52 protein-coding genes (2 of these 52 only partly in view) are annotated in these 57,671 nt (G+C 56.5%); 22 read left to right on the top strand and 30 right to left on the bottom strand.

Features of this window, described 5'->3' with window-relative positions; all coding sequences use genetic code 11:
* The 3 genes from CPH65_RS20765 to CPH65_RS20755 form a co-directional block, all read left to right on the top strand.
* Positions 1-734, top strand: partial view of a LysM peptidoglycan-binding domain-containing protein gene (locus tag CPH65_RS20765; RefSeq protein ID WP_096175606.1) — the final stretch only. It extends 958 nt beyond the left edge of the window; 734 of the gene's 1,692 nt are visible here — the last part of the coding sequence; its start codon lies beyond the left edge, outside the window; it ends in the stop codon at positions 732-734.
* Positions 735-924: 190 nt separating this feature from the next.
* Complete coding sequence (locus tag CPH65_RS20760; RefSeq protein WP_096175605.1) at positions 925-1,368, top strand: helix-turn-helix transcriptional regulator; 444 nt, start codon at positions 925-927, stop codon at positions 1,366-1,368.
* Positions 1,369-1,436: 68 nt separating this feature from the next.
* Positions 1,437-3,365, top strand: coding sequence for an ABC transporter ATP-binding protein/permease (locus tag CPH65_RS20755; RefSeq protein ID WP_096175604.1), 1,929 nt, complete (start codon positions 1,437-1,439; stop codon positions 3,363-3,365).
* Between the two features lie 143 nt (positions 3,366-3,508).
* Here the strand turns inward: CPH65_RS20755 and CPH65_RS20750 are convergent, their stop codons facing one another.
* The 11 genes from CPH65_RS20750 to rpsF all read right to left on the bottom strand — a co-directional run bounded on the left by CPH65_RS20750 (position 3,509) and on the right by rpsF (position 14,430).
* On the bottom strand, positions 3,509-4,261 hold the full coding sequence (locus CPH65_RS20750) for an SDR family NAD(P)-dependent oxidoreductase (protein WP_096175603.1): 753 nt from the start codon (positions 4,259-4,261) through the stop codon (positions 3,509-3,511).
* A gap of 53 nt (positions 4,262-4,314) precedes the next feature.
* The gene (purF, locus tag CPH65_RS20745; protein WP_096176550.1) at positions 4,315-5,838 is read right to left on the bottom strand and encodes an amidophosphoribosyltransferase; all 1,524 of its coding nucleotides are present in this window, start codon (positions 5,836-5,838) and stop codon (positions 4,315-4,317) included.
* Between the two features lie 282 nt (positions 5,839-6,120).
* Positions 6,121-6,726, bottom strand: a complete 606-nt coding sequence (locus CPH65_RS20740; RefSeq protein WP_096175602.1) for a CvpA family protein — start codon at positions 6,724-6,726, stop codon at positions 6,121-6,123.
* Positions 6,727-6,857: 131 nt separating this feature from the next.
* Entirely contained in the window at positions 6,858-8,264 is a 1,407-nt protein-coding gene (gene radA, locus CPH65_RS20735) for a DNA repair protein RadA (protein WP_096175601.1), read from the bottom strand.
* A 74-nt stretch (positions 8,265-8,338) separates the two neighbouring features.
* A complete protein-coding gene (gene alr, locus CPH65_RS20730) occupies positions 8,339-9,517 on the bottom strand; it encodes an alanine racemase (protein WP_096175600.1) in 1,179 nt (392 codons plus the stop codon).
* 130 nt (positions 9,518-9,647) lie between these two features.
* On the bottom strand, positions 9,648-9,929 hold the full coding sequence (locus CPH65_RS20725; RefSeq protein ID WP_096175599.1) for a YrhK family protein: 282 nt from the start codon (positions 9,927-9,929) through the stop codon (positions 9,648-9,650).
* A gap of 156 nt (positions 9,930-10,085) precedes the next feature.
* Entirely contained in the window at positions 10,086-11,573 is a 1,488-nt protein-coding gene (locus CPH65_RS20720; RefSeq protein ID WP_096176549.1) for a replicative DNA helicase, read from the bottom strand.
* Between the two features lie 286 nt (positions 11,574-11,859).
* Positions 11,860-12,489 (bottom strand): 50S ribosomal protein L9, encoded by a 630-nt coding sequence (gene rplI / locus CPH65_RS20715; protein ID WP_096176548.1) that lies wholly within the window; start codon positions 12,487-12,489, stop codon positions 11,860-11,862.
* A 63-nt stretch (positions 12,490-12,552) separates the two neighbouring features.
* Positions 12,553-13,548, bottom strand: a complete 996-nt coding sequence (locus tag CPH65_RS20710; RefSeq protein WP_096175598.1) for a DUF2232 domain-containing protein — start codon at positions 13,546-13,548, stop codon at positions 12,553-12,555.
* A gap of 166 nt (positions 13,549-13,714) precedes the next feature.
* A complete protein-coding gene (rpsR, locus tag CPH65_RS20705; protein ID WP_096175597.1) occupies positions 13,715-13,948 on the bottom strand; it encodes a 30S ribosomal protein S18 in 234 nt (77 codons plus the stop codon).
* 14 nt (positions 13,949-13,962) lie between these two features.
* On the bottom strand, positions 13,963-14,430 hold the full coding sequence (rpsF, locus tag CPH65_RS20700; protein WP_096175596.1) for a 30S ribosomal protein S6: 468 nt from the start codon (positions 14,428-14,430) through the stop codon (positions 13,963-13,965).
* A gap of 616 nt (positions 14,431-15,046) precedes the next feature.
* Here rpsF and fabD point away from each other — a divergent pair.
* The 7 genes from fabD to gmk all read left to right on the top strand — a co-directional run bounded on the left by fabD (position 15,047) and on the right by gmk (position 22,472).
* Complete coding sequence (gene fabD, locus CPH65_RS20695) at positions 15,047-15,988, top strand: ACP S-malonyltransferase (RefSeq protein WP_096175595.1); 942 nt, start codon at positions 15,047-15,049, stop codon at positions 15,986-15,988.
* A gap of 162 nt (positions 15,989-16,150) precedes the next feature.
* Positions 16,151-16,891 carry a 3-oxoacyl-[acyl-carrier-protein] reductase gene (gene fabG / locus CPH65_RS20690; RefSeq protein WP_096175594.1) on the top strand — a complete coding sequence of 247 codons (741 nt, stop codon included), beginning with the start codon at positions 16,151-16,153 and terminating at the stop codon, positions 16,889-16,891.
* A gap of 303 nt (positions 16,892-17,194) precedes the next feature.
* Positions 17,195-17,431, top strand: coding sequence for an acyl carrier protein (locus tag CPH65_RS20685; RefSeq protein ID WP_096175593.1), 237 nt, complete (start codon positions 17,195-17,197; stop codon positions 17,429-17,431).
* 262 nt (positions 17,432-17,693) lie between these two features.
* Complete coding sequence (gene fabF, locus CPH65_RS20680; protein ID WP_096175592.1) at positions 17,694-18,956, top strand: beta-ketoacyl-ACP synthase II; 1,263 nt, start codon at positions 17,694-17,696, stop codon at positions 18,954-18,956.
* A gap of 615 nt (positions 18,957-19,571) precedes the next feature.
* Complete coding sequence (gene mltG, locus CPH65_RS20675) at positions 19,572-20,684, top strand: endolytic transglycosylase MltG (RefSeq protein ID WP_096176547.1); 1,113 nt, start codon at positions 19,572-19,574, stop codon at positions 20,682-20,684.
* Between the two features lie 261 nt (positions 20,685-20,945).
* A complete protein-coding gene (locus tag CPH65_RS20665) occupies positions 20,946-21,833 on the top strand; it encodes a YicC/YloC family endoribonuclease (RefSeq protein WP_096175590.1) in 888 nt (295 codons plus the stop codon).
* A 6-nt stretch (positions 21,834-21,839) separates the two neighbouring features.
* A complete protein-coding gene (gmk, locus tag CPH65_RS20660) occupies positions 21,840-22,472 on the top strand; it encodes a guanylate kinase (RefSeq protein ID WP_096175589.1) in 633 nt (210 codons plus the stop codon).
* A gap of 66 nt (positions 22,473-22,538) precedes the next feature.
* Here gmk and rsmA read toward each other — a convergent pair whose 3' ends face one another.
* The 6 genes from rsmA to CPH65_RS20630 form a co-directional block, all read right to left on the bottom strand.
* Positions 22,539-23,390 (bottom strand): 16S rRNA (adenine(1518)-N(6)/adenine(1519)-N(6))-dimethyltransferase RsmA, encoded by an 852-nt coding sequence (gene rsmA / locus CPH65_RS20655; RefSeq protein ID WP_096175588.1) that lies wholly within the window; start codon positions 23,388-23,390, stop codon positions 22,539-22,541.
* A 70-nt stretch (positions 23,391-23,460) separates the two neighbouring features.
* Positions 23,461-24,465 carry a 4-hydroxythreonine-4-phosphate dehydrogenase PdxA gene (gene pdxA / locus CPH65_RS20650; protein ID WP_096176546.1) on the bottom strand — a complete coding sequence of 335 codons (1,005 nt, stop codon included), beginning with the start codon at positions 24,463-24,465 and terminating at the stop codon, positions 23,461-23,463.
* A gap of 122 nt (positions 24,466-24,587) precedes the next feature.
* Positions 24,588-25,547: a SurA N-terminal domain-containing protein gene (locus CPH65_RS20645; RefSeq protein WP_172891560.1), complete on the bottom strand. Its 960-nt coding sequence runs from the start codon at positions 25,545-25,547 to the stop codon at positions 24,588-24,590.
* 134 nt (positions 25,548-25,681) lie between these two features.
* Complete coding sequence (locus CPH65_RS20640) at positions 25,682-27,964, bottom strand: LPS-assembly protein LptD (RefSeq protein ID WP_172891559.1); 2,283 nt, start codon at positions 27,962-27,964, stop codon at positions 25,682-25,684.
* 60 nt (positions 27,965-28,024) lie between these two features.
* Positions 28,025-29,116, bottom strand: coding sequence for an LPS export ABC transporter permease LptG (gene lptG, locus CPH65_RS20635; protein WP_096175585.1), 1,092 nt, complete (start codon positions 29,114-29,116; stop codon positions 28,025-28,027).
* Between the two features lie 119 nt (positions 29,117-29,235).
* Positions 29,236-30,483 carry an LptF/LptG family permease gene (locus CPH65_RS20630; protein WP_096175584.1) on the bottom strand — a complete coding sequence of 416 codons (1,248 nt, stop codon included), beginning with the start codon at positions 30,481-30,483 and terminating at the stop codon, positions 29,236-29,238.
* A 269-nt stretch (positions 30,484-30,752) separates the two neighbouring features.
* Here CPH65_RS20630 and CPH65_RS20625 point away from each other — a divergent pair, with 269 nt between their 5' ends.
* Positions 30,753-32,243 (top strand): leucyl aminopeptidase, encoded by a 1,491-nt coding sequence (locus CPH65_RS20625; protein WP_096176545.1) that lies wholly within the window; start codon positions 30,753-30,755, stop codon positions 32,241-32,243.
* 155 nt (positions 32,244-32,398) lie between these two features.
* Positions 32,399-32,866, top strand: coding sequence for a DNA polymerase III subunit chi (locus tag CPH65_RS20620; protein ID WP_096175583.1), 468 nt, complete (start codon positions 32,399-32,401; stop codon positions 32,864-32,866).
* Positions 32,867-32,897: 31 nt separating this feature from the next.
* Here the strand turns inward: CPH65_RS20620 and CPH65_RS20615 are convergent, their stop codons facing one another.
* Entirely contained in the window at positions 32,898-33,731 is an 834-nt protein-coding gene (locus tag CPH65_RS20615) for an aldo/keto reductase (RefSeq protein WP_096175582.1), read from the bottom strand.
* Between the two features lie 162 nt (positions 33,732-33,893).
* On the opposite strand from CPH65_RS20615, the gene CPH65_RS20610 reads away from it, so the two are divergent.
* Complete coding sequence (locus CPH65_RS20610; RefSeq protein ID WP_096175581.1) at positions 33,894-34,880, top strand: glycerophosphodiester phosphodiesterase family protein; 987 nt, start codon at positions 33,894-33,896, stop codon at positions 34,878-34,880.
* On the opposite strand, the gene CPH65_RS20605 is transcribed toward CPH65_RS20610, so the two are convergent.
* On the bottom strand, positions 34,877-35,299 hold the full coding sequence (locus tag CPH65_RS20605; protein WP_096175580.1) for a VOC family protein: 423 nt from the start codon (positions 35,297-35,299) through the stop codon (positions 34,877-34,879). The genes CPH65_RS20610 and CPH65_RS20605 overlap by 4 nt on opposite strands.
* Before the next feature lie 44 nt (positions 35,300-35,343).
* A complete protein-coding gene (gene abc-f, locus CPH65_RS20600) occupies positions 35,344-37,224 on the bottom strand; it encodes a ribosomal protection-like ABC-F family protein (RefSeq protein WP_096175579.1) in 1,881 nt (626 codons plus the stop codon).
* Between the two features lie 262 nt (positions 37,225-37,486).
* Between abc-f and CPH65_RS20595 the strand changes: the two genes are divergently transcribed.
* Together CPH65_RS20595 and ndk are read left to right on the top strand one after the other, a co-directional pair.
* A complete protein-coding gene (locus tag CPH65_RS20595) occupies positions 37,487-38,173 on the top strand; it encodes a glutathione S-transferase family protein (protein ID WP_096175578.1) in 687 nt (228 codons plus the stop codon).
* 206 nt (positions 38,174-38,379) lie between these two features.
* Complete coding sequence (gene ndk / locus CPH65_RS20590; RefSeq protein WP_096175577.1) at positions 38,380-38,802, top strand: nucleoside-diphosphate kinase; 423 nt, start codon at positions 38,380-38,382, stop codon at positions 38,800-38,802.
* A 116-nt stretch (positions 38,803-38,918) separates the two neighbouring features.
* On the opposite strand, the gene CPH65_RS20585 is transcribed toward ndk, so the two are convergent.
* The 9 genes from CPH65_RS20585 to CPH65_RS24035 all read right to left on the bottom strand — a co-directional run bounded on the left by CPH65_RS20585 (position 38,919) and on the right by CPH65_RS24035 (position 46,915).
* Positions 38,919-39,539 (bottom strand): LysE family translocator, encoded by a 621-nt coding sequence (locus CPH65_RS20585; protein WP_096175576.1) that lies wholly within the window; start codon positions 39,537-39,539, stop codon positions 38,919-38,921.
* A 294-nt stretch (positions 39,540-39,833) separates the two neighbouring features.
* Positions 39,834-41,000 (bottom strand): IS256 family transposase, encoded by a 1,167-nt coding sequence (locus CPH65_RS20580; protein ID WP_244574668.1) that lies wholly within the window; start codon positions 40,998-41,000, stop codon positions 39,834-39,836.
* Complete coding sequence (locus CPH65_RS24745) at positions 40,888-41,748, bottom strand: class I SAM-dependent methyltransferase (RefSeq protein WP_096175574.1); 861 nt, start codon at positions 41,746-41,748, stop codon at positions 40,888-40,890. The genes CPH65_RS20580 and CPH65_RS24745 overlap by 113 nt, the downstream gene beginning before the upstream one ends.
* A gap of 130 nt (positions 41,749-41,878) precedes the next feature.
* Positions 41,879-42,835 carry a UDP-glucuronic acid decarboxylase family protein gene (locus tag CPH65_RS20570; protein ID WP_096175573.1) on the bottom strand — a complete coding sequence of 319 codons (957 nt, stop codon included), beginning with the start codon at positions 42,833-42,835 and terminating at the stop codon, positions 41,879-41,881.
* Between the two features lie 61 nt (positions 42,836-42,896).
* The gene (locus tag CPH65_RS20565) at positions 42,897-43,907 is read right to left on the bottom strand and encodes a hypothetical protein (protein WP_096175572.1); all 1,011 of its coding nucleotides are present in this window, start codon (positions 43,905-43,907) and stop codon (positions 42,897-42,899) included.
* Positions 43,908-43,945: 38 nt separating this feature from the next.
* Positions 43,946-44,800: a hypothetical protein gene (locus CPH65_RS20560; RefSeq protein ID WP_096175571.1), complete on the bottom strand. Its 855-nt coding sequence runs from the start codon at positions 44,798-44,800 to the stop codon at positions 43,946-43,948.
* A 45-nt stretch (positions 44,801-44,845) separates the two neighbouring features.
* A complete protein-coding gene (purN, locus tag CPH65_RS20555) occupies positions 44,846-45,502 on the bottom strand; it encodes a phosphoribosylglycinamide formyltransferase (RefSeq protein WP_096175570.1) in 657 nt (218 codons plus the stop codon).
* Positions 45,503-45,506: 4 nt separating this feature from the next.
* Positions 45,507-46,598: a phosphoribosylformylglycinamidine cyclo-ligase gene (gene purM, locus CPH65_RS20550; protein ID WP_096175569.1), complete on the bottom strand. Its 1,092-nt coding sequence runs from the start codon at positions 46,596-46,598 to the stop codon at positions 45,507-45,509.
* 26 nt (positions 46,599-46,624) lie between these two features.
* Positions 46,625-46,915, bottom strand: coding sequence for a hypothetical protein (locus CPH65_RS24035; RefSeq protein WP_157747835.1), 291 nt, complete (start codon positions 46,913-46,915; stop codon positions 46,625-46,627).
* Between CPH65_RS24035 and CPH65_RS20540 the strand changes: the two genes are divergently transcribed.
* From CPH65_RS20540 to CPH65_RS20515, 6 genes are all read left to right on the top strand, one after another.
* Positions 46,899-47,492 (top strand): CDP-alcohol phosphatidyltransferase family protein, encoded by a 594-nt coding sequence (locus CPH65_RS20540; protein WP_096175567.1) that lies wholly within the window; start codon positions 46,899-46,901, stop codon positions 47,490-47,492. The two genes, CPH65_RS24035 and CPH65_RS20540, sit on opposite strands and share 17 nt — an antisense overlap.
* Positions 47,493-47,571: 79 nt before the next feature.
* Positions 47,572-48,681, top strand: coding sequence for an AI-2E family transporter (locus CPH65_RS20535; protein WP_172891558.1), 1,110 nt, complete (start codon positions 47,572-47,574; stop codon positions 48,679-48,681).
* A gap of 48 nt (positions 48,682-48,729) precedes the next feature.
* Entirely contained in the window at positions 48,730-49,395 is a 666-nt protein-coding gene (locus tag CPH65_RS20530) for a hypothetical protein (RefSeq protein ID WP_096175566.1), read from the top strand.
* Positions 49,396-49,960: 565 nt separating this feature from the next.
* Positions 49,961-52,141 carry an RNA degradosome polyphosphate kinase gene (locus tag CPH65_RS20525; protein WP_096176544.1) on the top strand — a complete coding sequence of 727 codons (2,181 nt, stop codon included), beginning with the start codon at positions 49,961-49,963 and terminating at the stop codon, positions 52,139-52,141.
* Positions 52,101-53,666: a Ppx/GppA family phosphatase gene (locus CPH65_RS20520; protein ID WP_096175565.1), complete on the top strand. Its 1,566-nt coding sequence runs from the start codon at positions 52,101-52,103 to the stop codon at positions 53,664-53,666. Before CPH65_RS20525 ends, CPH65_RS20520 begins: the two co-directional genes overlap by 41 nt.
* 95 nt (positions 53,667-53,761) lie before the next feature.
* On the top strand, positions 53,762-54,454 hold the full coding sequence (locus CPH65_RS20515) for a hypothetical protein (protein ID WP_096175564.1): 693 nt from the start codon (positions 53,762-53,764) through the stop codon (positions 54,452-54,454).
* An 8-nt stretch (positions 54,455-54,462) separates the two neighbouring features.
* Here the strand turns inward: CPH65_RS20515 and rnd are convergent, their stop codons facing one another.
* Positions 54,463-55,695, bottom strand: a complete 1,233-nt coding sequence (gene rnd / locus CPH65_RS20510) for a ribonuclease D (RefSeq protein ID WP_096175563.1) — start codon at positions 55,693-55,695, stop codon at positions 54,463-54,465.
* Positions 55,696-56,120: 425 nt separating this feature from the next.
* On the opposite strand from rnd, the gene aspS reads away from it, so the two are divergent.
* Positions 56,121-57,671 carry the 5' portion of an aspartate--tRNA ligase gene (aspS, locus tag CPH65_RS20505; RefSeq protein WP_096175562.1) on the top strand. It continues 231 nt past the right edge of the window, so 1,551 of the gene's 1,782 nt are visible here — the first part of the coding sequence; the start codon lies at positions 56,121-56,123; its stop codon lies beyond the right edge, outside the window.

Below are 57,671 nucleotides of genomic sequence, written 5' to 3'. Positions count from 1 at the left end.
CAGCGGAGGCAAAGCCTAAGGCTGAGCCGACCGAAGTTGCCAAGGTTGAAGAGCCCAAGGCTCAGTCAGAAGAGACCCCAGCGCCGGCTTTACCATCTATGGTTTCCATCGAAGCGGTTGAAATCGAAGGTGACACCCTGTTTGTTGCCGGTGCGGCGGAACCTGCCGGATCTGTGGTTCGCCTCTATGTCGACAACCAGTCCATTTCGGACAGTCGTAGCGGCGTGACGGGTCGGTTCCTGTTTGATGGCGAGCTTGATCTGGAGGTTGGTGATCATCAGGCGCGTGTCGATCTCATTGATCCTGTCACCGGTGCTGTTACCAAGCGTGCGGAAGTGTCCTTCTCCAAGGCGGCGCCTGAGGCGATCGTGTCGGCGTCTGCCGAAAGCAATGCCGATGTTGAGAAGGATCAGGCACAGAGCAGTGTTAGCGACGATACAGCCAAGTCGATGAGTGCTGATGCCGAGTTGGCCGACGTCAAGACGCGCAAGGTCATCATCAGACGCGGTGACAATCTTTGGCAGATTGCGCGCCGGGTTTATGGTGCGGGCATTCGGTATTCGACGATTTTTGACAACAATGTCGATCAGATCCGCGATCCCAACTGGATCTATCCCGGACAGGTTTTCAAGTTGCCGCAGGGCGAGGACGGTTGGGATAACAATTTTGATGCGGTCGAGTCGCCCGATGAGAGCGATAAGTCCGCGATGCTCGATCAGGATGCCGCCGAGTAAAGGCGCGCCTGAGTGACGAGCGGACCGTCGTCCACTCGTTTCGTTCAACAGTCAAGAATTCAAACGGCCCGGAGAGTGATTTTCGGGCCGTTCGGGTTTTTGTTTCATCGTATTTTTTCGATGAAACCTTGCAAAGTGATCCCGGATCCCTTATTCATCGTACAAACACGATAGATGAGATGAGGGAGAGATGGGCGAAAGAAACGGCTGCTGCGATCAGAATCCGGTGGATCAAGTCACCATCGATCTGGCGGATGTGAGCGTCAGTGCAGCTGAAGACACAGCGCATCATGGCCCAGGACCGAAAGGGCATCAGAAGTGCTGTGATCATTTCGATCCTTTGGCCCGCGGGTTCAAGGCCCTTGGCCATCCCGCCCGCCTGATGATCCTCCAGAAGCTCAGCTCTCAGAACAGCCATTGCTGTGGCGATATCTGCTCTACCCTGCCGTTGGCGCAGTCGACCGTTTCCCAGCATCTCAAGGTGCTCAGGGAATGCGGTTTCATTCATTTGGAAACCGCCGGGCAGCAGAGTCGTTACAAAGTCGATTTTGATCGACTGGACCAGTTTTTCGGCGCCAACAGCGCTTTCTTCAAGGGGCTCCACGATCGGAGCCTCAAAAACCATGCAGATTAATCCCAATGGCTGATCGATGCCTATGACCATGCGTCGATTGCCGGGGAAGACCTCAGGACCAAGTCATAATGAGAAGTTCTAGATATGCCAGTGAGCCTTACGTGCGCACTGGAGCGTCGGTTGACGCGGAAGCCTCGTCGCTTCAAACCCTGCGCAATCTTTGGCCCTACATCTGGCCCTCAGATCGGGCAGACCTCAAAAAACGCGTTGCTTTTGCTCTAAGCGCCCTGTTTCTGGGCAAGTTGATCAATGTTCTGACGCCCTATGCCTTCAAATGGGCGACGGATGCCCTGTCAGATCCCGCTGCGCCTGATGGCGTGGGCCCCGTGGGCTGGCTTAGTGTGCCGATCATGCTTGTGGCCGCCTATGGCCTGGGCCGGATCATGAATGTGGGCTTTGATCAGCTCAGGGATGGCCTGTTTGCACGGGTCGGGCAGCATGCGGTGCGCAATCTTTCCAACAAGACCTTCCGCCACATGCACAACCTGTCTCTCAGGTTCCATTTGCAGCGGCGCACGGGCGGGCTGTCTCGGATCATCGAGCGCGGGACGCGCGGCATCGAAGGGGTGGTGCGTCACACCATTCTGCATGCCGTTCCCACCTTGTTGCAGTTCGTGATGATGTCTGCCGTCATCGCCTTCCAGTTCGATGTGATCTATCTGGTAATCGTCGTGACCATGGTGGCGCTCTATGTCGCCTTCACTGTGCGGGTAACGGCCTGGCGCATCGACATCCGCCGCCAGATGAATGAATCCGACAATGACGCCAACTCAAAGACCGTCGACAGTCTGCTCAACTTCGAAACCGTGAAGTATTTCGGCAACGAAGAGCGCGAAGCGCATCGCTTTGACCAGTCGATGAAGGTCTATGAGAAAACCGCAATCAGCACCTGGGTGTCGCTGACGTGGTTGAACTTTGGCCAGATCGCTATTTTCTCGACGGGTATGGCGCTGTGCATGGCGCTGTCGGCCCATGCGGTGATGACCGGAACGCAGACGGTCGGTGATTTCGTGCTGATCAATGCGCTGTTGATGCAGCTTGCCATTCCGCTCAACTTCTTCGGCTCCATGCATCGCGAGATCAAGCAGGGGCTGGTGGATCTGGAATCCATGTTCGAGCTGATGCGCGAAGCGCCCGAGGTGACGGACAAGGACGATGCCAAGCCGCTTGACGTTAAAGGCGGGACCGTCCGGTTTGATGACGTGCATTTCGCTTATGATGCCAACAGGCCGATTCTCAAGGGGATCAGTTTCGAAGTGCCAGCGGGCAAGTCGGTCGCGATTGTCGGGCCGTCCGGGGCAGGTAAATCGACGATATCGCGCCTTTTGTTCCGCTTTTATGATGTGACGAGTGGGTCCATCACGATTGATGGACAGGATCTGCGCGATATAGAGCAGCACAGCCTGCGTCAGAATGTGGGCATGGTTCCGCAGGACACGGTCCTGTTCAACGAAACCATCGCCTACAACATCGGCTATGGGCGTCCTGATGCCAGCCGTGAGGAGATTGTCGAAGCGGCTCGCATGGCGCAGGTGTCCGATTTCATCGCGCGCCTTCCCGCCGGGTTCGATACCGAGGTTGGGGAGCGGGGGCTGAAGCTGTCAGGCGGCGAGAAGCAGCGCGTGGCCATTGCCCGGACCATCCTCAAGGCTCCGCCGATCCTCGTTCTCGACGAGGCAACGTCGGCGCTCGATAGCCATACCGAACAGGAAATTCAGACGGCGCTGGATAAGGTGTCACAAAACCGGACGACGGTGGTGATCGCTCACCGATTGTCGACGGTGATCGGGGCGGATGAAATCATCGTGCTTGAGGATGGAGGCATTCGCGAGCGCGGACGTCACGCCGAACTTCTGGAACAGAAGGGACTTTATGCCTCGATGTGGGATCGTCAGCGCGAGGCCAGCGAAGCCGAGGAGCGGCTGCGCAAGGCGGTCGAGAGTGATCGCTCCGGTTACCTGCCCGGTCGCGGTGCTGAACTAGAAGTCGCCGAATAGGTTATGGAACATATTTTGAAAGCCCCATTAAGACAGACTCTTAATGGGGCTTCTTTAGAGATTGATTCGGGATTATTTCGGCTCAATGCCAGCTGTTGGCTCGCGGGTGCAACTCTTGCGAGTCGCGCGAGACAGCGTTTGGGCTAGTCGATTACCGGGCTGCCGTAATCTTTCCAACTCTTGGAGGGGAAATCATACATGCGGCCGCTGTCGCTGCATTCTGGCAAGAGGCAATCGAGGATATAGGGTGCAAGTTCGCTGGGATGCGGCAGGGTCATCGGATCTTCGCCCGGCATTGCCTTGGCGCGCATGCCTGTACGAACAGGCCCCGGATTGAAGCAGTTCACGCCAACGCTGGTCTTTTCGGTTTCTCCGGCATAGGTCCGTACGAGCGCTTCAAGGCCAGCCTTGGAGACCGAATAGACGCCCCAGAAAGGTTTGCATTTATGGGGGGCACCGGAGGTCATGAAGAGCGCACGACCCGCATCTGACTGACGCAGCAGCGGGTCAAGCGAACGAATGAGCCGCCAGTTGGCGGTGAGATTGACACCAAGCACCTTGTCCCAATCCTTCACCGGATCGAGATGTCCGATGGGCGTGACCGCGCCAAGAAGACCGGCATTGCCGAACAGGATATCGAGCTTGCCCCAGCGTTCAAAGATTGCCGCGCCCAGACGATCAATGGCGTCGTAGTCCATCAGATCACACGGAACGAGGGTGGCCGAGCCACCCATTTTCTGGATCTCGTCATCCAGTTCTTCCAGTGCTCCAACGGTCTTGGCAATGGCGATCACGTGTGCGCCTTCGCGCGCCAGAGCAAGGGCCGCGTGCCAGCCTATCCCGCGAGAGGCACCTGTGACGACGGCCAGACGATCCTTGAGGCGTTGTTCGGTCATGTGCTTGGGTCCTTCCCTTATCTCTTCAAGTCTGTGCCAACGCGGCACCGGCCCTAGTCCTTGAGAAGGCCCGGTGCGCGATGATTTTCTTCGCCCTCGAAATCAACCAGATCTGTCGGATAGTCGCCGGTAAAGCAATGATCCGTGAACTGGGGGGCATCGGGATTGCGGCGGTCAAAGCCGCAGGCGCGATAGACACCATCAATCGAGACAAAGCCCAGAGAATCCGCTCCGATATATTTGCGCATGCTTTCCAAGTTCATCTGGGCGGCGAGCAGTTTCTTGCGGTCGGGCGTGTCGATGCCATAAAAGTCCGAATGGGTGATCGGCGGGCTGGCCAGCAGCATATGCACTTCCTTGGCGCCAGCATCGCGCATCATCTGAACAATCTTGGATGAAGTCGTGCCGCGCACCAGACTGTCGTCGACCAGCACGATGCGCTTGCCTTCGACCTGAGAGCGGTTGGCGGAGTGCTTGAGACGGACCCCGAGGGCCCTGATCTGCTGGGTCGGCTCGATGAAGGTTCGTCCCACATAGTGGTTGCGGACGATGCCCAATTCGAACGGGATGCCGATTTCCTGCGCATAGCCAAGAGCGGCAGGCACACCGGAATCGGGCACGGGCACGACCACGTCCACATCGAGCGGACATTCCTTGGCCAGTTCGGCACCCAGCGATTTGCGCACTTCATAGACGGAGCGACCGGCGATGAAGGAATCGGGCCGGGAGAAATAGATATATTCAAAGATATCCAGCCGTGCGGGGCGTTCAGCGAAAGGATGGAAGCTTCGAATGCCGTCTTCCTTGGTGCAAACGATGACTTCGCCGTTCTTGACCTCGCGCACGAATTTCGCACCGATCATGTCAAGAGCACAGGTCTCTGAGGCAAACACGGGTGAGCCGTTCAAATCACCAAGCACAAGCGGACGGATGCCCAGCGGGTCGCGGGCACCAATCAGTTTCTTGCGCGTCAGGGCAACCAGAGCATAGCCGCCTTCCATCTGCCGGATGGCGTCGATGAAGCGGTCGATGATGTCGGATTCGCGGCTCTTGGCAATCAGCTGGAGAACGACCTCGGAGTCCGATGTGGACTGGAAAATCGCGCCGCGCTTGATCAGCGAGCGGCGCAGGGTCATGGCATTGGTAAACTGGCCATTGTGGGCAACGGCGATGCCGCCCCCTTCGAGCTCAGCAAACAGAGGCTGGACATTCCGAAGGCCAGCGCCGCCTGCGGTCGAGTAGCGGTTGTGACCGATCGAGACGTTGCCGGGCAGGCGCTCAAGCACGTCCGAATTGGAGAAATTATCACCCACGAGGCCAAAACGGCGTTCAAGATGGAAATGCTCGCCATCATATGTGGCGATGCCGGCAGCCTCCTGACCGCGGTGCTGCAGCGCATGCAGGCCCAGAGCGGTGAGGGCGGCGGCATCATCCGCGCCAACAATACCGAACACGCCACATTCCTCGTGCAGCGTATCTCCTTCGCCGTTCCAGTCGTCGTCTTGATGAAGCTCAGAGGAGGAACCTGATTCCGACGCGCAGAGCGCAGCGGAGGCCGAGCTGTCGTCTTCAATCATTGAGAAGTCTTGAGACGTGGGGTTTTGTCTCTGTTCAGACATGGGCGAGAAGTCCTTCAAAAACCCGACTGCTCCGATCGAATAGGGGAACCCGAGGGATGTCGTGGTGTCATTTGATCTTCTGATGAGAGCACCAATTGCGCTTTTGAGCGCAAAATGGATGCACTGATCTACAAACGAAGAATGGCGGGACATACCCGCCAATTCCATGGAGTGTTCCTACCATACCCATGCGGCTTCGTCAGCTACGCAAATGTATAGAAGGGCGATTCATTGCAACGTTTATTGCTTTGCCGTGGTGCTGGCAATCTCGCCGATGGCATCGCGTTCGTCGTTCGAATAGCTGGCTTCCTCGTTCGGAGGCGTGCCTTCGCGCTGCTGGCGGATCTTTTCCATCAGCTGTTCCTGAGGATCTTCGGGCAACAGACTGATCAGCTTGTCTCCCATTTCATTGAGAAATGGCTTGGACTTGGCCTGAGCAACCCAGTTGGGCTGCTTGTCCTCTGGAACGAACCAGTTGAAGAAGATCAGGGCGACGGCCATCAGGATCGCGCCGCGCAAGGCACCAAAAACGAAGCCCAGCGTCCGGTCAAGGGCGCCAATGCGGCTGTCCAGCACGAAGTCGGAAATCTGGATGGTGATGAAGGACACCACGATGAGTGTGATGAGAAAGATCCCCAAAGCCGTTGCGGCCTGAGCAACAAGGGGTTGCGTCAAGTAGGGGGTGACCATCGGCAGAACCACGTCGAAAAGCTTCAGCGTTGCGAACGCGGCCGCAACCCAGGCGCCGATCGCAAGGACTTCACGCACGAAGCCGCGAATCATGGCGAGGAAAGCCGAAATCAGCAAGACGACAAGTAAAATGACATCTAGGAGTTCGATGGGCATCAGAAATCGATCCTGTTATCTGGCCTGGACTGCAAAAGCTCTTTAACACCTGCATACGAAAAACTGCAAGTGCCGCTTTGCCCCTCTATAGGGTGCGAAGTTGGCAAGAGCAAGGTTTTTTGCACCTGTTATCAATCCTCAGGATTGTCTGTGGGATTGAGGTTCGAGCCGACGGCGATCCGTGCAACCAAATCGGTGAGGCCTTCAAGCCCTGAGAGTTCGAGTTCAGGTGTTTTGACGGATTTGAGCACCCCTTCGGGAACAACGGCACTCGAAAAGCCCAATTTGGCTGATTCCTTGATGCGCGTTGGCGCATGGGAGACTGGTCTGATCGCTCCGGACAGGCTGATCTCGCCGAAATAGACCGCTTCGGATGGCAAGGCCACGCCAGCAAGAGACGAGACCAAAGCTGCGGCAACTGCTAGATCTGCTGCCGGTTCGCTGATCTTCATGCCGCCTGCGACATTGAGATAGACGTCATGGCCAGACAGGCGCACCCCGCAATGGGCGTCCAAGACAGCAAGGATCATGGATAGGCGGCTTGTGTCCCAGCCAACCACAGCGCGACGCGGTGTTCCCAGAGGTGACTGGGCGACAAGCGCCTGAATTTCCACCAGAAGCGGGCGGGAGCCTTCCATGCCGGCAAAGACCGCTGCACCCGGCGCAGAAAGATTGCGTTCGCCCAAAAACATGGCCGATGGATTGGCAACCTGACTGAGGCCGCCGCCTGTCATCTCGAACACGCCGATTTCGTCGGTGGGACCGAAGCGGTTCTTGATGGCGCGCAGGATGCGGAACTGATGGCCGGAGTCGCCTTCAAACTGGAGCACACCATCGACCATATGTTCCACAACGCGTGGCCCGGCAATCTGTCCATCCTTCGTGACGTGCCCCACAAGGATCACCGCTGCGCCGGTCTGCTTGGCATATCGGATCATGGCCTGTGCGGATGCCCGCACCTGCGTGACCGTTCCCGGTGCGCTGTCGGCGCTGTCGGTCCACAGGGTCTGGATCGAATCAATGATCACCATTTCAGGGGGCGGGCCTGCGGTGAGGGTGGCCAGAATGTCTTCGACGCTCGTCTCGGCCGCAAGTTCCACAGTCTCTTTGGCAAGGCCAAGACGGGCGGCGCGAAGGCGAACCTGATCGATGGCTTCCTCGCCGGAGATATACACCACGCGGTGGCCGCGTTTGGTCAGTGCAGCCGATGCCTGAATGAGCAGGGTGGACTTGCCGATCCCCGGATCTCCGCCCAGCAGGAGAACCGATCCCTTGACGAAGCCTCCGCCGGTGACGCGATCCAGTTCGGCGACGTTGGTTGTGATTCGGGGGGCGGGCTGCTCCTGGCCGGACAGGGAGACAAGCTCGACAATTCGGCCGCTCTTGCCGCGGACGGTCTTGGGGGAGCCGCCGATGCCGGCGCCTTCCTTTTCTTCCATGATCGAGTTCCACTCGCCGCACGCCTCGCAGCGGCCAGCCCAGCGATTGGTAACTGCACCGCAAGTTTGACAGACGAAAGTGGATTTGGAGCGCGCCATTGGGAGGGGCTTTCTGAGCATCTGGCTCGTTGCATCAAGGGATGCTGCGCCATCGAATCGGAACCGGTTTATCTTTATAGATAGCGACGCAGACTACGCAAGCCAAGGCTGGTCAGAAGCTCATAGCCGATGGTGCCGGCAATTGCAGCCACTTCGTCGATGGGCATGTGAGGGCCGAACAGCTCAACCCAGCTTCCGCGCTTCACTGCGTCTTCCGGTATGTCAGTGACGTCGATGATCGTCAGGTCCATGGTCACGCGCCCGATGATCGGGGCCTCATAGCCCTCGATATAGACGCGCGCGCCCTTGCGCTTGTCGCTGCTGGAGCCGGTGCGCAGATAGCCGTCGGCATATCCCATGTTGATGATTGCAAGGCGACTGTCCCGCTTGGTGACTTCACTCGCGCCGTAGCTCACCGATTGTCCCTTAGGGACGTGGCGGGTGGAGAGGACGCGACTGTTCAGGGTCACCACGGTCTGCATGGGATTGGGGCGGTTGCTGGTCGCCAGACCGCCATAAAGCGCGATGCCGGGGCGGGTCAGGTCGAAATGATAGTCGGGGCCCAAAAACACACCGGCCGAGTTGGCGAGCGAGGCAGGAATGTCGGGGAAGAGGGCGCGGATGGCGCGAAAACGGTCAAGCAGCGTGCTGTTCAGCGGATGGTGCGGATCATCGGCGCAGGCCAGATGGCTCATGATGAGTGTCGGGGTGAAGGGGGGCGGTTGCGTTGTCCATGCGTCGGACAATTTGTGGGCCGCCTTCTTGCTCAGCCCCAGCCTGTTCATCCCGGTGTCGAAATGCAGTCCGCAGGGCAATGCCTCGCCAATTGATCTGCAATAGCGGGACCACAGGTCGATCTCCTCGTAGCAGCCAAGCACCGGGCGAACCCGGTGCGTATGGTAGTAGGACATGGTGGCGTCCGTATCATCGCCAACGAGGCCATTGAGCGCATAAAGGGTGGCGTCGGGCAGGGTGCTGCGGGCACGGGCGCCTTCCTGAGGATGGGCAACGAAGAAGGTTCGGCATCCGGCTTGCCACAGGGTCTTTGCCGCTTCTTCCAGCCCGGTGCCGTAGGCGTCAGCCTTGATGACAGCGGAGCATTCGGCCTCGCCGCTCTTTTCGACCAAATCGGCGTAATTGATCTCAAGCGCACCAAGATCGATGGTCAACAGACTGCCGGCAATGGCCGCATCACCAGCAGACAGATGTTTCACATGTGGGGCAAGGCGGGAGGAGATTGGATCCTGCGTCATGTGATTTCGACTTTCCGGCTCGGGCAGCTTTAGCTGTCTTGCGCTTTGGTCAGCACAAGGCCTTTGGGGTATCAAGGAAACCAGAGCATCTTCCGATTATTGAGACGGCTTGGTATGAGCGAAAGGGGCTTCAGTCACTGGTGTTGTCTGCCAGATCGTCTCGGTCGCCCACAACCAGATAATGCACTTCTCGGGCAAAGCGCAAGGATGGTTTCACAGCAAACAGCACCGAGCCGATCAGAAAACACCATGTGCCGGGGATTAGCCAGCTATGGTAGAAGAACATCACCGAGCCAATGATAAACAGCAGGGCCGCGCCTAAATCCACCAGAGAATAGGCCAACTCGTAGACTGCATAGATCTGTGTGTGCTGTCTAGATCGGTTGGGGGCATCGTGTTGAAAGATTTTCATGACTAGGCCCTCTAAAGACGGGATCGCAGGGTGATGCTGATTGCCAACCCGCAATCGGACTTGATACGGGTTCGCGCCATGCAAGCATATTGCGATTGAGGCAGCAAGGCGTTGATGCGCCCTGTCCCTTTAAAAGGGTGGCATCACGAGGCGCGCCTATTCGTAATTATCGGGCAGATAGTCTTCGCGTGCGAGATCGGAGAAGCGGGTGAATTCACGCTGGAAGGCGACAGGAACGGCACCTGTCGGGCCGTGACGCTGCTTGGCGATGAGAATTTCGGCCTTGCCCATGGCTCGGTCCATTTCGGACTGCCATGTGAAGTGCTCCTCGGTTCCCGGCTTGGGTTCTAGACGTTCGAGATAATATTCCTCGCGATAGATGAACATCACAACGTCGGCGTCCTGCTCGATGGAGCCGGATTCACGAAGGTCGGCGAGCTGCGGTCGTTTGTCGTCGCGGGACTCGACCTGACGGGAAAGCTGAGACAAGGCGATGACCGGAACGGCCAGTTCCTTGGCGAGGGCCTTGAGCCCGGTGGTGATCTCGGTGATCTCTTGCACGCGGCCCTGCGAGGCCTTGGACGAAGAGCCACTCAACAGCTGCAGATAGTCAATGATCAAAAGATCGAGGCCCTTCTGGCGCTTCAGCCGTCTGGCGCGCGCGGCAAGCTGGGCAATGGAAATGCCACCGGTCTGGTCGATGTGCAGTGGGGTGATCTGCATTTCCTGCGCCTTGTGGGCGATGCGGGAAAACTCTTCCTGATCCACCTTGCCTCGGCGAATCTTTTCCGACGACACCATGGCCTGTTCGGCGATGACACGGGTGGCGAGCTGTTCGGCACTCATTTCGAGCGAGAAGAAGCCAACGACGCCGCCGTTCATCGTCTTCATGGAGCCGTCGGGCTGTTCCTCGGCCTTATACGCACTTGCCACGTTGTAGGCGATGTTGGTGACCAGAGAGGTCTTGCCCATGGCGGGACGGGCGGCGAGGATGATCAAATCCGAATGCTGCAGGCCACCCATCTTCTGATCGAGATCCTTAAGGCCGGTGGAGATGCCCGACAGTTGGCCGTCTCGCTTGTAGGCGGCCTCCGCCATTTCAATTGCTTCGGTTGCCGCTGCGGCAAAGGAGACAAAGCCGCCGTTTGATCCGCCGGTTTCAGCCAGTTCGAACAGACGCTTTTCTGCATCCTCGATCTGGGCCCGCGGCGGGGTGTCAATGGGTGCATCGAAGGCGACATTGACCACATCGGTGCCGATGTCGATGAGGTTGCGCCGAGTCGCAAGATCCATGATCAGGAGGCCGAAATCCTCGGCGTTGATGATCGAGGTTGCTTGCGAGGCAAGGCGCAGCAGATAGATGTCGATGGGGGTGTCTGCGACCATGTGGTCGGCTGGGAAAAAGGTTTTCAGCGTCACCGGCGAGGCGATCTTGCCAGCCCGAATGAGCTGGGCCGTCTTCTCGAAAATCTCGCGCAAATTGGGATCATAGAAATGGTGCGGCTTGAGAAAGGCCTCGACGCGATCATAGGTCTGGTTGTTGACCAAAATCGCGCCCAACAGCTGCTGTTCCGCTTCCAGATTGTGCGGTGCTTGACGCGCGGCAACAGAGTCCGCGCTATCGCGTTTTGCAGCAATTTCCATGTTCATCCTCATTTCAACGTGATGAACAAGATAGTCACAGGATGCACTGGAATTGAAGCGCAGTGATTGCAATTCACGGCAATCAACAGCGGAAAGTTTTTTTCTTTTTCTTTCGCTGGACTCTGTTGCCGTATTCGAGTCCTTGGCGAGAGAATCGCTCGCCCGGAAAAGGCCAGATAACCGGGGCGAGTCGTGCAAAAGAAAAGGCCCGGAACAACAGCTCCGGACCTTGATGCTTCAGGCTCTGCATTGGCTCAGCCTTGCAGATTTGAACGCGATAGATCGCTTATTTTTCTTCTTCTTCTGCAGCGTCTTCTTCAGCAACGTCTTCGGCTGCGTCGTCAGAGGCTTCTTCGCCTTCGATTTCCTCGAGCAGTTCTTCGTCAAGCTCGAGATCCTCTTCGAATTCGAAGCCAGCATCACGCTCGGTCAGGGTCAGATCTTCACCAGCAGACTGACGGTCGGCTTCGTCCTGAGAACGAGCGACGTTGGCGGTCACGATGAGATCGACTTCAGGGTGCAGAATCACGGTTACATCGTGCATGCCGATAGTTTTGATCGGGCGATCCAGAGAAATCTGGTTGCGGGAGAAGGAGACACCATCTGCAGTCAGGGCGTCGGCCAGATCGCGGGTGGAAACGGAGCCGTAAAGCTGGCCGGTTTCGGAGGCCGCACGAATGACGGTGATGGTCTTGGCGCCAATGCGTTCCTTGAGAGTTTCTGCTTCGGAGCGTGCTTCCAGGTTGCGGGCTTCCAGCTGAGCGCGCTCTGCTTCAAAGCGTTTCTTGTTGGCTGCGGATGCGCGGATGGCTTTGCCCTGCGGCAGAAGGAAGTTACGCGCGTAACCGGGACGTACACTGACGATTTCGCCCATCTGGCCGAGTTTCGCGATGCGTTCAAGAAGAATCAGATCCATTTTGGTCTCCATTTGCCGCCCGAGGCGGCTGTTGTTTCTTGTTTCTTATTTCGGGATCAGGCCCTAGGGCCCGGATTGATTGGGTCCGTCCTGAGGTCCGCCACCACCAGAAGGTGGGGTAGAAAACCGGGACCGGACATTCACGAGAATTTCGCTGACACCCAGAATGATCAGAATGATGCCGATCCACTGGAATACGACCAACAGGATATAGGTCGTCCAGAGAAGAGCGGTTCGGGCCGGGGTATTTTGGGAGAGGCAGTGCATGACAGACAGGCCGACCAGCATCAAGGCAGAGCCGAGGCTTGAAGCGACGATCTGGGAAAATACACCGGGCAGTCCGGACAAGAGCAGCAATCCGGCGAGTGCCACCAGAAAGACATAGACGCTTGTTACCGGCATGGTCAGTTGATGCAGATCCGGCCAAGGGCGATTGAGCCGTCCGGATTTGGCAACAATCTTGCCGGCCAGATAGAGATTGATTGCTGTGCTGATGACGATCATCACAGCCGAAGCTGTCGGCGCGAGGCGGCTGATGAGAGTGACCAGATCATCAATGTTGACGCCGGAATTTTCTAATGCCGACTGTTGCTGGGCATTGTAGACCTGCTGCATCAGGGTGGCGATGGTATCCCGGTAGGCATCCAGACTGAACCCGAATGGCACGAACATGGCCATGGACGCGAGGATCGCGATGACCGCGATCCAGATCAGCAGGCGCTCGAGCGGATACCACTGGACATCGTCTTCGCCCTCTTCGGTCTTCATCGCCCGGCTGAGGCCGATGAGGTGCGTGACCCACCAGGCGGGCAGCGAGTTCAGGACGGCAAACAGCAGACCTGCGAGTGGGCCGATGACGATGGCAAGTACGAGGCCCGACGTGATAACAGCGACCAGTCCGGCAAAGGTGCCCCATCCAAGGGACGCAATCATCAGGGGAAGGGGGGAGATCAGCACCAGTATGAAGCCAAGACCAACCACCCCTCCGGCATAACCGGACAGGTTGAGCAGCGCGGTACAAAGACCGGCGATGATGCCTATGATCAGAAAATGGTTCATTCGCTTGGCTGTCCCGCTTGCCCCTTAGGGTCTTTGCTGGCGGTTAGAGTCAGGTCGCAATGCCTGTCCCAACGGTCGATTGTCTGTCTTTATTGGGTGCTCCGTTTGGGGAGCGTCGGGAAGGGCGGAAAGCCGCCCATCCCGGGATTTCAAGGTCAGTCAGCGATTAGCTGATGACATAAGGCAGAAGGCCGAGGAAGCGAGCGCGTTTGATGGCACGGGCCAGTTCGCGCTGTTTCTTGGCAGAGACTGCCGTGATACGGCTTGGTACGATTTTGCCGCGCTCGGAAACGTAGCGCTGCAGAAGACGGATGTCTTTGTAATCGATTTTCGGTGCATTATCGCCGGAGAATGGGCAAGTTTTGCGACGGCGGAAGAAAGGACGACGTGCTCCAGACATATTTCTTGCTCCTCTTACTCAGCTGCTGTTTCTTCGGTGTTTTCACGACGCGGACGACGATCGCCACGATCGCCTCGGTCACCGCGATCGCCACGGTCCCCACGAGGGCCACCACGATCACCGCGTCCACCACGATCACCGCCACGGCGGTCATCACGGTCGCGCTTCTGCATCATCGCGGACTGCTCTTCTTCGTGCTCGTCAACGCGGATGGTCATGAAGCGCATGACATCTTCGTTGATCCGCATCTGACGTTCCATCTCGGCAATGCCATCGGGCTTGCTGTCGATGTTCATCAGAACATAGTGAGCCTTGCGGTTCTTATTGATGCGGTATGCGATGGATTTCAGACCCCAGAATTCCACCTTGCCGACGGTGCCTTCATATTCGGAAATCAGGGTCTTATACTGCTCGACCAGTGCCTCAACCTGCTGCTGAGAAATGTCCTGGCGAGCAAGGAAAACGTGCTCGTAAAGCGCCATAGTTCCTGCCTTGTCTGTTGGTTTCAACTTATCAGCCCGACCGGCGCGAAGCCTCCAAAAAGCCTTTGATAGACAAGGCTTCTTTGAGAAATACATGCTTTATAGAGCGAGGACACCGAAAGTCGGAACAATGGTTGTTCCTACCAAGCCGCGTTTTTCCGATATCAGGAAATTCAGGCAATAGTCTTCCGTTCAGCCCTCGGCCTCGCCATGCTGATTGGCGCTTTATAGACGATTTTTGCCAATGTGCAAGGGGAATTCGGGGTGAATTTGGGGCAAATCGCAGGCATTGGTGGAAAGGTGCCATTTTGGTGCCCTTATAGCAGGCAGTTCATTCGATGTGAACGCACCGAGACTTGAAGGCTGTCCTTTTTGCCGACTTTTATGCTTTCCAAAGACCTCTATAAAGGAGCACTGGTTGCCGTTTCTACGGCCTTTGGGGGAAAAGGCCTCAAACGGGGTGGAAAGTGGCGGAAAACGGCGGATTGGTTCTGGCAAGGCTTGACTTCTGATATCATTGCCGCCAAGTGATCTAACAAATCGTACGCGAGCCGTGAAGGCCCATATCGCGAATTGAACCCTTCACAGCAAGAAGAAAAACAAGGTTGGAAACGAAATGAGCATTGCATTTACTTTTCCCGGTCAGGGCAGTCAGGCCGTTGGCATGGGCAAAGCACTGGCAGATGAATATGTGGTTGCACGGGCAGTCTATGAAGAAGTCGATGACGCTCTTGGCGAGAAACTTTCCGATGTCATGTGGAATGGCCCGGCGGAAGACCTGACCCTCACACGCAATGCTCAGCCCGCTTTGATGGCGGCGTCCATTGCCGCGATGCGGGTGCTGGAAGAAAAGGGCCTCAAACTCAAAGACCAGGTGGCCTATGTTGCCGGGCATTCACTTGGCGAATATTCTGCGCTTGCCGCCTCTGGCGCGCTCAGCCTTGCCGATACTGCCCGTCTGTTGCGCACGCGCGGCGAAGCCATGCAGAAGGCCGTGCCGGTCGGTAAGGGCGCCATGGCTGCCATTCTGGGCATGAGCCTTGAGGATGTTAAGGCGGTTGCCGACGAAGCTGCCGATGGCGAAGTCTGTCAGGTTGCCAACGACAATGCGACCGGGCAGGTAGTGATCTCCGGGGCCAAGGGCGCGGTTGAGAAGGCCGCTGATCTGGCCAAGGAAAAAGGCGCGATGAAGGCAGTTCTTCTGCCGGTCAGTGCTCCATTCCATTGTGCCCTGATGGCGCCTGCGGCTGATGTCATGGCCGATGCTTTGGCAAAAGTGAGCATTTATGCACCGAGCGTGCCGCTCGTGGCCAACGTTCTGGCGAGCCCGATCACCGACCCTGAAGCCATTCGCAAGCATCTGGTTGAACAGGTCACGGGCATGGTACGCTGGTCCGAATCCATATCCTGGCTGGCCAACAACGGGGTTGATTGCCTGTTCGAAGTCGGCACCGGCAAGGTTCTGACCGGTCTGGCGCGCCGAATCGTCAAAGGCATCGGCACCGTCAAGGTTGGCGAACCGGGCGACATCGAAGCCGCAATGGCCAAGCTTGCCTGAATCTTTGGTAAAGTCCGAAACAAGCCTATATTGAAGAATGACAGCTTGCTGCCGCCTTTGGTCTGATACCTTGCGGCAGCCAGCCTCGCCAGGTGGGGCTCAAGGCCCTTTGCTCCATTGGCAAGACAGAAGAAACAAGACAGAAAAGACTTGGGAGTCATCATGTTTGATTTGAGCGGAAAGTGTGCCCTGGTTACCGGAGCAAGTGGAGGGATTGGCGAAGCCATTGCCACCGCTTTGCACCAGCAGGGTGCAACGGTCGCGCTGTCCGGGACGCGCGTCGAGGTGCTCGAGGCGTTGGCTGAGAAACTGGGTGGAGAACGCCTGTTCGTGACACCGGCCAATCTGTCAGATCCGGAGTCCGTTGCCGGTCTGGTCTCGGATGCCGAGGGTGCCATGGGGCAGCTCGACATTCTGGTCAACAATGCTGGCATCACGCGCGATGGCCTGTTCATGCGCATGAAGGACGAAGACTGGGAGCAGGTGCTCAATGTCAATCTGACGTCCGCGATGCGTTTGTCACGTGCGGCTCTCAGGGGCATGATGAAGCGCCGCTTTGGCCGTATCATCGGGATCACCTCGATCGTTGGTGTGACGGGCAATCCGGGGCAGGGTAACTATGCTGCGGCCAAGGCTGGCATGATCGGCATGACCAAGTCGCTGGCTCAGGAAGTGGCGGCACGCGGCATCACGGCCAACTGCATTGCACCGGGCTTCATCCGCACAGCGATGACCGAGAAGCTCAATGAAAAGCAGCAGGAAGCCATCAATGGTTCCATTCCTGCATCGCGCATGGGGACGCCGGAAGAAATCGCAGCTGCGGCTGTCTACCTTGCCAGCAACGAGGCTGCCTACGTCACCGGCCAGACGTTGCATGTCAACGGCGGTATGGCGATGATCTGATCGTCGTCGCTGGTTTTTTGGACTGGAAAAGCCTTGCGAAGTTAAAGACAATTGCTTTTGTGGGCAATTCCTGATCTTCTCAAGCGCGACAAAGTATGATACGAACCGCGCGAATTCCGGTGAAAGCCAGCTTTTGGGCTGATTTGGAAGCGGTTTAACAGCCAGGTGCCCGGTTGAAGATCTGATGGTGGATCTGGTGGGCCAATTGGCAATGTACGAACTCGGGAAATTGATTTGTGCGGCGATTGGCCAAAACAAGCTGTTTTTCCAAACTTGATCGAATAGTAACTTTGAGGAAAGAACATGAGCGATATCGCTGAACGCGTAAAGAAAATCGTGATCGAACATCTCGGCGTAGACGCTGAAAAGGTCACCGATTCTGCAAGCTTCATTGACGACCTGGGCGCAGACAGCCTTGATACCGTTGAACTGGTTATGGCTTTCGAAGAAGAATTCGGTACCGAAATTCCAGACGATGCTGCAGAGACCATCCAGACCGTTGGTGATGCTGTCTCCTTCCTGAAGAAAGCTGCAGGCTAATTATTTTTGACAGGGTGTGATTCTCACGCCGTGTTGATCGAATGGATCCGGAAGGAGTGTAACTCCTTTCGGATTTTTTTGTTTCGGGCTTTTCTTCACAGGTCGAATGGTCAATCGGACTAGCCAGAGCATGAATAAGTGACGAATAGGGCTTACTTCTCCCGAAATTTGCGGTAATAAAGTTGTCATATCTCACTTGCCCCCCGAGTGAACTCAGGTAGAGGCAGGACTACAAAATTACAGGAATGATCGGAGACTAAGGATGAGACGAGTTGTCGTGACCGGCATGGGTATGGTCAGTCCGTTGGGTAACGGGGTCGAAACGACATGGTCCAATATTCTGGCAGGAAAAAGCGGTGCATCGAAAGCGAGTGGCTTCGAGATCGATGACCTTGCCTGCCAGATCGCCTGCCAACTGCCCTTCGGTGATGGTTCCGATGGCACCTTCAATCCTGACGATACGCTCCCAGTTAAAGAACAGCGCAAGGTTGATCCCTTCATCCTCTATGCAATCGCAGCTGCTGATGAAGCGATTGCAGATGCTGGCTGGAAGCCCGAGAGTTATGAAGACCAGATTGCATCCGGCGTTATGATTGGGTCCGGCATCGGCGGGCTGCTTGGCATCGAGAAGGCCGCCTACGATCTTGCCGAAAAAGGTCCGCGGCGCATCAGCCCGTTCTTCATTCCTGGACGTCTCATCAATCTGGCATCGGGTTATGTGTCCATCCGTCATGGTCTCAAAGGGCCGAACCACGCGGTTGTCACCGCCTGTTCCACCGGTGCCCATGCGATCGGCGATGCTGCTCGTCTCATCGCTCTTGGCGATGCTGACGTGATGGTTGCTGGTGGCACCGAGTCTCCGGTTGGACGTCTTTCTTTGGCCGGTTTCAATGCCTGCCGTGCCTTGTCGACCCACTTCAACGATGAACCGGAAAAGGCTTCGCGTCCGTATGACAAGGATCGCGACGGCTTCGTCATGGGCGAAGGGGCCGGTGTGGTCGTGCTCGAGGAATATGAGCATGCCGTGGCGCGCGGCGCCAAGATCTACGCTGAAGTGAGCGGCTATGGCCTTTCGGGTGATGCACACCATATCACGGCTCCGGCCGAAGATGGTGATGGTGCCTTCCGGTGCATGACGTCCGCCCTCAAGCGCGCCAATGTGGCTCCGGATGAGATCGACTATATCAATGCTCACGGCACGTCCACTCCGCTCGGTGACGAGATTGAACTGCATGCCATTGAACGTCTGGTTGGCGATGCGGCTGATGGTCTGACGATGTCCTCGACCAAGTCAGCCATCGGGCACCTGCTCGGGGCTGCGGGGTCGGTCGAAGCGATCTTCTCCTTGCTCGCCATTCGCGATCAGGTTGCTCCGCCGACGCTGAACCTTGACAACCCGTCCATCGATACAAAAATCGATCTTGTGCCCTACAAACCAAAGAAAATGGACATCAAGGTTGTTTTGTCCAACTCCTTCGGCTTTGGCGGGACCAATGCGTCGCTGGTGTTTCGTGCGTTTGAATGAATTTGAGGCGTGGGTACCCGTCTGAGATGGTGTGGATATCGTCTCTTTTTTGCCATGAATGACCCGTAGAGCCTTGCAGGCTCAAGAATAGTTCTATCGAGGGCTTTTTGCCGTTTCTGCGCTCGGTTATCGAGCGCGCCGGATGATCGTCTTCTGCTCGCGCGGGAGACATTCGGTAAAGGAAGTGGTGAAGCGCCCGGAAGGCGAACGCCGGTCAAACCAGACAGATTTGAGGCCGAGATGGTTGAAGAAACCGACGACAAGGACAAGGCGCCGAAGAAGCCCGAAGAGGAAGCCACGGATGCTGCTGGCGAGGAAACCTCAGCCGACGCCTCTGCCGGTGAGGAAACCGGGGAGAGCACTGTCTCGGATGATGTTGATCCTGCCGCGTCGCGCGATGATGACAAGGCAGAGGATCACAAGGCTAGCGCGGCTGATGACAGTGTCGAAGACGCCGACAATGCTCCGGCGTCTGATGCGCAATCAGATGCGAAGGTAGACTCTGGGGTCGTCACAACGAGCGGTGATGAGACTGACAAGGCTACCGCTGAAGAAACCACGCCACAATCCGCTGACGCGGATGTGCGGGGGACTGGCGCGCCCGTTCCGCCGCCGATGGCTGACAGTGCTGCCATCAAGTCTCCCAAGGGGGCCAGACAGGCGATCGAGCCTGATACGCCGCCGCCGCCGCCCAATCGGTCCAAGGCTGTGCGCCACCCGGTCGTGGTCTTCATGAACTTCATTCTGACAGTGCTCATCCTTGCGGTGATCGCCGCTGGCGGTTTGGTCTATTACGGCAAGCAGACCTTTCTGGAGCCGGGGCCGTTGCGCAAGGAGAAGACTATCCTTGTCAGTCGTGGTACTGGCCTTGCGACCATCGCGGGTATCCTTGAGCGACAGAATGTCATCAGCAATCAGACGATTTTCAGATACGGCGTCCAGCTCTATCAGCAGGAAGGTGCTCTGAAGGCCGGGGAATATCTCTTCAGTCCGGGCATCTCGATGCATCAAGTGATGAGCATTCTCACATCCGGCAAGTCGATCCTGCATTCCTTGACGATTCCAGAAGGCTATACTTCGTATCAGGTTGTTGAGGTACTCAAAACCAATGATGTGCTTCTTGGCGAGATCAAGGACGTGCCCGAAGAGGGTGTGGTCCTGCCGGAGACCTACAAATTCTCGCGTGGTACGACGCGTGCCGAAATGCTCAAGCGCATGAAGTCCTCTCACACGCGAGCCGTTGATGAGATCTGGGCACGTCGTGCTCCTGATTTACCGCTCAAAGACAAACGGGAATTTGTCACGCTGGCGTCGATTGTCGAGAAGGAAACCGGCATGGCTGCCGAACGGACCCGCGTTGCCGGGGTGTTCGTCAACCGGCTCAATCAGGGAATGCGTCTGCAGACCGACCCAACGGTGGTCTATGGCATCTTTGGCGGCAAGGGCAAGCCCTCGGGGCGTCCGATCTTCCGCTCTGATCTCGATAAGCCGACACCCTACAACACGTATCAGATCGACGGATTGCCGCCCGGACCGATTGCCAACCCGGGGCGTGCTGCTCTGGAAGCGGTCGCCAACCCCAGCCGAACCAACGAATTGTTCTTCGTTGCGGATGGAACGGGAGGGCATGTCTTCTCGGAAACGCTCAAGCAGCACAATATCAACGTCAAGCGCTGGCGCGCGATCGAGAAGCAGCGGATCGAAGGCCTCAAGAAGCAGAGTGAATGATCGGTCTGCCCTTCAAGAGGTTTACAAAGGCATCAAGGCAAAGGCCATCGCGCGTGCGGTGGCCTTTCTTTGTCAGGGCTTCTTATGCGGCCATAAACGGGATGTATTTCCGCAAGTTGTTGATATTTTGATCTTTTGCAAGGACTTGAAGAACCAGACGAGGCACTGTCCTTGACAGGGGATCAGGTGTTTTCGATGGTAGATCCCGATTCTGGTTGGCGGGGGAGACCCCGTCTGCATGTATGGCGAGGATAGCAGCACATGGCGTTAGTGAGCATGACCGGTTTTACCCGGGTCAGCGGCAGTTTTCAGACCTGTCGATGGATCTGGGAGATCAAGACGGTCAACGGCAAGGGACTTGACCTGAGATTGCGTCTTCCATCGGGCTTCGACGATCTGGACCGCCCCTTGCGCCAGCTTTTGGGCGAGCGACTCAATCGGGGATCTTGCTTTATTAGCCTCAATATCCAACAGGAGACGAGCACGTCGAGCTTGAAGGTGAATGAGCAGGTGCTTGATGCTGTTCTTGAAACCATGAAAAAGATTGAAGACCGCATCGAAGTCCGCAAGCCCAGTCTTGACGGTTTGCTGGCCATCAAGGGTGTGCTGGAGCCGGTTGAGGATGACCAGTCCGAGGAGACCAAGACGGCCCTCAATGCTGCGCTGCTTGAAAGCTTCAAGGCTGCGATTGCCGATGTGGAGGAAATGCGGCAGTCGGAAGGGGCGGCGCTCGAGCAGATTTTGGTGCAGCGGGTGGAGGAACTTGAAGCTTTGACCAAGGCGGCGGAAGACTGTCCCGCCCGGTCAGCCGAGGCCATACGCGAAAAGCTTCGATTGCAGATCGCGCGGATCATCGAGGCCGACAAGGGGCTTGATGAAGACAGGCTGTATCAGGAAGCCGTTTTGATGGCGGGCAAGGCGGATATCCGCGAGGAGCTTGATCGGCTCTATGCCCACTGTGAAGCCGTTCGATCCCTTCTCAGGGAGGAGCGTCCTGTCGGACGCAAGCTTGATTTCCTGGCGCAGGAATTCAACCGCGAAGCCAACACACTGTGCTCCAAGTCCAATGACACGAGCCTCACGGCCATTGGGCTTGAACTCAAGACGACCATCGAACAGCTGCGCGAGCAGATCCAGAATGTGGAGTAGTCACTGATGAGCGAACCGAAGATGATCCGCCGGGGGTTGATGCTGGTGCTGTCGTCCCCGTCCGGTGCGGGCAAGTCAACCATAGCGCGGCATCTGCTTGACAGCGAACGCAATCTCGAACTGTCCGTTTCCGCGACGACACGGGCGAAGCGGGGCAGTGAGATTGATGGTGTGCATTATCATTTTCTCTCAGAGCGCCAGTTTCATGCCATGCGTGACCGCGGGGATCTTCTGGAATGGGCCGAAGTGCATGCCAATTTCTATGGCACGCCGCGTGATCCGGTCGAGGAGGCCCTTTCTCAGGGGCGCGATGTTCTGTTCGATATTGACTGGCAGGGAACGCTGCAGCTCAAGAAGGCGGCGCGCAAGGATGTGGTCTCGATATTCATCCTGCCTCCGTCGATGGTGGAACTCAAAAGCCGCCTGATCCGCCGCGCCGAAGATGCGGATGAGGTCATTGAGCGCCGGTTGCAGAATGCGCGCGTCGAGATCAGTCATTGGGACGAATATGACTATGTGATCGTCAATGACGATCTGGAAAGGGCCTTCGCTGCCGTTAAAGCGATTGTCGAAGCCGAGCGGCACAAGCGTGAGCGCGTGATCGGTGCGCGGTCGTTCGTGGAAACGATGCTGAGCTAGGCCTGAGGCTTTCCTTGGCTTCTGTTCTGGGTTTGTTGTGACCGGTCAGGGTGCGGCGTGAGTGCCTCAGGCGCTTCTGAGGCGCTCCAGCGCATTGGCCATGTCCACAAACCCTTCGACCGGGACAGTTTCCGCGCGTTGCGTTGGCTCTAGCCCGGCTGCCTCAATCAGGGACAGATGATCACTGCCAAGGCTCTTGAGGCTTTGGCGCAGCATCTTGCGGCGTTGCCCGAAGGCGGCAGCCGTGACCTGTTCGAGATATTTCAACGTGCAGGGCAGGGGAGCCTGTCTCGGTGTCAGGTGAACGATTGATGATGTCACCTTGGGAGGCGGGCTGAAGGCCTCACGCGAGACGTCGAACATCTTGATTGCGTCACAGCGCCATCCGGCGATCACGCCAAGACGGCCATAGGCCTTGTCCTCTTGTGTCGCGATGATGCGCTCGGCCACTTCCTTCTGAAACATCAAGGTGAGGCTGTCATAGAAGGGCGGCCATGGATCCTGTTCGAGCCAGCCCAGCAACAGCTGGGTGCCGACATTGTAGGGCAGGTTGGCAACGATTCGAACCGGCCCTTCCGGAACCAGACTTTTGATGTCCACCTTGAGGGCGTCGCCTTCGATGATCTCGAGCCGTCCGGGATAGTGATGAGCGATTTCGTTGAGGGCTCCAAGGGCACGTCGGTCCATCTCGATGGCGATGACCTTTTTGGCACCTTCATGGAGCAGGGCACGGGTCAGGCCGCCGGGACCGGGCCCCACCTCGATGACCGTGTGGGTCTCAAGGGTGCCTGCCGCACGCGCGATGCGGCAGGTGAGATTGAGGTCGAGAAGAAAGTTCTGACCAAGACTTTTCTTGGCGCGCAGGTCATGCTGTTCAATGACGTCCCGCAACGGCGGGAGAGAATCAATTTGTGCCATGACGGTTGCGCGCCTTGTCTTTGTCTTTGTATCCCGATTGCCAGTTTGTTGCGGCAGAGCATAGGCTCGATCAGGATTTGAGCGAACCAGCCAGATTGAGTGCGGCGATCAGGCTTGCCGGGCTAGCGACACCCTTGTCGGCAATGTCAATCGCGGTGCCGTGATCGGGCGAGGTGCGAATGAACGGCAGGCCGAGCGTCACGTTGACCGTTTCATCGAAGGAAATGGTTTTCACCGGAATGAGTGCCTGATCATGATACATCGCGATGGCGGCATCATAGTTTTCGCGCGCCTTGGCATGAAACAGTGTGTCGCCGGAATGAGGGCCGGTGACCGAAAGGCCCTTGGCTTTGAGCTTTTCAATGGTCGGGGCGATGATTTCCGCATCTTCCGTACCCATCGCGCCTGCTTCACCGGCGTGCGGGTTGAGGCCCGCCACGGCGAGGCGTGGCCGAGTGATGCCAAACCGGGTTTCCAGATCGTGGGCGGTGATGGTTGCGACCAGTTCAAGCCGTTCAGCCGTCAAGGCTTCTGGCACCTTGCTGATGGGTAGGTGCGCCGTAACCGGAACCGTGCGGAGCAATGGACCGGCAAGCATCATGACCGGATTGGCCGGCTCGCCTGTGGCGGCTTCTGCAAGGGCGCCGAGGAATTCGGTGTGGCCCGGGAATGAGAAGCCAGCTTCATAGAGGCTGCTTTTTTGAATCGGGCAGGTCACGACCGCTTTGGCTTTTCCTTCGAGGACTGCGGCGGTTGCCTTTTCGATGGCTTCGATCACAGCCGGGGCATTGGCAACTTCGATTTCTCCGGGGGCGTCATTCATCTTGTTTTCAAGCGGGATGACCGGCAGGTAAAGATTGAAGGCGTCGAAAGCCTCTTCCAAGGTGCAGGTTTTTACCGGCACCTGCAGTCCAAACATGCGGGCGCGGCTGATCAGCAGATCCGGATCGCCAAAAACCACGAAGGGCGCGATGCCCTCGCGCTCTCGGTCGATCCAAGCTTTAAGAGCGATCTCCGGTCCGATACCGGCTGGTTCGCCCATTGAGAGCGCAAGTATGTCGTATTTTGAAGGCATGATTATATCCAGCTCAAATCTTTTAAGGCAGCCCGTGTCCATGTCGGGGCATGGAACCACACGCCACCAACGCGCTTGTGCTGCGTCTATGGAAAATTATTCGTGTGTGCCAACGATGGCTGTCAGCGCTTTTCAACGATCGCACGTGAGCGCAGTTCCTGAAGGTATTTCCGAGTCAGGGCCGCGCCGCGCTCATTCTTGAGCTCAGACTCGACTTCACTGCGCATAGCTGCACGTTTCCCCAGATCCTTTTTGCCGCAGACAGCCAGCATCTCATACCCGTTATCGATTTTCGTCGGGGGTGTCAAACTGTTGAGTGGGGTGTCGAACAATCTTTTTGCCATTTCGGGGTTGAGATCGGTCGAATCGCGGCGGCCCAGCCGGACTACTGCGACGTCCGTCAACCGACGTGCGGCGTCAAGACCTGTTGCGCAGCTCTTGAAGATCGTGCGGAAACGCTTGGCATCAGAGAGACGTCGACGCTGCTCGGAATTGTTAGCCTTCTTACGGGTAACGAACGTGACGCTGGTGATGTCGAACTGTACCGCGTTCTCGACTTTATCTTTATCTTCGTTCATTTCGCTCAATGCGTTTGCGATCTCGGCCTCCTCAACGCGAATCTGTGCGTTGTAGCGGGCCCGGATGAGGGTTCGCCAGGAGATCTGTGTTTTCAGCCACTCCCTGAGCGTGCTCTCACTGACACCGCCTGAGCGAAACACATTGATCAAACGCGATCGGCTGATTTTGGCGCTTTTTGCCATGTTGTCGAGGGCGGCGTCAATTTCCCGGTCGGATGCGGTTGCATTGCGGTCCCGTGCCTCAAACAGCTTGAGTTTGTCATCGATGACCGTGTTGAGGGCCGAGCCCTTGCCCATACGCTGTCTGCCGCCAGAAAGGATGCGTTCGAGCTTCTGGCGCTGCGTAACGTCCAGATCCGTTATGGCCGCGCGGTTGACCACCGCGACAATGCGGCTTGCATAGGACCTGGTGACCATCCCTGCGGTTATCAGAATGGCTGCGGTTAGCAGAAAAATCACAGTCTTCTTTGGCATGGTGTCGTTGAACATAAATCGGCTCGTCATCATTCGTTTGTTGCGTGTGTCGCGACGGGCATTCTGTGTCGTCTCACATCTCGTTTGTTTCCGATGTGCTAAAACACACGGCTTTTTACTCAACTACCGGTAAAATGGGGCAAAGAGAAGACCAAAAGACAGTTTTAGTCATTGACGAGGGACTGATTGATTTCACCGCCACCAAGCGACTTGAAGTCAAATTGCAGTCTGACAGTCTGGTCGGTTGTTAGATCGGTGTATCTGTCACGTGTGTTGGAGTAGCTCAGGCTGATCGCGAAACACTCATCATCATATTTCAGTGCGACCGCGCTGCTGACGAAGGCATTATTCTCTATGTCAAACCGAGTGGCACCGGAAACCTGCCAGTATTCGTCGAACTTCATCGCAGCGGTCGATGTGATTTCCTGCCGGATCTCGTTGATGCCTGCCGAGGGGCGCTTGTCCGCGTAGGTATAGCCAAGTGAGCCGGAATAGCGCTTATAGGTGCCGCTTGCCGCCACTTCACCATATTTGAGCTTTGCGGTTTTGGCATCGAACCGGCCACGCGCAAGGGCCGAAATTTTATCGTTCGAGTTGATCCCGACGCGGGCCACATAATCGGAGACTTTCTTGTCGAGGCCGCTGTCGAGGCCCGTGCTGGTCAGATCGTTCTGAGAGAAGGAATTGACGCCACTCAGCTGGAACGACCGCCCGGCGAGGGCATTGACGGACCAGCCGTTGGCCATCTGCATGCGATACTGGAAACCGACGTTCGCACGGGAGCCACCCTCGATGCGATCATAGCCGGAGAACTTGTTGGGATCGAACAGGATGCTGTCATCGAAGATCAGGCTTTGGGCATCGTCGTTGGGCAACTCGCCAATGCGTGTTTCGTTGGGACGCAGGATAACCTGGCCGATCGGTTCGATGATATGCGATGTGTTGCCAGCGGTTGCCAGAATGGGCAGGCGGTAATCAATCCCGATGGTTGGCATGCCGCGGAATGCGGTGTCTTCGTCAACCAAAGCGGCCGGTGCACCGGACTTGCTTGGCATCCAGTAGACATCGCCGCGCAAGGAACTGAATGGGGTGATGAGTTGGCCACCCGGGGCGACAAACCGGCGTTTCCAACTGGCCTCGACACTGGTGCGCATGTAGGTACCCATGACGCCATCGGTGCGGGTAACGCCGCCGACAGTGTCCTGACTTCTGGAATCGCGTGTCAGGCTGGTTGAGTTGACCTGCAACCGACCCTCACCGCCAAGGAGCGGCTGCTTGGAATAGGCGCTGTAGTCCACGGACGGATGAATGACAGCCTGTTCTGATTGGCTGAGGTTGTCGGTCATGATGTTGTAGTAATTCGCCCGCGCATCGAAATAATTGCGCTCACCCTGGCCGGTCAGATAAATGGTTGAGCGCTTGTCTTCGCTGTCTTCAATCAGCTCATAGTCGCGCAGGAAGCGCTTATCGGACAGAACCGAGACATCCCAACCGAACTTCCATTTTTTCGACAGGTTGAATTCGCCGGTGCTGTCGATGGCGCCGCGGAAATCCTGTTCGCCGCTGGTGCCGGCGAAGGCATCGGGATCGTTCTGGAAAATGCCCGATCCGCGGATCTTGTAGACACCGGTGCCCATATGCTGGCGCCAAATGGCCGTGCTCAGAAAGCCCTGTTGCGAGTAATAGGTCGGCGCCAGCGTCAGATCATAGCTGTCAGACAGCGCCCAGAAATAGGGCGTGCTGGCATAATACCCAAGGCTTTCATCAAACCCGACTTTGGGTGTCAGGAATCCCGAGGCGCGCTTGCGCGAGGGGTCCGGATGGGCAAAATAGGGTGTATAGAGCAGCGGAACACCGAGGAACTCGAATTTTGCGGCCTTGTAATAGACCATCTTGTCCTTGGCGTTGTAGATGATGCGTGACGCCTTGATTTGCCAGAGTGGTGATTTCTTGGGATTTTCGCGGCACGGTTCGCAGGTCGTGTAGACGCCTTTATCGAAGACCGTGATGTCATCGTCCTGACGTTCGGCCCGATCTGCAGCAAAGCGTGCTCGTTCCGGTGTCTGAACCCGCAAGGAACGCACGAACCCGGTGCGGAAATCGTCGGTTATGTCCACGTAGTTGGCCGTGACGATATTGCCGTCCGGCTCGGTGATGCGAACGTTGCCTTCGGCCACAAGCCGAGCCGAGCCCTGATCGTATGCGACCTTGTCTGCCTGCAGCGCATATTCGCCGTAGTAGATCTGAACATTGCCGACAGCCGATACCCGCTCACGATCATAGTCATAGACCATCTGATCGGCCTCGACGAGCATGCGGGTCTGTTCGTCCGGCTTTGCGAGGCCGAAAGACGAGGTGAGCGACTGTGCTTGTGCGGGGTAAAGGGCAGCGGGCAGAAGGGGGAGAAGAAGCGAGGAGCCAAGCAGAAACGCGCGCAGCCGGACCAAAGAATTCCGCCGCGTTATCGAGTTGGGTCGATTCGTGTTTTGGACGGTACCGCGCATACTTTATCCGTCCTCCTGATATAATAAAATCGAGAATCCCAGAAGGGACGCAACAATCGCTGGAAGCCAAGCTGACAGAATTGGGTTAACCAGTCCTGTATTTCCCAAGTCTTTGGCCAGTTCGGTGACAACATAAAGCACGAAGCCTGCCAGAACACCACTAAGAATCATTTTACCCACATTTCCAAACCGAAAAACTTTCAAAGAGACGGTTGCGGCAATCAGTACCATGGCAGCCAACAGCAATGGACGCGCCAGAAGGGTTTGATATTGGAGGCGATATTTGTAAGCTGGCAGTCCTGAGCGGGCAGCCTGATCAATAATGTGGGGCAGTTGCCAAAAGGGCACAGATTCTGGGTTGGCGATCGTCTCGCTGGCTTCCTGCGGGGTCAAATGCGTACTGACCAGATATGTCTCAAAATGACGCGGTGCCGACTTGGCCGATGTAACGAGTACGTCGGATAGACGCCAGTAGCCTTCTTCAAGCTCAGCAGCTTTGCCGTCGATTCGCTCAACGAAGTTTCCCAACTGGTCGTAGGAAAAAACCGTAACGCCGCCCAGTTTGCGTCCATTGTCATAGCTGGTGAGGGCCTTGAGGATCGAATCGCCGTCCTCGCCCTTCTGTCTCACCCAGCCCTGACTTGCGGTTTGACCACTGCTGGAGAAGCTGGCACCGAATATGCGCGCATCAATTTCCAGAGACTTGTCCTTGAGAAAGGCCGATGCGGGATTGTAGACGGCAAAGGCAAAGATCCCCAGAGCAGCGGCAACAAACAGGGCTGGTGTGAGAAACTGCCATGCTGACATGCCCGCCGCGCGCACGATCACAAGTTCGAGGCGGCGCGAGAGATTGAGAAAAGCGGCAATCGAGCCAAAAAGGGTGGCAAACGGCAGGATGCGCTCAGTCAGCTCGGGGACTCTGTAGAGGGACATGAGGAATAGGCTCAGCGTGTCGGCCTGTTCCTTGTTGCCGCCACGGCGAATGAGCTCGACAAAGTCGATGAGAAGCACAAGCAGAAAACAGCAAAGAAAAATCGTCAGGATGGTGAATAGAAAACGCCCGGCAATGTAGCGGGAGATGATACTTGGCAACATATGTCGGGCTCTTCAGTGCGTTTTCGCTGAGCCAGAAGGGCTGTCGCGACGCTGGTTATTATAACCTTTTTCTATTCTAGCGTAGGGAGTAGGAACGGCCAAAACGAGCCTTTATCGCCCTAAACGACGCTCGGTGATTCTTGCTTGCGTCGCAGTTTGTTTAGTATATTCAAAATGCGGTCGTTTAACAACTCCATCCAGCGAATCAAATTGTCAATAAATGTCATTCGTTTGCCGGTCAGGGCGATCCAAAGCGCGATGATGCTGGTCGAGATGGGAAGCGCATACATGAACGGCACGGCGTAGGGGGTCTGGATTGCTGTGCTGGTGGCCGCAAATCCAGCAAGCCGGATGCCCGCAGCAATAAGTATTGCAACGATGATGGCATGACCGCGACGCTCGCGCGTTGTGCGCACCTGCGCAAGGAAGGCACAAACCACCGTTGCAAACACCAGATTATAGAGCGGATTGGTGAACCGATCATGGAGCTCTGCCCGAGAGCCGTCGATCTGGGATTCATAATAGGGATCGCTGGTGTCGGGGTACATCAGATACCAGGTCGGGCGCTCTCGTGGCTTGAAAAAGCTGGGGCGGTTCTCGTCAACGCCGGTGAACTTGGTCAGGTCGATGGCGTAGGTGTCGAAATTGATGATGTTGACCGACGAAAAGTCTGGGCTGCCCACTTCTCCCGTTTGATCCCCATCCTGTTTACCCTCTGAACGCGGGCGCTGCTGTTGGATGGTGCCCCTATCCATTTTCAGGAAGGTGCCTTCGGTGGTTTCAACGATCTGGGCAAATTCGGAGGAATAGACGATCTGCTTTTGAGGATCGCGCTCGTCTGAAAGAAACAGGCCTCGCATGATGCCGTTGGGCTCGCGTTTCTGGATGTGGAAGGTCATGCCTTGCTCGATCTCGGTGAAGATGCCTTCCTTGACGATATTGGCGACCAGATCCGCGCGAACTTGCGTGATGAAACCGCGCAGGGATCCGAGCGCTGTGGGTGCGGCATAAAGCGACAGAGTGGCACCCATAAGTGTTGACACCAGTCCCAGCACGAGGATCGGTTTGACCACGACCCATGGCGGCGCGCTTGTCGCGTTGATAACAACAAGTTCGCTGTCCGCGTTGAGACTGTTAAGGGTATGGGCCACAGCGATCAACACCGCAAAGGGTGCGATGACCATAACCAGAGTGGGAAGCACCAGCGACGTCATGGAGAAAAAGATGAGAAGAGTCTGTCCCTTGGCCGTGACAAGGTCCATGTCCCTTAAGGCCTGAGTCAGCCAGACGATTGCGGTCAGTGCCGTTACCGTCATCAGGAAGGCCGTGAGAGCCCGGGAAAAGATATAACGTTCAATCAGTTTCATTGTCTGACGGCCGGAAAAGATGTGCTCGATCTCTGGCTAACCGAACATTGTGATGAATTCGTGATGTCGCGTCGGCCAATTGGGACACGAACCTGCAGCCGGATATAGCTTGCTTGCTCTCATCTCACAAGAGTTGATGGCGAGTTTGTCGTTCGACTTGAACTTGGCGGAACAAAGCTACACATTGAGAGTGACGCATTTCACCGGTGGTCGAACCGATCCTCCCATTGTTTCACACCGGCCAATCCAATCAGAAAGACAAAGAATTCATGGCTAAACTTCCCGAGATTTCCTTTAAAACCCTTGCAACTCCAGATACCGGCACTGCGGTTGTGTTCGTTGACAAGTCACTTGAACTGAGCGGTGTAGCAGGCGCGCTCAATGATGCCAGCTCTGGCGCGATTGACCGTGCCATCAAGGCGGCCGACTTCAAGGGTGATCTTGCCAAATCACTGTCGATCCTTGCGCCTGCGAACCTCGATCTGGATCGGATCATTGTGATTGGCCTTGGCGATGATGATCTGGCCGAGAAAGATTATGTCCGCCTTGGCGGCTGTGTGATGGGGTCTCTTGGCAATGCCAAGCTCGCCTCGGTCGCTCTGGAAGCCAACGGCTCGGACATGCCAGCCGACGCATGCTCACAGATTGCAATGGGTGCCAAGTTGCGGGCCTATGATTTTGATCTCTACAAGACGGAGAAGGGCGAGCCCAAAGAGGTCAAGGATGCGGTTGTCCTGACGCTTTTGGCGGCTCATGCCGATGAAGCAGCCACTGCGTGGGAAATCGATGAAGCGATTGCCGATGGAACGCTTCTCGCCCGTGATCTGGTCAATGAACCAGCGAACGTTCTGGGGCCAGAAGAATTTGCCGCCAAAGCCAGGGCCCTTGAAGCGGTTGGCGCCGAGGTTGAGATCTTGGGGCAGGCCGAGCTTGAAGCCATTGGCATGCGGGCGCTTCTTGGTGTCGCCCAAGGCTCTGTGCGTGAGCCCAAGGTTGCCATCATGAAATGGATGGGTGGCGCGGACAGTGAGGCTCCGGTGGTCTTCGTGGGCAAGGGCGTCGTGTTCGACACCGGCGGCATCTCGATCAAACCGGCGGGCGGAATGCAAGACATGAAGGGCGATATGGGCGGCGCGGCCTGCGTCACCGGTCTGATGCATGCGCTTTGTGCCCGCAAGGCCAAGGTCAATGCCATTGGCATCATCGGGCTGGTTGAGAATATGCCCGACGGCAACGCGCAGCGTCCGGGCGATATCGTGACCTCGATGTCGGGCCAGACAATTGAGATCATCAACACCGATGCCGAAGGGCGTCTGGTGCTTGCCGATCTGCTGCATTATTCAAAGGAAGAGTTCAAGCCGCGCTTCATGATCGACCTTGCGACGTTGACCGGTGCGGTTTTGGTGGCTCTGGGCAATCAGCATGCGGGGATCTTCTCGAACAGTGATGCGCTTTGCGATCAGCTCAGCGAGGCCGGAGAGGTGACGAGTGAAACTGTCTGGCGCCTGCCGCTCGGCAAAGCCTATGACAAGCTGATCGACAGCAAGTTTGCCGATATGAAAAACTCCGGTGGCCGCATGGCCGGGTCAATCACTGCCGCACAGTTCCTCAAGCGCTTTGTCGGCGATGTGGACTGGGTTCATATCGATGTGGCGGGCACGGCGATGGATTCGCCCAAGACCGACATTTCCAAAGGCTGGGCTTCCGGCTATGGGGTGCGCTTGCTTGATCGTCTGGTGAAAGACAATTACGAAGCCTAAGGCCAGACCAAGATCGCAGGATCAAAACGTAAGGCCCGCATATGCGGGCCTTTTGTTTGCGTGGTCTCTCATGCTAGATCAGGGCTGGCGGTCTTTTGAATCGCCAACCAAGCCACTGGCCCGATCAAGCGGGCCGCCAGCGGGACAGGCTTTTCATGCCAGCAGATATCCATTTTTACCATCTCCAGCAGCAGCCCCTTGAGGCCGCCTTGCCGTTGTTGCTCGAAAAATGTCTCGAGCGTGGATGGACGGCATTTGTCCAGACTGGCAGCGAGGAGAGGGCCACCTCTCTTGATGGTCATCTGTGGAGTTGGCGAGAGGACAGCTTTCTGGCGCATGGGCTGGCCAGTGCCGGGTTTGCGGAAAAGCAGCCCATCCTCATTTCTTCACAGGGTGTTCGTGCTGCCAATGGTGCGCATGTGCGTTTCTTTGTCGACGGTGCGCGGCCTGAAGAGGATCTTGCTCTTCTAGAAGGGCTTGAGCGCGCGATCGTGATGTTCGATGGCGGTAGCGATGATGCGGTGGGGGCCGCCCGGAGAAGCTGGAAAGCCCTTAAGGAAGCGGATTTTCCCGTCACCTATTGGCAGCAGACGCCGCGTGGGGGCTGGGACAAGAAGGCCTGACCCAACGCCCTGACGCGTGAATGCCCGCCTGCTACAGGATATCGAGGCCAGACGGTCCGGTCGGGGGCGGGAACATTTGGTCCAGCGTATCTAGCGTGTCTTGCGTCAGTTCGATTTCTGCCGCCTTGGCATTCTCTTCCACATGAGCAACCTTGCCGGCCTTGGGGATGGCGATCATATGCTCGCGGCGCAGCACCCAGGCAAGGGCGAGCTGGGCCGTTGTCAGACCAAGATCACTGGCCAGTGTCTGCAGTTTGGAATCAGCTAGAAGTCGGGCCTGTTCAATGGGCGAATAGGCCATGGTGGGCAAGCCCTTGCGCTCCGCGCTCGGTAGCTGATCCCATTCGATACCCCGGCGGGTGAGATTGTAGAGCACCTGATTGGTTGCGACCTTGTCGCCTCCTGAAACACTGCTAAGGGCGGCCATTTCCATGGAATTGAAGTTTGACACGCCCCAATAGCGGATCTTGCCATCCTTTTGCAGCTTTTCAAACGCTTCGACGGTTTCCTCAAGCGGGTGGGTCCCTGGCCAATGCAAAAGAAATAGATCGAGCCGGTCTGTGCCAAGGCGCTTCAGTGACATTTCGCAGGATGCAATGGTGCCTTTTTCGCTGGCGTTATAGGGCAGGACTTTACTGACGAGGAACACGTCGTCGCGCATGCCGCTAAAGGCCTCGCCAACGAGCGTCTCCGAGCGGCCCGAGCCATAAAGCTCCGCGGTGTCGATAAGCGTCATACCCAGTTCGACACCGCGCCTGAGGGCTGCGATTTCGTCGTCCTTGTTCCTGGCGTCATCTCCCATGTACCAAGTGCCTTGACCCAATGCGGGGACGGTTTCGGATGTTCCGATGGTGACAGATTTCATTTTCTTCTAATCTCCCGGGTCTTTTGCTGGTGGGGTTTTGAATTCTCCGCATATCTGGAGGGGCAATGCAATTGGGGACGGTCGCATTCTCGTCCGCATATCGTCTCATTCCTCTTTTATGTATTTCTCACACACACATTCTTCAACGCGCTGGGCCTTAAAATGTTCAAAAGTCTGCTGTTATTCTTTTTGCTCATCGTAATTGCGGTCTGGGCCAACAATAGTTCAGTCTTTTTCGGTGGTGACCCCATGGTCTCTGCGAAGATCCTGTCCCATCGCGGTTTGCATCAGACCTATCATCGCCGGAATCTTCAGTCCAAGACCTGCACGGCGGACAGGATTGATGAACCAACCCATGGATATCTGGAAAACACTCTTCCTTCGATCAAGGCGGCCTTCGACGCAGGCGCGGATGTGGTGGAGATTGATGTCTATCTGACGGCGGACAAGCGCTGGGCTGTCTTTCACGACTGGACCATTGATTGTCGCACCGACGGTAAAGGCAAAATCCGGGACAAGACCATGGCAGAGCTGAAACAGCTTGATATCGGCTATGGCTACACAGCGAATGGTGGGCAGACCTATCCGTTTCGGGGCAAGTTTGTCGGCGTAATGCCTGAGCTTCATGAGGTGTTTGACGCCTTTCCAGACAAGCGATTTCTGGTCAACTTCAAGAGCAACGATCCTGAAGAAGGCCAGGAAATGGCCAAAGACATAAAGCTTAATCAAGATTGGCGTGAGGCTGTCTGGGCGGTCTATGGCAGTCCGAAATCGGTCGCTGCTGCGCTGGGCGCGGATAAGGATTTGGCCGGCTATTCAAAGCCGATCCTGTTCTCCTGTCTCAAGCAATATGCGCTTTGGGGCTGGAGTGGCTATGTGCCGGAAAGCTGCCACAACACCAAGCTTTCCCTTCCGAATAATTACGCGCCATGGCTTTGGGGCTGGCCGCATAAATTCACCGAGCGCATGCGGGCGGTTGGGACGGATGTCATCCTGTTGGGGCCTTACGAGAAGGGAGACCCGGGAACGGTCGGCATTGATGATGCCGCGATGCTGAAGACTGTGCCGGAGCATTTTGACGGTTATGTCTGGACCAACAAGCCAACAGAGATCGCGCCGCTGCTCAGTGCACGCAAGGATCGAGGCTAGCGGGTTATGGTTTGCAAGGGGGATTGGTCGGAATACTCAACGAGATCCCAGAGGTTGCCGTAAAGGTCTTCGAACACGGCAACCGTTCCATAGTCGGCTTCGAGCGGGGGACGAACGAAGGTGATGCCCCGCTCCTTATAAAGCTCATAATCGCGCCAAAAGTCGTCTGTTTCAAGGAACATGAACACCCGTCCGCCAGCCTGATCGCCGATATATTTGGCCTGATGATCATTGCTGGCCCGGGCAAGCAGGAGGGACGTGTTGCCTTCGCCCTTTGGCTTCACCACCACCCAGCGTTTGTCCTGTTCTGGCTGGTAGGTATCCTCGATGAGTTCGAATTCGAGTGTCTCGGTATAGAAGGCGATGGCTTCATCGTAATCACGCACCACAATGGCGATGAGCGATAGGGATTGTGGCATCCTTGCTTCCTTTGCTGGCGTGGCTATGGGCTGATGGCTCGGCGCTAGTCCTCAATTTCCTCGGACATTTCCAGCCATTTTTCTTCGATCTTGTCCAAGAGTGTTGAGAGGTCAGAGCGGTCCTTGGAGAGTTTGGCACCCTTTTCGGGGAATTTGGCATAGAGATCCGGGTCGGCAAGCATTTCATCGATCTTTTCGATGCGGTCGCGGATCTTGTCCATGTCGCGCTCGGCGGCCTGAATCTTGCGCCTCAGCGGTGCCTGCTCCTTGCGCTTTTCAGCGGCGGATCGTCGCTTTTCGGCAGTTTGATTGGTCTCGGCGCTACCGTTCTTTTCCTTTTGCATGCTGTCCGGGCTGTTGCTGCTGGACAAAAGGAGGCGGCGATAGTCTTCCAGATCACCATCATAGGGTTTGCACGAGCCGTCATGCACGAGCCAGAGCTGATCGACACAAGCCTCGATCAGATGTCTGTCATGGGAGATGATCACCACTGCGCCCTGATACTCGTTGATGGCGTGGACCAGCGCTTCGCGGCTGTCGATATCAAGATGGTTGGTTGGCTCATCAAGAATGAGAAGATGCGGGCCATCAAAGGCCGCCAACCCCAAAAGAAGGCGCGCTTTCTCTCCGCCAGAGAGCTTCTGTGCTGCGATGTCCATCTTTTCGGTGCCAAGTCCCATTTGCGCGACGCGGGCTCGGACCTTGGATTCGGGAGCATCGGGCATCAGCGGGCGGACATGCTCATAGGCGCTTTGGGTCGGCTTCAATTCATCCAGCTGATGCTGAGCAAAGAAGGCGATCTTGAGTCTGCCGGCTCGGAAAATCGTGCCGTCGTCAATGTCCAGTCGACCAGAGATCAGCTTGGCAAAGGTCGACTTGCCATTGCCGTTGGCCCCGAGCAGGGCAAGCCGGTCATCGGGATCGATGCGTAGGTCGAGATTGCGCAAAATCGGTTTGCCGGGCTCGTATCCCACCGACGCCTTCTCCATTCGAATGATCGGCGGGGCCATGATCTTTTCGGGATTGGGGAAGGACAGTGGCTTGATGTGATCTTCTACAACCGCTGCAATTGGCTTCATTTTTTCAAGCGCCTTGACGCGGCTCTGCGCTTGCTTGGCTTTGGTGGCCTTGGCTTTGAAACGGTTGATGAAGCTTTCCAGATGCTTTCGCTGGTCAAGCTGCTTGGATCGCAATTTTTGTTGCAGCTCCAGCTTTTCGCGGCGTGTGCGCTCGAAATTGTCATAGCCGCCGCGATAGCTGGTCAGTTTGAGCTGATCAAGATGGGCGATGTGATCCACAGCCTTGTTGAGCAGGTCGCGATCATGGCTGATCATCATCACCGTGTAGGGATAGCGGCTGATATAGCTCTCCAGCCACAAGGTGCCCTCAAGATCGAGATAGTTGGTCGGCTCATCGAGCAGCAACAGATCCGGCTCGGAAAAGAGGATCGCTGCCAGCGCGACGCGCATGCGCCAGCCACCCGAGAAATCCTTGGTCGGGCGGCTCTGCGCCTCGGCATCAAAGCCCAGACCATGCAGGATGGTCGCGGCGCGAGCCTCGGCGGAATGGGCGTGGATATCGGTAAGCCGAAGCTGGATCTCAGAGATGCGGGCCGGATCGGTGGCCAGTTCCGCTTCGGCCAGAAGGGCTGTTCGTTCAAGATCGGCCTTCAAGACAAATGCGAGCAGGCTTTCGTCCGAGGCCGGGGCTTCCTGTGCGACCTGCCCGACGCGCGCGCCCTTGCGGATGGTCGCTGTGCCGCTTTCAGGCGCGATGTCGCCCACAAGCAGCTTGAACAGGGTGGTTTTGCCGGTCCCATTGCGGCCAACAAGGCCCATTTTGGCCCCTTCGGGCACAACAAGGGTTGCTTCCTCGAAGAGGGCACGGCCAGCAATACGGTAGGTGAGATTATTAATATGCAGCATGATGGGGGCGTTGTGCCTTATTTCGCTCTGCTTGGCAATCGGATTGGCGCCGCGATGCCCGTTTAAAAAAATCGGCCTGTGAAACGTTCGTTCGCTTGACGATGGGGATAGGGAGCAAGTGTTGCTGGAAAAAGACTGGCCATACCTCATCAACCCTTGCAGGATGCTCGCCCCGCATCTTCTGAGTTGATCACATCCTTTTAAAAGCCCGCATCAACAACGACAACAAGGGTACAGACACTTTGCCTAAGAGGAGGCCTTCATGACTATCAAGCTTTATGACCTGTGCGCCAAAGACCGGGCTGTGCGGTTTTCTCCCGCCTGTTGGCCAACACGCATGGCGCTGGCGCACAAGGGGCTGGAAGTAGAGGTCGTGCCGACCCTTTTTACGGACATTGCCCGGATCGAAGGTGGAGGACAAAAGAGTGTGCCTGTGATTGCCGATGGGGACATGGTGGTCCGGGATTCCTTTGCCATCGCGCTCTATCTCGAACGGACCTACGACAACCGCCCGACCCTGTTTGGCGGTGAAGCGGGCGAGGCGCTGTCGCGTTTCATTCACTATTGGGCAGGCAGCTTCATTGAAGGGCAGATCGCACGCATGATCATCCATGACATCTATCAGAAACTCGATCCCGCTGATCAGCCCTATTTCCGCGAGAGCCGTGAAGCACGGTTCGGGCGGCCGCTGCAAGAGGTTCAGGAGCAGACGCCCGAGCGGATCGAGGCGTTCCGGCAGAGCCTTGGTCCCTTCCGCACGACCCTTTACAAACAACCATTCCTTGGCGGTGACATGCCGCTCTATGCAGACTATTGCCTGTTTGGATCCTTGCAGTGGCCACGGTTGATGTCCGATGCCCAGTTGCTTGATAGGGATGATCCGGTTGCAATGTGGTTCGAGCGCTGTCTCGATCTTCATGGCGGATTGGGGCGTGCCGCCAAGGCCTGACCTTTTTCTCAAGGTGGTCAAAAATTCAGCGGTCGCGACAAAAAGGCTTTGTATAGCGCATAACAGCCATGTCCTTTTTGCAGATTGGGGTTGCAGGGTAGGGCGCAGCTCGCTATAGAACGCGTAAATCGTGGCGCGTTGATTTTCATTATGTCTTGGACAGGATGAAATCTCACGCCAAAACGCCAAGTAAACAGGGAATTCTGATGGCTATCGAACGCACCTTCTCAATCATCAAGCCGGATGCCACAAAGCGGAACCTCACCGGCAAGATCATCGCCAAGTTTGAAGAGGCAGGTCTGCGCGTCGTCGCTTCCAAGCGCATCCACATGACCAAGGAACAGGCCTCCGGTTTTTATGCGGTTCACAAGGATCGCCCATTCTTTGGCGAGCTTGTTGACTTCATGATTTCCGAGCCGGTTGTCGTGCAGGTGCTGGAAGGCGAAAGTGCCATTGCCAAGAACCGTGAAGTGATGGGCGCCACCAACCCGTCGGAAGCCGCCGAAGGGACCATCCGCAAGGAATTTGCCCTGTCCATGGGCGAGAATTCCGTGCACGGCTCCGATGCACCTGAAACCGCTGCAGAAGAAATCAAATTCTTCTTCACAGACGACGAAATCGTCGGCTGATACGCTGCATAACGGACGCGTTTCCATGAATAAGGCCATCAGCATTGCGCTGGTGGCCTTTCTGTTTTGATGGGCTATTTTCTGACTGGGAGGCTTGCTCCCCGCCGCGCCTGTTTCTAGCGGGAGGACGCTGCGAGGGCTGCGCCAAAGCTGATGAAGGTAAGGCCAATGCCGCGGCGTAGATATTTCATGCGAAGAGCGTTGGCAAAGAAGCCTCTTAAGCGGCCAGACAACAGCATGACGCTGATGTGGCTGACAAGGCAGGCCAAGGCATAGGTAACGGCAAGGATGAGGCCATCGCGGTAAAGGGTCGATGGCTCATGCAGGAATGGGGGAATGATCGCCAGCTGAACAGCAATTGCCTTGGGGTTTGTAATGGCGACACCGAGGGCTGTGAGAAAGATGCTCCGGCGTTTCGGGGGGAGGGCGAGGCTCAGATCCGCTTCGAGCTCGGACCGGTCCCGCCATGTCTTGATGCCCAGCCAAACCAGATAGAGACCGCCAATGATCTTCAGTGCCAGAAAGGCAACGCTTGATGCAGCCATCAGAGCGCCCAGTCCGAATGTAACGCCAGCACCGATGATGACCATGCCAAGTGTGTTACCCAATGCAGACCAGAAGGTGATGCGGCTGCCATAGCGCAAGCTGTTGGACAGGGTGAACAGCAGACCGGGACCGGGACTGAAAGCAGGCAGGATCGATAGAGCGACGAACAGCAACCAGGTATCGAGGGTCATGTCAGTGGGCGTTTCTTTTTCGGGTGGATGCGTGGCAAGTTCCGCTGAACAACTGGGTACCGCAAGGTCCAGTCGGTTCGATTGCCTCTCTATACCGAACCAGACGGTTTCACAAGCAAGAACGCATCGAATGGTTACGCGGCGCAGGTGCTTGCGCTGTGGGGGCCTCGTATCGCTTCGCGCGTATTCCGAGCGTCCTAAAGCTCGAAAACATTGTCTTTGCGATAGACAGACTGCATGGAACGGAAAAATACGCCCCGGGACTATGGAGAATTTTGTGCCCTGGCGCTTTGATTACGCCATTTGGAAACGATCTTCGAACATTATTGCGAACTGGCTTTTCACTGAGTGCCATTCGCGCACGGAGCGTTTCCATTCCACAGAAGTAGCATTCAGGGCGAGATAAATCAATTTCGCAGCTGCCTCGTCACTGGGGAAATGCCCGCGGGAGCGAACGGCCCGGCGGATTTTCGAGTTCAGTGCTTCAATGGCGTTCGTGGTGTAGATCAGCCTGCGCACCTGGGGCGGATAGTCGAGGAACGGGATCACCTCGTTCCAGGCCCGGCGCCAACTCGGCGCGATTGCCGGGTATTTGGCGGCAAGGTCGCTGTTTTCGAACTCCGCCAGCGCAGTCTCCGCGGCTGCTGCGTCCACAGCGGTGTAGACAGCCTTAAGAGCCGCTGCGACGGCCTTGCGATCCTTGTAGCTGGCAAAGCTCATGGAATGGCGCAGCAGATGCACGATACAGGTCTGGACCTGGGTCTGAGGAAAGGCTGCCTCGATGGCCTGGGGGAAGCCCTTCAGACCGTCCACGACGGCGATGAGAATGTCCTGAACGCCACGGTTGCGCAGATCGCTGAGAACTTTAGCCCAGAACTTGGCACCCTCATTGGCCTGGAACCAAAGCCCCAGAACGTCGCGGGTGCCGTCCGGGAGAACAGCCAGGGCCACAAAAACCGCCTTGTTCAGAACCACGCCGTCGGTGCGGATCTTGACCCGGATCGCGTCCATGAACACAATCGGATAACACGGTTCCAGCGGGCGGTTCTGCCAGGCGGTCACTTCCTCCATCACGGAATCGGTGATCGCCGAAATCAGGCTCGGGGACGCCTCTATACCATAGATATCCTCGATATGCCCCTGGATCTCGCGGGTCGTCATCCCGCGCGCGTACATGCTGATGATCTTGGTGTCGAACTCGGGAAAGCGGCGCTGATACTTGGCGATCAGCAGAGGATCAAAGCTGCCGTTGCGGTCACGGGGAATGTCGAGAATGACCTTCCCGCTGTCGGTGGTCACCGTCTTCTGGCTGCGGCCATTGCGACGATTTGGCGCCTGGTTCGCGCCTTCAGGCGGCGCATCGGCGCGTTCTTCGGTCAGATGCTCGTCCAGTTCGGCGCTCAGGGCTCGTTCGGCCAGCGCCTTGGTCAGTTCTTGCAGAATCCCGTCCTCTCCGAACAGATCGCCCGCTTTGCGGCCTTCCATCAGATGATCCAAAAGGGCTTTGTCGATGCTCATACGTGGGTCTCCTCATATTAGAGTTACCACGCCAGGGCACAAAATTCTCCATAGTCCCGACAGAGGTGCTGGCACCGGCATAGGATTGTGGCTTCAATCCGCCCATGGTCAATTGCTTGAAGCCGATTTCCTTGAGGTGCCTGATCCCCTCATCCCAGGCATATTCGTTGATATCGTCAAACAGGATCACGCCGTTGGGGGTAAGATTGTCGAGGCATTGTTTGGCGCATTCATTGCGGTGCAGACCGTCAATCACGATGACATCATAGAGCGTGTCGCCCTCTTTGATGAAGCCGCAATAGTCCTCGATGCTGTCGCCAACAAGGCGAATGTCGTTGTTGGCACGGGCCTGACCATGGAACAGCTCGTAGAAGTCCCTGTTATGTTCCAGCGAGAGGACAGAGCGGCAATAGCTGGCAAAGAACAGGCTGGAATAGCCCGAGCCATATTCGAACATGGTCATGTTGCTCGACAGTCGCTCCTTGAGGAAGCCAACCATCGCATAGTTCATCCAAGGAATCGGATTGCCATCCTGATCGATACTGCGTCCGGTGAGCAGAGAGCGCCAGTAGCCGCATTTGCCGAGATAGTGCCTGCCCAAGCGCATGCGCTTGATGACAGCGAGCGCCTTGGCCTGCTCCTTTGGGGGGGAGACCAGAAATCTCAGAAAATCGCGGGCATAGTCGAACATGGCAGACTCCGATGGCTGTTCGGGAAAGCTTCAGGGCAATATTTGATACCCGTTCGGCCATCCTAGAACAAGAAGTTGTGTTGGAACGGACATATCGCGCTTTTCTAGATGGTTTCCCACCGTTTCCTGTTTATTTCAGGGTGCTGCGGAAATAGTCGATTGTTTCCTTCAATCCCTCCCGCAACGGCACTTTTGGTTCCCACTCAAGCACCTGTTTGGCCAAGCCGATGTCGGGCTTTCTCTGTCTGGGGTCGTCTTGCGGCAAGGGGTGGAAAGAAATGCCGGACGTGCTGTCGACCAGTTCGAGGATGTTTTCGGCCAACTCGAGCATGGTGAACTCTGTCGGATTGCCGATGTTCACAGGGCCTGTAAAGCTGTCGTCCGTTTTCATGATCCGGACAAAGGCATCGATGAGGTCATCGACATAGCAGAATGAGCGCGTCTGGCTACCATCTCCGTAGATCGTGATGGGTTCGCCTTTCAGTGCCTGCATAATGAAGTTGCTGACGACGCGCCCGTCATTGGCACTCATACGTGGGCCATAGGTGTTGAAGATGCGGGCAACCTTGATTTCGAGCGCGTGCTGGCGGTGATAGTCGAAAAAGAGCGTTTCAGCGCAGCGCTTGCTCTCGTCATAACAGGATCGGATGCCGATCGGATTGACCCGGCCCCAATAGCTTTCATTCTGAGGGTGAACCTCCGGGTCTCCATAGACCTCACTGGTCGAGGCCTGAAAGATACGCGCACCAACGCGCTTGGCAAGTCCGAGCATGTTGATGGCGCCGTGCACCGAGGTCTTGGTGGTTTGCACAGGGTCATATTGATAGTGGATCGGGCTCGCCGGGCAGGCGAGATTGTAAATCTCGTCTACTTCGACATAGAGCGGAAATGTCACGTCATGGCGCAAAAGCTCGAAGTTCGGATTGTTGAACAGATGCTTGACGTTGTCCTTGCTGCCGGTAAAGAAATTGTCGGCGCATATGACGTCTGCCCCTTCCTTGATGAGGCGATCGCACAGATGCGAGCCGAGGAAACCTGCTCCGCCCGTCACAAGAATTCGGTTTCTGCTATGGTAATTTGCAATCATCGTTTTGTCTCTCGGAGCGGGTAATTGGGCGTTTGATTGATAATTGGTTGATCGGTGCCGGTCATGCGCTTTGCTCAGAACCATGCTTCTTTTCCAGCTCTCGACCATAGGCGGCGGTCTGTTGCCTGAATGCGTCGATGGTCATGCGCTCTGCAACAGCTGGCTGTCTTTTTGCGATGACATCCAGCCAATAGGAGAGATGGAGCCTTGAGAAGTCATATGTGTTATGGCTCGCCCTTTCCAGCTCATAATGCATGCGCTCGGTGGTAAAGTCGGACCATTCATCGAGGATAACAACCGGCAAGTCCTGGTAGAGCGAGTCAAGCGGTGAGGATTTCACCACCGGTATGGACCCCAAAAGCAGAGCCTCCCAGGTGCGATGGCAATCGAGGCCATTGCCCAGCGGACTGATTGTAAAGGCAAAGGATGCATTGAGCTGCCAGCTTTCTCGCCGGGTCAGGAAGGTGCTTTGGTAAAAGGCTGTTTCTGCCGGGAATTCAGACAGACATTGTTGTCTATCACCACGGTCCGCAGCGAAATGCCAGTTGGAAAAAGCCTGAGTTTTTTTCTGATCGATTGGCCCCGCGGCTGCGTGGATTTGACAGATTTCCTGTTCCTGCCTAAGGGGGGCAACGCGGTTTCCCCAGTCGTGGCCGGTGGTTTTGCCGTCGGCATGGGATAGGGTGTGGTAATCCAGTCCGATGGGAATGGCCGTCAGCTTGGCATGCTGGTGATCCAGATTTTGCGCGAACCAGTGGTCGAGGTAGCGATTGTTCAGCAGCTTGTTCAAAAGCGCTGGTGTCAAATCTCGCTCGTTAACACCCCAATCGGAATCGCCCGTGACGAGTGTGAATGGCGTTCTGATGCGCCAAAGGTGATATTTTGCGAAAGTTGGCAGCATTTCGGGTGTGAGATAGATTACCTCGGCGCGACTGTTCAGCCGTTTGGCAAATTCCCACGGGATCTTGCGCATTGAGGATTTCGGCTCGGCGACATGGGTCTTGGTAGACTTGAGAATGCCGCGGCTGGAAACAAATCGGCACTGATCTTCATCAGTGATGTCCTTGCTCATGCCATTTGTCCTCTCAGTTCGGGCGGTTCAGGGTCTGCTTAGAAGAAGCGCTTGAGGAAAAGCCTGAATTTGTCGCGCTTCTTTTGCCATTTCGTTTTGGCTGGCGCATGGGCTTCGGTGCCAAGCGCATTGATCAGTCCGCTGTCGATATAGAGCTTGCCGCGCTTCTCGCCGATTTGGTGGTTGAAGGCGACATGCTCGCAGATCTCGTTGCCATCTGCATCAAGCCCGATGTAGCGACATCCCTCAAGGGCGGAGAGGCGATAAAGCCCCAGGCCGCCGAATGCGCTTTCCACTTCGATCAGGCCGCGGTCTTCGGGCAGGGTGAAGCGTATGGCGGTGATGTAGGTGTCAATCGCCTCGCGCTTGTCCATGTCAGCAGGTCGGTTGCGCACCTTTTTCCAGATGTCATAGGGGCACAGTTCAGGGTGGCGCAGGGCCCAGAGATCGCAATAATCGGTCTTCTGATTGGCAAACAGGCCAGCCCAGCTGCCGTCGTCACCTTCGACGTAGCCCGTGATGCGGTCCTTGTCGATGGTGGAGTTGGCACCGTCCATATCAAGCAGCAACAGATAGGCATCATCAAGGTTTGTGGTCTTGTCGGTGGCGATCTCGATGATGCGATTGCGCAATTGGGCCAGTCGGTCTGTCCGTTTGGGGTGCTTGCGCCCGATCCGGTCGTGAAACTCGATGGTTGCGTTGTCGTGACAGGCAGCAAAGGCACTGAGAACCGCCTTGGTATCGTCCAGCGAGTCGTTCTCAAGGAAAATGAAATGACTTTTTTCAAAGCGGTCCGCCAGCGCTTCGAGCTGAGCGAGAAGGCCGGGCAGGGAGTGGGCGCAATCGCGCGCCAGTCCCGCAATCACGATTTCCTTGTCGAGCCTTTTTTGCATGATCCGAGGTTCCTGTGTGTCCTTGTCATCGGCTGCGAGCCAGCGTCAATTGACAAGTTGGACGCTACCATCAACCGGTTCGTCATGGCGAATCGTGACGCGCATACCGTCAACGGTAACCCGGTCGCCAGCAACCAGAGCAAGGGCTTGCGGATAGATCTGATGTTCGGCAACCAGAATGCGGGCGGACAGGCTGTCGGCGTCGTCGCCATCAATCACGGGGACCGCTGCCTGACAGATGATCGGGCCCGAATCCATGTCGGCGCGGACGAAATGGACCGTGCACCCGGACAGGCGGCAGCCGGCCTCGATGGCGCGTTCGTAGGTGTGCAAGCCCTTGAAGGAGGGCAGCAGAGAGGGATGGATGTTCAGCATCCTGTCGGTCCAGCGTTCAACGAAGCTTGCGGTCAGGATTCGCATGAAGCCGGCCAGCACGACAAGCTCGATGTCGTTGGCTTCCAGCACCTTCTGGATTTCCGCGTCAAAGGCTTCGCGGTCACCCTTGAAGGGGCGGTGATCGACATGGGCTGTCTTGATGCCCTCATTGGCAGCCGTTGCAAGGCCTTTTGCGTCGGCGTTGTTGGCCAGAACCAGCGCGATTTCGGCAGGATAGTCAGGGTCGCGGGCGGCCTTGAGAATGGCGGTCATGTTGCTGCCGCGGCCAGAGATCAGAATGGCGGTGCGTTTCTTCCTTCCGCTCATGGTCTCAGACTCCGAAGTTGATCATGCTGTCATAGATGACGGCATCGCCATCCCGGGCTTTGAGTGAGCCGAGACGCATCGGCGTTTCCCCGGCAGACGAGAGGACAGCCATCAGATCGTCGACTTTGTCGTCTTCGGCCACAAGGATCATGCCGATGCCGCAGTTGAAGGTGCGGAGCATTTCAGGGTTCGCGACACCGCCCAGCTTTTGCAGCCAGCCAAAGACAGCGGGCGGCGTGATTGCCGCAAGATCAAGGTGCGCTGCGAGCTCATCAGGCAGGACGCGGGGGATGTTTTCGGGGAAGCCGCCGCCGGTGATGTGGGCAAGAGCCTTGATCGCCCCGGTTTCACGGATGGCCGCAAGGATCGGGCGAACATAGATGCGGGTCGGTTCAAGCAGTGCTTCGCCGATGGTCTTGCCCTCGGCAAACGGAGCAGGATCGGCAAAGCCAAGGTCGTTGGCTTCCAGAATGCGCCGAACAAGAGAAAAGCCGTTGGAATGCACACCAGACGAGGCCAAGCCAATAAGCACATCGCCTTCGCTCACGCCCGTTGGCAGCAGGGTGCCCCGCTCGGCAGCGCCAACCGCGAAGCCCGCGAGATCATAATCTTTTTCGGCATACATGCCCGGCATTTCGGCGGTTTCGCCACCGATCAATGCGCAATTGGCCTGACGACACCCTTCGGCGATGCCGGCAACCACGTTCGTGGCGTCCTCGACCTCGAGTTTGCCAGTGGCAAAATAATCAAGGAAGAACAGCGGCTCTGCGCCCTGTACAACAAGATCGTTGACGCACATGGCAACCAGATCAATGCCCACCGTGTCATGCTTGCCGGTCTCGATGGCGATCTTGAGCTTGGTGCCGACACCATCGTTTGCGGCCACGAGCACCGGATCCTTGAAACCGGCCCCCTTCAAATCAAACAGGCCGCCAAAGCCGCCGATATCGGTGTCCGAACCCGGGCGAGTCGTGGATTTGACAATCGGCTTGATGGCGTTGACCAGCGCGTTGCCCGCATCGATGTCCACGCCTGCGTCTGCATAGGTGAGATGGTTCGAAACAGGGGCCTTGTTGTCATTGGGCTGATCGGTCATGTCGAATCCGTGATAGTTCTTGATCGTTATGCTTGGAGTTTTTCCTGAAACACACGAAATTTGCGGCAAATGCAAGCCCCTATGACTGGCGTTCTGGCAAAAAGCTCATATTGGTTGTCGGTTTGCGGCGCAAAGGCTTGGAAAGAGTCTGTGTGATGCTCAAGTTGGGCTTGAATTGTCTTGTCGCAGAGATGAAAAGCTGGAACGCTGAAGCGGTGACACATGTTTTTGGTTTCAGTCAAATCTGCAACAGGCTGTTTGCCTGATTGTACTTTGCCACGAGAAGGGGCATAAAATTCTGTGACCTTGCCAAACATTATTACGATCGGTCGTTTGTTTCTGGTGCCAGTTGTGATCTGGCTTCTGGTGGATGGTCGATTTGCCAGTGCCTTCTGGGTCTTTCTCATCGCCGGTATTTCCGACGGTGTTGACGGGATTCTTGCGCGCAAATTCAATTCGCAGTCCGAGCTTGGTGCTCATCTGGACCCGATTGCCGATAAGGCCCTGCTTGTGAGTATCTTTCTCACCCTCGGTCTTCTCAAGGTGATCCCCGCCTTCATCGTGATTGCTGCGGTCAGCAGGGACATTCTGATCGTCGGGGGGGTTGTGCTGTCATGGATGCTCGATAAGCCGGTGACCATGAAACCGCTTCTGATTTCCAAGGCCAACACCATGTTCCAGATCCTTTATGCTGCCACCGTCATGGCCTTGCTGGGATTTGATGTTCGTTTGGGCGAGCTTCCGGTTATGCTCGGTTATCTGGTGGTCGGACTGACCATACTGTCTGCGGTGTCCTATCTGGTGGAGTGGATCGGGCATATGGCCCCTTTGGATCAGGCCGGCACCGAAGCCGAGGGCAAGGACAGGGACGACAATCATGGGTCGAGGAACTGAAAACACCGCTTTGCGTTCAATCTGAAGCTGGTATAGAAACCGGGGCAGGCGAACCCGCCCCATGATCAGGAGAGAGTGAATGTCAATTGAGAAGCAATTCACGATATGGATGATCACTCTCGCTGTGGTTATCCTGTGCCTCTATCTATTTCGCGGCATTCTTCTCCCCTTTGTCGCAGGCATGGCGCTTGCCTACATGCTTGACCCGGTTGCGGACTTCTTTCAACGGCTTGGTATGAACCGAATCTGGGCAACGGTGTCGGTTCTGCTGCTGTTCGTTCTGTTTTTTGTTCTGATGATGGTGATGATCGTGCCGACGCTGGCGCAACAGATGACAGACTTTGCGGATAATTTGCCCGGCTATATCGCGTCCTTGCAGGACTTGCTGATCAAGACGAGCTCAAAGTATATGCCGTCCTTCCTGTCCGATTTTGATGCTTCGAGCTTGCAGAACAACGTGAAGGACCTCGTCGGGCAGGGGGCGTCCTGGATTGGTAAGCTGATCCAGTCGATCTGGAATGGCGGTCAGGCCCTGATTGACATGCTGGCCCTCATCGTCATCACGCCCGTTGTCGCCTTTTACATGCTTCACGACTGGGACCGGATGGTCGAGACCGTCGATCACTGGTTGCCGCGTGATCATGTCGACACGATCCGGCACCTTGCCAACGAGATCAACCGCAGCGTATCTGGCTTCGTGCGTGGACAGATCATTGTCGGGCTGATTCTGGGGATCTTCTACGCTGTTGCTTTGTCCATTCTGGGCCTCAATTTCGGCCTGCTGATCGGTCTGGGTGCTGGCATCATCAGTTTTATTCCCTATGCCGGTGCGACGCTTGGCTTGGTGGTCTCGCTGGGGGTTGCTATCGTGCAGTACTGGCCTGATCCGGTTCCCATCGGGATTACGCTGGCCATCTTTGCCGTTGGTCAGTTTCTTGAGGGCAATTTCCTCCAGCCCCGGCTGGTCGGAGAGCGGGTGGGGTTGCATCCAGTCTGGCTGATGTTTGCGCTTTTGGCCTTCGGCTCGCTGTTCGGCTTTGTCGGAATGCTGATCGCGGTGCCGACAGCTGCTGCGATCGGTGTTATAATCCGCTATATTCTTGACAAATATATGCACTCTTCGATGTATCGCGGGCAAGGTGACGGGTTGAATGCCGCGCCGTCTCATGACACACAGGCCGAGGGATGATGCGCGTTGCGCAAGACAGAATTGGAAGTCACTAAGTTGGGCGAGCAAATGCCACTGAAGCTGCCGCACGAGACGGCAATGGGGCGCGAAGATTTTCTGCGCGGGCCATCCAATGCAGCTGCGCTTGACATGATTGACCTTTGGCCGGATTGGCCATCGCTGTGGCTGCTTCTGGCTGGTCCGGTCGGAGCAGGGAAATCACACCTCGCCCGCATCTGGGCGGCAAAGAGCAATGCCCGGGTCATCACGCTTGAAGAACTCAACCGCAGCGATCCGACTGCACTGGTGGATTGTGGTGCCGTGGTGCTGGAAGATGCAGATGGATGGGAGCGGGATGACGTCGCTTTGTTTCATTTGCTCAACGCGGCCCGGGAGGCGCGCGCCTATGTGCTGATCACCGCCCGAAACTGGCCGGATGGGTGGGGTGTGGCGCTCCCTGATCTGATGTCGCGCTTGCGCCTGACAACGCCGCTTGAAATCTACGAGCCCGATGACGAGCTGTTGCGTTCGGTGCTGGTCAAGCTTTTTGCCGATCGTCAGCTCGATCCTGATCCAAGTGTCATCGAGTATATCGTTTTGCGCATGGAGCGTTCGATTGCGGCGGCGCTTCGGGTTGTCGAGGCTGTTGATCGGGAAGCGCTTGCACGACGGCGCACGATCACGCGTCCGTTTGTTGCAAGCGTGATGAAGGAACTCGACGAAGGGCTCCTCTAGGGGCGTCGTGGCGTTTTGCAAAGCGCGAAATTCCAGAATGCTTCGATGCCTGCTTGTGAATATCAGAGACGGGCGATGAGCCAAAGGTGTTGATTTGTCTTTGCTTTGTCCAACTATCTGCCCATTGGACGGAAACTCTGATATGAGTGAGGTGAATTGTGGGATCCGTCATATGAATGCTATGGTGTCCGTGTAATGGCTGATCTTTGATGCCGGGAACCCTTGGTGCAATGTTTGGAGGCCTCAGCGTGTCATGTGCGGCTTATGGTTTCTGATTCGCGACAGGTTTGGGTTCTTGATGGGCGTCGAGGGCCGAGGGGCTTTGCCTTGCGGTCCGAACTGGATTTCGCGCCCCGGTGCGCAAGCGTCAGTGGCGCTTCAGCAAGCACGGGGATTGGACGGTAAAACCCAACCGGACCGGCAAGACATCGCGCCGGAACCATTTACGGGTCAACAAAGCGGCGGGCACTTCTCAATGTCAGATAATTTCGAAAACCACTCTCCGGATCAAAACGCACCAGATCATCAGCCTCATGATGACCCGCATCAGGGCGATCAGGGTGCCATGGATGAGCAGGCGGACGACTTGTTGCCGACCGATGAGGAAATCGAGGCGCTGATGCGCAGTCCGGGGCGGTTTGTCAACCGCGAGCTGTCTTGGCTCGGGTTCAATGAGCGCGTTCTGGAAGAAGCCGAGAACCCCAATCATCCGCTGCTTGAAAAACTGCGTTTCCTGTCGATCTCGGCGAGCAACTTGAATGAATTCTTCATGGTGCGCGTGGCTGGCCTCAAGGGCCAGAAACGCGAAGGGGTTGGCAGCGTCAGTGCGGACGGCCTTGATCCTGGCCAGCAGTTGGTCAAGATCAACACCACAGTGAATGATCTGGTCAATCGTCAGTTGGGGATTTACCGAGGCTTGAGGCGTGCGTTGGAAGATGAGCAGATCTACCTGATCGAAGGTGAGAATCTAACTGATACTGACAGGGCCTATCTGGAACAGGTGTTCCTTGAAAGCATCTTCCCGGTGCTGACACCGCTCGCTTGTGATCCTGCACATCCGTTCCCCTTCATTCCCAATCTCAGCTTCTCGCTCGTGCTGCATCTCAAGGGTCAGGAAGGGCGTGAAGACATGGCGGCCCTCGTGCGCATGCCGCACACGCTTGATCGCTTCGTTGAGCTTCCTGCAGCAGAAGGGCAGGAGAGTACCTATCGCGGCATTCGACTTGAGCAGGTTGTGTCATTGTTTCTCGATCGCATCTTTCCGGGATACGAAATTGCCGATCTGGGCGCATTCCGGGTGCTTCGCGATTCCGATATTGAGATCGAGGAAGAAGCGGAAGATCTGGTGCGGCACTTCGAGACGGCGCTCAAACGCCGCCGCCGCGGGTCTATCATTCGCCTTGAAATTGAATCGAGCACCGGCCAGTCCTTGCGCGAGTTCGTTGCTGAAGCGGTGCATATCGAGGATGACGAGATCGTCGTTATCGACGGTCCGCTGGCGCTCAACGACCTTTCACAGCTTGTCGATATCGACCGGCCCGAATTGAAGTTCGAGCGCTACAAGGCCCGCTTCCCTGAACGGATCCGTGAGCATAGCGGCGACTGTTTCGCCGCCATCAGGGAAAAGGATCTGGTGATCCACCATCCTTACGAGAGTTTTGATGTGGTGGCGCAGTATCTGACACAGGCGGCCCGCGATCCCAGTGTTATCGCGATCAAGCAGACTCTCTATCGCACGTCCAAGAAATCTCCCATCGTGCGCGCACTTTGCGAAGCTGCCGAGGCAGGCAAATCGGTGACGGCGCTGGTGGAACTCAAGGCCCGTTTTGACGAAGAGGCCAACATCGGCTGGGCCCGTGATCTGGAGCGCGCAGGGGTGCAGGTGGTGTTCGGCTTTATCGAGCTGAAGACCCATGCCAAACTGTCCATGGTGGTGCGCCGTGAAGATGGCAAGCTCGTCACCTATTGCCATATCGGGACCGGCAACTATCACCCGATTACCGCCAAGATCTACACCGATCTCAGCTTCTTTACCGCCGACGAGGTAATCGGGCGCGACGTGGCGCGGGTGTTCAATTTTATCACCGGTTACGCCAAACCGGATCACCTCAACAGTCTTCTTGTCTCGCCCTACACGATGCGGTCGACCATCCTTGAGTATATCGACAAGGAAATCGAACATGTGCGCGAAGGGCGGCCCGGGCGGATCTGGGCCAAGGCAAACTCGCTGGTCGATCCAGTGTTGATTGATGCGCTCTATCGCGCCAGTCAGGCCGGTGTGAAAATCGATCTGGTGATTCGCGGCATTTGCTGCCTGCGTCCGCATTTGCCCGGCCTGTCAGACAATATTCGCGTCAAATCTATCATCGGGCGCTTTCTAGAGCATTCGCGCATCATGTGTTTTGGCAATGGCAAGGAACTGCCGAACACTGATGCCGTCGTGCTGATCGGATCTGCAGACCTGATGCCACGCAATCTTGATCGCCGTTGTGAAATTTATGCGCCGATCAAAAACCCGACTGTGCACGCCCAGATTCTGGACCAGATCATGGTTGCCAACATCATGGATAATCAGCAAAGTTGGGACATTCTGCCCGACGGGTCTTCCCGCCGGATTCAGGCCGCCGAGGGTGAGGAGCCGTTTAACGCCCATAGCTTCTTCATGACCAACCCCAGTCTTTCGGGTCGAGGTGATTCACTAAAAGATGACGCTCCAAGAGCATTCACAGACCGAATCGAGCGATAAATTCGAGCTCGACAAATTCAGGAACCAGGGCCGGATCTCGGGATCTGCCCCTGTCGCTGTCATTGATATCGGGTCCAACTCGGTGCGTCTCGTCATGTATGAGCGCGCGTCGCGGGCCCCGATCCCGATGTATAATGAAAAACAGCTTTGTGGCCTTGGCAAAGGGGTTGCCGGAACCGGCAAGCTGAATGAAAAGTCCGTTGCCTGCGCACTGAAAGCCCTGAAGCGGTTCCGTTTCATGATTGATCATGCGGATGTCGGGACTTTGTATGTGCTGGCGACCGCGGCCGCGCGTGACGCCAGCAACGGTGCGGATTTCATGGCCGAGGTCGAAGCGATCTGCGGGGTGGTTCCTCTGGTGCTCAGCGGTGAGGAAGAAGCCCAAAAATCGGCAATGGGGGTTGTCTCCGCCATTCGCGATCCTGACGGGGTCGTTGGCGATCTCGGGGGTGGCAGTCTGGAGATGATTACGGTCAAGGGTGCCGAGCTTGGAAAAGGCTCCACCTATCCGCTGGGCGGATTGCGCATTCAGGATACCTCGGGCGGTTCCCTTAAGCAGGCCCAGAAAATTGCCAAGACCGAACTTTCCGAATCAAAGCCACTCGACAAGCTGGAGGGCAAGACCTTCTATGCCATAGGTGGCACATGGCGAGCGCTGGGCAAACTGCATATGGCGTCGGTCGGATATCCGCTCAAGGTGATGCATCACTATTCGATTGATGCTGAAGAAGCGATGGAATTCTGCCGCCAGTGCATGCGTGATGATATCGAGGATTTTTCCGGTATTGGTGCTGTTTCCAAGGCACGGCGCAATCTGCTGCCCTATGGTGCGGCGGTTCTACATGAGGTCTTGAAACGCGGTAAGCCAAAACGTGTGGTGATTTCCTCACTCGGTGTCCGCGAAGGTCATCTGTTCGAACAGCTGCCCGAGGACGTGCAGGCGCAGGATCCGCTTCTTGTCGCCAGTGAGGAGCTGTGTGTTTTGCGGTCGCGATCTCCCTTCTATGCCCATGAGCTTGCCGACTGGCTTGATGGGGTGTTCGAAGCTCTTGCTATCGAAGAAAGCGCCTATGAGCGCAAGCTCAGGCGTGCTGCCTGTCTGCTTGCTGATATCGGCTGGCGTGCCCATCCAGACTATCGCGGTACGCAAAGCCTCAATATCATCGCACATGGTTCCTTTATCGGTATCGACCATCCGGGGCGGGCCTATCTTGCGATGTCGAATTACTTCCGCCACGAAGGGCTGTCGGGCTCGAATATGAGTCTTAGAATGTGGGATGTAAGCAGCCTGCATTTGCGGTCGCTGGCGCGAACAACGGGCGCCGCTCTGCGTCTTGCGCATGTGGCCGTGGGGGAATTGCCCGGCATCTTGCCACGCCTTTCCGTCACGCTGGAAGATGATGTTGCAACATTGCATATTCCTCCTGAACTGGACCTGCTGCGGCACGATAAGCTTGAGCGTCGTTTCTCCAGTTTTGTCAGGCTGATGGGATATGACAGCCGCGTCGAGAGCGGTGAGGGATGATTGGCTGTTTGCGCCGCGCGGACGGAAACGCGAGAAACAGCCAAGGACCGGCGCGTGCCGCCAAAATCATTGGAAGGCTGGAAACAAGAGACTGTATGACTGACACAAGATCGACAGAAGAAAACTGGACCGTTGTACACGGTCGGGCCGTGCATGGAAGTGCGGGGCAGGGCGACGCCGCATCAGCGATAGATTGCTACCATGGCCGGGAACCTTACGGTGAATATATCCTCTATGTCGCCAGTGATCCGGCGTCTGTCGTCGACGGCAAGATCGACATCTTGAACTATCGCTATCTGGTTGAGGTTCGGGTTACCTATGAGGATGATCTTGTGGCCGATGGCGAGGCTGATATCGGCTGGTGCCAAATTGATTCTGAAGAAATGGGCGACGCTTTCGTCCGGCAGGTCTGGCCAAGCTGGCAAGATGTCACTCTGGGAGAGGTCGCAGCAGATATATTCCCGCCAGCTCAGGATTATGTCATGGCCAAGAGCGTGCTCGGGGTGGGCGAAAATCGTGCGGGCTGGGTAGAAGTGACGCGGATTGAAGCAGCGCAACCAGCCGAGATGGCGCTGTGTTACAACAAGATCGACGAAGACAGACTGCTCGAAATTCGCGCGGTTCTGAAAGATCCCGACGTGTCGGTCCGCCTATTGAGCGAGATGTGGGAGGCTTTGGTCGACAGATTCCATCATCTGCCCTATGAGAAGCTCACGGGCGCGGAGCGGATCGAGTTCGAGGAAGACCCCGATCTCGACACTCTGGGCGATTTTTCGGACGAACGTTAGGGACCGCGTCAGCTCTGTTCAGCCGGCGCGCCCTGTTTCTTGGATTTTCGGTTGCGTTTGGCGGATGCTTTGGCAACGGGCAGTTCCGGTGGCTCGCAGTCGATAACACCGACTTTCTTGCCTTCCAGACGCAGGGCCATTTCGCCGGTTTTCACCTTCAGGGCATATTGACCGAACAATTCCCGGCGCCAGCCCTTGAGAGCCGCGACATCTGCCTCATTGCTGCAGGCGATCTTTTCCAGATCATCCACCGTTGCAATCACTTTGGCAGCAACGCCATGGCGCTCCGCTGTCAGCTTGAGCAGCACCTTCATCAGGTCAACAGCCGCGCCAGAGCCTTCCGGCTGGGACTTGCCTTTCGGAACGTCCGGCAGCTCCTCGTTGGGCAGGGCTGCAACCTCGCGCGTCATGGCCAGAATATCGAGACCAGCCTTTGAGCGTTCGTAGCCTTTTGAAATCGAGCGGAGGGCAGACAGGGCCTCGGGTGATTGCGGCAGTTGTACGGCCAGCTCGAAGATTGCCTCGTCCTTCATGATGCGGTTGCGCGGCACGTCACGGCTCTGCGCTTCGGATTCGCGCCATCCTGCGAGGCGCTTGAGCGCAGCAAACTCACGTGGTTTGCGGATTCGCAGTTTCATGCGCTTCCAGGCGTTCACCGGTTCGGTGTGATAGGTTTCCTTCGAGGTGAGGATTTCCATTTCCTCTTGCACCCAGGAGGTGCGTTGCTGCTCGTCGAGATTGGCCCTCAGCGCATGATAGACGTCTCGCAGGTGCGTGACATCCGCGAGGGCATAGTTGAGCTGTTTTTCGGTCAGCGGTCGGCGGGACCAATCCGTGTAGCGATGGGATTTGTCGATGTGATGACCGGTCAGCCGATGCACGAGCTGGTCGTAGGATATGGAATCCCCAAAGCCGCACACCATTGCGGCGACCTGACTGTCAAAGATCGGGGCGGGGATGAGCCTGCCCAGATGATAGATAATTTCGATGTCCTGTCGACCGGCGTGGAACACCTTCACAACAGATTCATCCGCCATCAATTCGAAGAATGGCGCAAGATCAAGACTGTCGGAAAGGGGGTCAATCAGAACGGCAAGGTCAGGCCCTGCCATTTGGATCAGGCACAGCTTTGGCCAATAGGTGGTTTCGCGCAAAAATTCCGTATCGACTGTTACATACGGATGCTTGGCGAAACTGGTGCAAGCGTCTGCCAATTCGGCAGTTGTCGTGATTGTTTTCATTGCTAATTCGCTTATATAGAACAATTCCGGGCTTGTCGCGCACTCTTTCTGTCTATTTCAGTGCAAATGGGGATTTCCCTCGAACACCCAGCCAGAAACCTGACCATCCCGAATTATGACCGTCTATGCAAGCCTCTAAATGGCTGGTTTGTGTTCATCCCTTGGGGCCGAGTTGGGCATAAGCCGGGAAAAGTGGCAACTTTGGTGCCGATTGGCTTGACACCTTGTGAGGCAAATAGCAGGGTCCGCGCAGACTGTTCAATGGGCGGGCGCCATGGCGCTTTTGCGCCCGTTTTTCGTTGAAAACGACGAGATGGCGCTCTATTAAGAGCAAGCCGATCTGTCGGTTCGAAATTTCATTGGAGAGGAAAGCTCCCCGGTCCGGCGATCGTGCGGGCGCTCTCTCAAGCATCAGGGTACTGTTCATGCATCCTTATCGCAGCCATACCTGTGGCGATCTTCGCGAGAGCCATGTGGGCGAAACCGTTCGCCTTTCCGGTTGGGTTCACCGGGTCCGCGACCATGGTGGTCTTCTTTTCATCGATTTGCGGGACCAGTATGGCCTCACTCAGGTCGTGGCCGACCCCGACTCGCCAGCCTTTGCCGCTGCAGAAAAAGTGCGCGGCGAGTGGTGTATCCGGATCGAGGGCGAAGTTAAGGCGCGCAGCGAGGACACCATCAACGAGACTTTGCCAACCGGCAAGATCGAGATCTTCATATCCAAACTGGATGTTCTTGGCGCTTCCAAAGAGCTGCCGCTTCCGGTGTTTGGTGAGCCGGATTATCCTGAAGATATTCGCCTCAAGTATCGTTTTCTGGATTTGCGCCGCGAAACCTTGCACGCAAACATCCTGAAGCGCTCGGCAGTTATGGCGTCTGCACGTCGCCGGATGAACGAGATCGGCTTCAATGAATTCCAGACGCCAATTCTGACCGCGTCTTCTCCGGAAGGGGCGCGCGACTTCCTCGTTCCATCCCGTATTCATCCGGGTAAATTCTATGCGCTGCCGCAGGCTCCGCAGCAGTTCAAGCAGCTCTTGATGATGTCTGGCTTTGACAAGTATTTCCAGATCGCGCCTTGCTTCCGCGATGAAGATCCGCGTGCAGATCGCCTGCCGGGTGAGTTCTATCAGCTCGATATGGAAATGAGCTTCGTCGAGCAGGAAGACATCATCAACACGATGGAGCCGGTCATTCGCGGCCTGTTCGAAGAATTTGCCGAGGGCAAACCTGTCACGCAGGACTTCCCGCGCATCCCATACAAGGAAGCGCTACGCAAATATGGCTCTGACAAGCCTGACTTGCGTATTCCGATCGTCATGGAAGAAGTCTCCGAGCATTTCCGCGGCTCAGGCTTCAAGATCTTTGCGCGTATGCTCGAAGACAGCACCAACGAAGTTTGGGGCATTCCGGCGAAAACCGGTGGCGCTCGTACCTTCTGTGACCGCATGAACAGCTGGGCGCAGGGCGAAGGCCAAGCCGGCCTTGGCTATATCTTCTGGCGCAAGGGCGAAGACGGATCTCTGGAAGGGGCAGGGCCTCTTGCCAAGAACATCGGTTCGGAACGCACCGAAGCAGTCCGCACCCAGCTTGGTCTTGATGCCGGGGATGCCTGCTTCTTTGTTGCCGGTGATCCGAAGAAATTCTGCGATTTTGCGGGCCGCGCCCGTAACCGCGTGGGTGAAGAACTTGATCTGATTGATCGTGATCGCTACGACCTTTGCTGGATCGTTGACTTCCCGATGTACGAATGGAATGACGACGAAGAGAAGGTCGACTTCTGCCACAACCCGTTCTCTATGCCCAAAGGGGCTCTGGAAGGGCTGGAAAACACCGATCCGCTTGAACTGGATGCCTATCAGTATGACATCGTCTGCAACGGCTACGAGATCGGCTCTGGTGCCATTCGTAACCACCAGACCGAGGTGATGAAGAAGGCATTTGAGATTGCCGGTTACAGTGAAGAGGTTCTCGAG

The sequence above is a fragment of the Cohaesibacter sp. ES.047 genome, from assembly GCF_900215505.1.
Lineage (GTDB): Bacteria > Pseudomonadota > Alphaproteobacteria > Rhizobiales > Cohaesibacteraceae > Cohaesibacter.
This window is presented reverse-complemented; position numbering and strand designations above follow the sequence as displayed.

Excerpts from the sequence above, each read along its gene's own strand:
- CPH65_RS24035 (WP_157747835.1), bottom strand. The coding sequence starts at position 46,915 with ATGTTTGGCAAGGTCACAGAATTTTATGCCCCTTCTCGTGGCAAAGTA.
- CPH65_RS20595 (WP_096175578.1), top strand. The coding sequence starts at position 37,487 with ATGACTATCAAGCTTTATGACCTGTGCGCCAAAGACCGGGCTGTGCGG.
- CPH65_RS20530 (WP_096175566.1), top strand. The coding sequence starts at position 48,730 with ATGCCACTGAAGCTGCCGCACGAGACGGCAATGGGGCGCGAAGATTTT.
- CPH65_RS20570 (WP_096175573.1), bottom strand. The coding sequence starts at position 42,835 with ATGATTGCAAATTACCATAGCAGAAACCGAATTCTTGTGACGGGCGGA.
- CPH65_RS20755 (WP_096175604.1), top strand. The coding sequence starts at position 1,437 with ATGAGAAGTTCTAGATATGCCAGTGAGCCTTACGTGCGCACTGGAGCG.
- mltG (WP_096176547.1), top strand. The coding sequence starts at position 19,572 with ATGGCTGACAGTGCTGCCATCAAGTCTCCCAAGGGGGCCAGACAGGCG.
- CPH65_RS20720 (WP_096176549.1), bottom strand. The coding sequence starts at position 11,573 with ATGGAAATTGCTGCAAAACGCGATAGCGCGGACTCTGTTGCCGCGCGT.
- purN (WP_096175570.1), bottom strand. The coding sequence starts at position 45,502 with ATGAGCGGAAGGAAGAAACGCACCGCCATTCTGATCTCTGGCCGCGGC.
- alr (WP_096175600.1), bottom strand. The coding sequence starts at position 9,517 with ATGACGCAGGATCCAATCTCCTCCCGCCTTGCCCCACATGTGAAACAT.
- CPH65_RS20610 (WP_096175581.1), top strand. The coding sequence starts at position 33,894 with ATGTTCAAAAGTCTGCTGTTATTCTTTTTGCTCATCGTAATTGCGGTC.
- CPH65_RS20525 (WP_096176544.1), top strand. The coding sequence starts at position 49,961 with ATGGATGAGCAGGCGGACGACTTGTTGCCGACCGATGAGGAAATCGAG.
- purM (WP_096175569.1), bottom strand. The coding sequence starts at position 46,598 with ATGACCGATCAGCCCAATGACAACAAGGCCCCTGTTTCGAACCATCTC.
- CPH65_RS20760 (WP_096175605.1), top strand. The coding sequence starts at position 925 with ATGGGCGAAAGAAACGGCTGCTGCGATCAGAATCCGGTGGATCAAGTC.
- CPH65_RS20750 (WP_096175603.1), bottom strand. The coding sequence starts at position 4,261 with ATGACCGAACAACGCCTCAAGGATCGTCTGGCCGTCGTCACAGGTGCC.
- lptG (WP_096175585.1), bottom strand. The coding sequence starts at position 29,116 with ATGTTGCCAAGTATCATCTCCCGCTACATTGCCGGGCGTTTTCTATTC.
- fabF (WP_096175592.1), top strand. The coding sequence starts at position 17,694 with ATGAGACGAGTTGTCGTGACCGGCATGGGTATGGTCAGTCCGTTGGGT.
- CPH65_RS20665 (WP_096175590.1), top strand. The coding sequence starts at position 20,946 with ATGGCGTTAGTGAGCATGACCGGTTTTACCCGGGTCAGCGGCAGTTTT.
- ndk (WP_096175577.1), top strand. The coding sequence starts at position 38,380 with ATGGCTATCGAACGCACCTTCTCAATCATCAAGCCGGATGCCACAAAG.
- CPH65_RS20725 (WP_096175599.1), bottom strand. The coding sequence starts at position 9,929 with ATGAAAATCTTTCAACACGATGCCCCCAACCGATCTAGACAGCACACA.
- CPH65_RS20515 (WP_096175564.1), top strand. The coding sequence starts at position 53,762 with ATGACTGACACAAGATCGACAGAAGAAAACTGGACCGTTGTACACGGT.
- CPH65_RS20520 (WP_096175565.1), top strand. The coding sequence starts at position 52,101 with ATGACGCTCCAAGAGCATTCACAGACCGAATCGAGCGATAAATTCGAG.
- CPH65_RS20560 (WP_096175571.1), bottom strand. The coding sequence starts at position 44,800 with ATGCAAAAAAGGCTCGACAAGGAAATCGTGATTGCGGGACTGGCGCGC.
- CPH65_RS20625 (WP_096176545.1), top strand. The coding sequence starts at position 30,753 with ATGGCTAAACTTCCCGAGATTTCCTTTAAAACCCTTGCAACTCCAGAT.
- CPH65_RS20535 (WP_172891558.1), top strand. The coding sequence starts at position 47,572 with ATGTCAATTGAGAAGCAATTCACGATATGGATGATCACTCTCGCTGTG.
- CPH65_RS24745 (WP_096175574.1), bottom strand. The coding sequence starts at position 41,748 with ATGTTCGACTATGCCCGCGATTTTCTGAGATTTCTGGTCTCCCCCCCA.
- pdxA (WP_096176546.1), bottom strand. The coding sequence starts at position 24,465 with ATGCCTTCAAAATACGACATACTTGCGCTCTCAATGGGCGAACCAGCC.
- CPH65_RS20605 (WP_096175580.1), bottom strand. The coding sequence starts at position 35,299 with ATGCCACAATCCCTATCGCTCATCGCCATTGTGGTGCGTGATTACGAT.
- CPH65_RS20685 (WP_096175593.1), top strand. The coding sequence starts at position 17,195 with ATGAGCGATATCGCTGAACGCGTAAAGAAAATCGTGATCGAACATCTC.
- rpsR (WP_096175597.1), bottom strand. The coding sequence starts at position 13,948 with ATGTCTGGAGCACGTCGTCCTTTCTTCCGCCGTCGCAAAACTTGCCCA.
- fabG (WP_096175594.1), top strand. The coding sequence starts at position 16,151 with ATGTTTGATTTGAGCGGAAAGTGTGCCCTGGTTACCGGAGCAAGTGGA.
- CPH65_RS20615 (WP_096175582.1), bottom strand. The coding sequence starts at position 33,731 with ATGAAATCTGTCACCATCGGAACATCCGAAACCGTCCCCGCATTGGGT.
- gmk (WP_096175589.1), top strand. The coding sequence starts at position 21,840 with ATGAGCGAACCGAAGATGATCCGCCGGGGGTTGATGCTGGTGCTGTCG.
- fabD (WP_096175595.1), top strand. The coding sequence starts at position 15,047 with ATGAGCATTGCATTTACTTTTCCCGGTCAGGGCAGTCAGGCCGTTGGC.
- CPH65_RS20645 (WP_172891560.1), bottom strand. The coding sequence starts at position 25,547 with ATGACGAGCCGATTTATGTTCAACGACACCATGCCAAAGAAGACTGTG.
- abc-f (WP_096175579.1), bottom strand. The coding sequence starts at position 37,224 with ATGCTGCATATTAATAATCTCACCTACCGTATTGCTGGCCGTGCCCTC.
- CPH65_RS20740 (WP_096175602.1), bottom strand. The coding sequence starts at position 6,726 with ATGCCCATCGAACTCCTAGATGTCATTTTACTTGTCGTCTTGCTGATT.
- CPH65_RS20565 (WP_096175572.1), bottom strand. The coding sequence starts at position 43,907 with ATGAGCAAGGACATCACTGATGAAGATCAGTGCCGATTTGTTTCCAGC.
- rnd (WP_096175563.1), bottom strand. The coding sequence starts at position 55,695 with ATGAAAACAATCACGACAACTGCCGAATTGGCAGACGCTTGCACCAGT.
- CPH65_RS20710 (WP_096175598.1), bottom strand. The coding sequence starts at position 13,548 with ATGAACCATTTTCTGATCATAGGCATCATCGCCGGTCTTTGTACCGCG.
- rsmA (WP_096175588.1), bottom strand. The coding sequence starts at position 23,390 with ATGGCACAAATTGATTCTCTCCCGCCGTTGCGGGACGTCATTGAACAG.
- rplI (WP_096176548.1), bottom strand. The coding sequence starts at position 12,489 with ATGGATCTGATTCTTCTTGAACGCATCGCGAAACTCGGCCAGATGGGC.
- CPH65_RS20630 (WP_096175584.1), bottom strand. The coding sequence starts at position 30,483 with ATGAAACTGATTGAACGTTATATCTTTTCCCGGGCTCTCACGGCCTTC.
- CPH65_RS20585 (WP_096175576.1), bottom strand. The coding sequence starts at position 39,539 with ATGACCCTCGATACCTGGTTGCTGTTCGTCGCTCTATCGATCCTGCCT.
- rpsF (WP_096175596.1), bottom strand. The coding sequence starts at position 14,430 with ATGGCGCTTTACGAGCACGTTTTCCTTGCTCGCCAGGACATTTCTCAG.
- purF (WP_096176550.1), bottom strand. The coding sequence starts at position 5,838 with ATGATTGAAGACGACAGCTCGGCCTCCGCTGCGCTCTGCGCGTCGGAA.
- CPH65_RS20620 (WP_096175583.1), top strand. The coding sequence starts at position 32,399 with ATGCCAGCAGATATCCATTTTTACCATCTCCAGCAGCAGCCCCTTGAG.
- radA (WP_096175601.1), bottom strand. The coding sequence starts at position 8,264 with ATGGCGCGCTCCAAATCCACTTTCGTCTGTCAAACTTGCGGTGCAGTT.